The sequence below is a fragment of the Clostridium sp. CM037 genome, assembly GCF_055081095.1.
Genome location: NZ_CM143650.1, coordinates 57672 through 115342 on the forward strand (window position 1 = coordinate 57672; position 57671 = coordinate 115342).

Sequence of the window (57671 nt, forward strand, 5' to 3'; positions counted from 1 at the left end):
CTGTCTCACGACGTTCTGAACCCAGCTCGCGTGCCGCTTTAATGGGCGAACAGCCCAACCCTTGGGACCTACTTCAGCCCCAGGATGCGACGAGCCGACATCGAGGTGCCAAACCTCCCCGTCGATGTGGACTCTTGGGGGAGATCAGCCTGTTATCCCCGAGGTAGCTTTTATCCGTTGAGCGATGGCCCTCCCACGAGGTACCACCGGATCACTAAGCCCGACTTTCGTCCCTGCTCCACTTGTAAGTGTCGCAGTCAGGCTCCCTTCTGCCTTTGCACTCTTCGCGCGATTTCCAACCGCGCTGAGGGAACCTTTGGGCGCCTCCGTTACTTTTTTGGAGGCGACCGCCCCAGTCAAACTGCCCACCTAACAATGTCCTGTGACCAGATTCATGGCCTCCAGTTAGAACCTCAGTACTGTCAGGGTGGTATCCCAAGGATGACTCCACACAGGCTGACGCCCATGTTTCTCAGTCTCCCACCTATCCTGTACAGACAATACCGAAATTCAATGCTAAGCTACAGTAAAGCTCTACGGGGTCTTTCCGTCCAATCGCGGGTAGCAAGCATCTTCACTTGCACTACAATTTCGCCGGATGTGTTGTTGAGACAGTGCCCAAATCATTACGCCATTCGTGCGGGTCGGAACTTACCCGACAAGGAATTTCGCTACCTTAGGACCGTTATAGTTACGGCCGCCGTTTACTGGGGCTTAAGTTCATACCTTCGCTTGCGCTAAGTAATCCCCTTAACCTTCCAGCACCGGGCAGGCGTCAGCCCCTATACATCAGCTTTCGCTTTAGCAGAGACCTGTGTTTTTGCTAAACAGTTGCTTGGGCCTATTCTCTGCGACCTACTTACGTAGGCACCCCTTCTCCCGAAGTTACGGGGTCAATTTGCCGAGTTCCTTAACAACAATTCTTCCGATGGTCTTAGGATTCTCTCCTCACCTACCTGTGTCGGTTTGCGGTACGGGCACCAATATCCTCGATAGAGACTTTTCTTGGCAGCGTGGAATCAGATACTTCGGGAATAAATTCCCTTCCCCATCACATCTCAGCGTTAAGAGCAAACGGATTTGCCTGCTTGCTCCGCCTAAATGCTTAGACACACATCCAATAGTGTGCACATCTTATCCTCCTGCGTCATCCCATTTCTAATAACGTCCATTGGTGGTATCGGAATATCAACCGATTGTCCATCACCTACGCCTTTCGGCCTCGGCTTAGGTCCCGACTAACCCTGAGAGGACGAGCCTTCCTCAGGAAACCTTAGGTTTTCGACCGTTAAGATTCTCACTTAACTCTCGCTACTCATGCCAACATTCTCACTTCTGTACCGTCCACCACTCCTTACGGTATGACTTCAGCCAGTACAGAAAGCTCCTCTACCGCGTACACAATTGTGTACACCCATAGCTTCGGTGGTAAGTTTTAGCCCCGGACATCTTCGGCGCAGGATCTCTTGACTAGTGAGCTATTACGCACTCTTTAAATGAGTGGCTGCTTCTGAGCCAACATCCTAGTTGTCTTAGAAATCCCACATCCTTTTCCACTTAACTTACACTTTGGGACCTTAGCTGATGGTCTGGGCTGTTTCCCTTTTGACTACGGATCTTATCATTCGCAGTCTGACTGCCGAAATAAAAGTATATGGCATTCGGAGTTTGATAGGGTTCAGTAACTGTTGTCAGCCCCTAGCCCATTCAGTGCTCTACCTCCATTACTCAATTAATCGACGCTAGCCCTAAAGCTATTTCGAGGAGAACCAGCTATCTCCGAGTTCGATTGGAATTTCTCCGCTATCCACAGCTCATCCCATGGTTTTTCAACACCAACGTGGTTCGGACCTCCACGGAATTTTACTTCCGCTTCATCCTGGCCATGGATAGGTCACCCGGTTTCGGGTCTACGACATGCAACTATGCGCCCTATTCAGACTTGGTTTCCCTTCGGCTCCGTACCTTAAGTACTTAACCTTGCTACATATCGTAACTCGTTGGCTCGTTCTACAAAAAGCACGCCGTCACACATATAAAGTGCTTCGACCGGTTGTAGGCACACGGTTTCAGGTTCTATTTCACTCCCCTTCCGGGGTTCTTTTCACCTTTCCCTCACGGTACTTCTTCACTATCGGTCACTAGGTAGTATTTAGCCTTGGGAGGTGGTCCTCCCAGCTTCCCACAAGGTTTCACGTGTCTCGTGGTACTCTGGATTAGATCTGACTGTTTTTCCTTTTCATTTACAGGCCTATTACCTTCTGCGGAGCAGCTTTCCAGCTATCTTCAATTAAGGAATTGCAGTATTTATGATCTATCCTCAACCCCCAGATCAAAGACCTGGGTTTGGGCTCTTTCCCTTTCGCTCGCCGCTACTTAGGAAATCGATGTTTCTTTCTCTTCCTCCGGGTACTTAGATGTTTCAGTTCCCCGGGTCTACCTCTGCATACCTATTTATTCAGTATGCAGTACATAGTTGTTACTATGTGGGTTCCCCCATTCGGAAATCTTTGGATCACAGGCTATTTGCGCCTACCCAAAGCTTATCGCAGCTTAACGCGTCCTTCTTCGGCTCCTAGTGCCAAGGCATTCGCCATGCGCCCTTTGTAGCTTGACCTTGATTCTGTCTATTTACATAGACGATTATATTAATTTTGCGAAATTGTATTAAATCAATTTATAAACTACTTGCGTAGTTTTAATTTTTTTAAAACAACTTTTTTCACTGTGCAATTTTCAAAGAACATTTTAAGAAAAACTATTCATTATTTAACTCCTAAGAGTTAGATAAAATTAGTCTCTCAAAATTAAACAGAGAACTAGGTACGATTAATTACAATAGATATTTTTGAAGAACAAATAAATATTCTTCTATTGCATCGACCGAAGTCAATACATCTACTCCCTAGAAAGGAGGTGATCCAGCCGCAGGTTCTCCTACGGCTACCTTGTTACGACTTCACCCCAATCATCAATCCCACCTTCGGCCGCTGGCTCCTTACGGTTACCTCACGGACTTCGGGTGTTACCAACTCTCATGGTGTGACGGGCGGTGTGTACAAGGCCCGGGAACGTATTCACCGCGACATGCTGATTCGCGATTACTAGCAACTCCGGCTTCATGTAGGCGAGTTGCAGCCTACAATCCGAACTGGGATGAGTTTTTGAGTTTGGCTCCACCTTGCGGTCTTGCATCTCTTTGTACTCACCATTGTAGCACGTGTGTAGCCCTAGACATAAGGGGCATGATGATTTGACGTCATCCCCACCTTCCTCCCGGTTAACCCGGGCAGTCTCACTAGAGTGCTCAACTTAATGGTAGCAACTAATGATAAGGGTTGCGCTCGTTGCGGGACTTAACCCAACATCTCACGACACGAGCTGACGACAACCATGCACCACCTGTCACCCTGTCCCGAAGGACTTCGCCCATCTCTGGGTTATGCAGGGGATGTCAAGTCTAGGTAAGGTTCTTCGCGTTGCTTCGAATTAAACCACATGCTCCGCTGCTTGTGCGGGCCCCCGTCAATTCCTTTGAGTTTTAATCTTGCGATCGTACTCCCCAGGCGGAATACTTAATGTGTTAACGGCGGCACCGAGGTTCGACCCCCGACACCTAGTATTCATCGTTTACGGCGTGGACTACCAGGGTATCTAATCCTGTTTGCTCCCCACGCTTTCATGCCTCAGCGTCAGTTACAGTCCAGTAAGTCGCCTTCGCCACTGGTGTTCTTCCTAATCTCTACGCATTTCACCGCTACACTAGGAATTCCACTTACCTCTCCTGCACTCTAGACACCCAGTTTCAAATGCAGCACCCAAGTTAAGCTCGGGTATTTCACATCTGACTTAAATGTCCGCCTACGCATCCTTTACGCCCAGTAAATCCGGACAACGCTTGCCACCTACGTATTACCGCGGCTGCTGGCACGTAGTTAGCCGTGGCTTCCTCCTCTGGTACCGTCATTATCGTCCCAGAAGACAGAACTTTACAACCCGAAGGCCTTCATCATTCACGCGGCGTTGCTGCGTCAGGGTTTCCCCCATTGCGCAATATTCCCCACTGCTGCCTCCCGTAGGAGTCTGGACCGTGTCTCAGTTCCAATGTGGCCGATCACCCTCTCAGGTCGGCTACGCATCGTCGCCTTGGTGAGCCGTTACCTCACCAACTAGCTAATGCGCCGCGGGTCCATCTCAAAGTGGAATTTTCCGAAGAAAAATCCTTTGATGTTTCGATCATGCGACCAAAACATATTATGCGGTATTAATCTCCCTTTCGGGAGGCTATTCCCCTCTTTGAGGCAGGTTACCCACGTGTTACTCACCCGTCCGCCGCTAATCCACCCCGAAGGGTTTCATCGCTCGACTTGCATGTGTTAGGCACGCCGCCAGCGTTCGTCCTGAGCCAGGATCAAACTCTCAATTTAAAAGTTTACACTTTTTTAGTTGAAATGATTAATCTGCGACAACTGTTAAGTTGTTACGCAAGCTCATTACATACTTTTAGCCTTACGACTAAATTTTACTTTATACTAAAGTAATTAACTGGTTTAACGAAATATTATTTCGCTATCTTTACCTATTTCTCTGTTTAATTTTCAAAGACCAATTTGTTTCGTCATTATGTGACGACTTCTACTATTGTACTAGGTATTTCTTGTTTTGTCAACATTTTTTTATTATTATAAAAATGTGTTTTTAAAGTAATATTCAAATGTTAACTTATCAATTTTCACCTTAATAGTTACTCACTCATAGCGACAAGGAATATCTTATCATAGAATATTCTCTATAAAATTAAGTTTAAAGCAATTAAAATAAAACATGTTTCGCATTCTTGGATTTTTAAACTTTTTCTCTATATATCTTATATTGATACACCAGGATAGTTATTTTAATAATACTTACTAGTATTTAATAAGTGCCTATCTCATACAATAATTTCAACAATTATCACATATATTAAATGTTCTCCTTAACGAGCTACAAATATACCATTATAAAATCTTTTATTTATAAAAGATTAAATTATCTCCTGCGTATCTACACTATTATAAAATTAACCCTACCCTAATTTTATAATTTATTAACAAATAACAAATAGAGTAATATCCCTTATAAGAGATTTTACTCTATTTGTTATTTGTTATTTATATAAACCACCATTACTACGGTAACATCACATTAACATTCTAAAAATTATTAAAAATATTACTCCCGGTACTCCTAAAACTCCTGCAATTAGTGACGTTACAGCATTTATCGGAATTGTTATCCCTACATACTTGCCTAGAAAATTAGCAAGCAGCAATAGTAAGACACCAAAAACACAATTCAATATTAATTTAACCAGTATTTTTAGTGGCCAAGAAAAGAGCTTGACTACAATTAACATCCCCACTATACCAATTAAAAAATATAATGCTATATCCATATCTCAATCCCCCTATGTAAATCTTTAATTTACCTTTTTTTATTATGTTTTTAACTTACTTTAAATTTTTTTATCTATTGATGCTAGCACCAATCTCCTCGATCATGTAGCTAGCATCAATAGTTACACCTTTTCTTCTAGCTTCTAATAAAAAATATATGTATCTAGCTTTAGATTGATCTTCTCTATAAATTGCATAGTCTACAAGTCTGGGGTCATCTGCCACTTGAAAGTATTTTTTTGCAGTTTCCCACTCAAGTTTGGCTTCTTCTAACTGGATAATAATATCCTTTTGTTCCTGTGTATATTTTAAAGTTGAAAATAATATTTCAATTATTTTTTTTCTATTCATAATAAAAACCTCCCATTTTATATCTTCTCTAAATTCTTGACATAAAACAGGAGTAATATTCTATATTTCTTTTCTTCCTTCTAAAGCTTTAGAAAGGGTTACTTCATCTATATATTCTAAATCTCCACCAACGGGGATACCATGTGCAATCCTTGTGACTTTTGCGCCTAAAGGTTTTAATATTTTAGATATATACATAGCTGTAGCTTCCCCTTCTATGTTGGGATTCGTTGCAACTATTACTTCGCTAACTTCTCCATTAATCCTTCTTATCAGTTCTCTTAATTTTATATCTTCAGGGCCTCTTCCTGACATAGGCGATATTGTCCCATGAAGAACATGATAAACCCCATTAAATTCCCTTACTTTTTCCATAGTCATAATATCTTTTGGATCTTCAACTACACATATGGTGCTCTTATCCCTATTAGGGTTAGAACAAATTGCGCAAGGGTTTGTATCTGTAAAACTTCCGCATATAGAACAGTATTTTACGGTCCCTCTAGCTTCTACCAGTGCATGAGCAAACTCCTCTACTTCTTCCTTTGGAAGATTTAGAACAAATAAAGCCAGCCTCTGAGCTGTTTTTCGCCCTATACCAGGCAGTTTGGCAAATTCTTCTATAAGTTTTTCTATTGCTACTGGATATAAATCCAATCTAGTCACCTCATAACAATGTAGTTTTTAAGCTACTGTTTATTAGAACATTCCTGGCATGTTCATTCCACCTGTTAATTTACCCATTTCATTACTTGATTCATCTTCTGCTTTCTTTAGAGCTTCATTACAAGCACTCATAATTAAATCTTCTAGCATTTCAATATCATCTGGATCTACTACTTCTGGTTTTATCTTCACTTCAACAAGTTGTCTCTTTCCGTTAGCTATTGCGGTTACCGCTCCACCACCAACAGATGATTCAAATTTCTTGTCTCCTAAGTCTTTTTGCATATCTTCCATTTGTTTTTGAAATTTTTGAGCTTGCTTCATTAAACTATTCATATTTCCACCCATACCTGGAAATCCACCTTTTGCCATAATAGTTACCTCCTATATATTAGTTATTCTAGTTAATATTATAATATTTATCTCCTCTAGATTTGCAACTACTAAAATTTAATTTAAAAGTTTATAATCTAAAATGAAACATATTGCTAATCCATTATAACTTTCTATATTATTATATACTAATACCTATAATAATTTCCATTAAATAAATAAATATTTTTTATTAATAATATGCATTTATTCTAGTATCCTAGACTTTATTCATCTAGTACTTCCACAAGATCTTCTCCAAATGTTTCTTTTAGTATATCCTCAGGTGATCTAGCCTGTATTTCATCAGATTCTATAGTATATTTTATTTTTACCGGTTCTTTTAGTGATTCAGAAAATATTTCTTCTATTATATTTCTATTATCCTCTTTCTCTAATCTAATTTTATTAAAGGCATATTGCTTTTCGTAACCTAGTTCTATTACACCTCCATCGCATGACACAATTTCTCCTGTCATTAAAGACGCATATATAACCATATGTCTTCGTGCTTTGAACATATCTAAAATATCCTTAAAAGATTTTTTTACAATGTCCACGGTTAAATTAGAGTTAGCATTATGCTTTTGTACTGGTCTTATTTCTGTTTTTTTATTTGTTTTACCTTTTAAGGGACTACTCTTTTCGGAAACTCTAGGAGTTACACTTTCACATGCTACAGTTATCTTCCCTTGTTTAATTATTTCCTCTAATTTGTTTATTCTAGATAATAGTACTTCTTTTGATGTGTCATACTCTATTTTGCACATTTTAATAACTGCAAGTTCTAAATAAATTCTATTTTGCTTACTCCATTTAGCTTGTTCCTGCGCATCTTGAAGTATCTTTATATTTCTCATAATCTCTTCTACTCTAATTTTAGCTGCTTGCTTCTTTAAAATATATATATTTTCACTGGACATATCTAAAATATCCTCTACATTTTCACTTACTTTAGCCATCAAAAGATTTCTCATATGAGTGGTCATATCTTTTATAAATACATATATATCCTTACCACTAATAACTATTTCATTTATGACCTTTATTGCCACTTCAATATTCCTATCTATTACACTTTCCGAAAGTTTTATAAGACTCTCAGACGTTACAAGTCCTAACATATCTATAACATTATCATATTCTACCCTGCCGTCATTCATTGATATGGCTTGGTCTAGAACGCTTAGGGCGTCTCTCATTGCTCCATCAGAAATTCTTGATATTAATTTTAAACTATTATCGTCGACAAAAACGCCTTGCTGCTCAACAATTTTTCGAAGTCTTTCAAATATATCCGCACTCTTTATTCTTTTAAAGTCAAATCTCTGGCATCTTGATAGTATTGTTATTGGTAATTTTTGAGGATCAGTTGTGGCTAATATAAATATTATGTGGCTCGGCGGTTCCTCTAGTGTTTTTAAGAATGCATTAACTGCCCCTATGGATAACATATGAACCTCATCTATAATATAAACTTTATACCTAGCTTCCTGTGGTGGATACTGAACATCTTCAATTATATCACGAATATTATCTACTCCATTATGTGATGCTGCGTCTAGCTCAGTAACATCTATCGCTGTTCCTGCATTTATCTTCTTACACATTTCACATTCATTGCAAGGCTCTCCATGATCCGAATTTAAGCAATTAACCGCTTTCGCCAGTATCTTAGCTGTTGAAGTTTTTCCCGTTCCTCTTGTGCCACATAAAAGATATGCGTGAGCTATTCGCTCGCTATTTATTTGATTTTTTAAAGTTATAGTCACATGCTCCTGACCTACTACATCTTGAAAAGTTTTTGGTCTCCATTCTCTATATAAAGCTTTATACGCCACAAATTTCACCTCTTTTAAGTATGGTGTGCACTCTCGGAAACTCTTAAGGTACTGCTAACTCTTGATTCATTTTGCTCAAAAATCAACTTCACCTCAAAAATTCGTGGTGCCTCATATTGTACGAATAACCTAGAAAATTTAAGCTATTCGTATTACTTTTAATCTTTTTTACTTAAACATTGTGAAATAAGACTTGACAGCTAGTAAAAATTCGCAAAATTAAATATGTATATTTTTTTACATTATTTCATTTGCGAGGAGTGTTTTTATGTTAACTGTTAAGGTTTCTCATTCTCAATATCAATATTTTCTTGAAACATTTTTAGAAAAATTCTATATTCAAACCAATCAACAAATCACTTTGTTTGAGCGTAGTTCACAAATAACTAAAATCTGGTCTACCGACCTAACCGGAATTGTCCCTCTAATAGAAAGTACTTACTCTAAATCTAATCAAGGGGCTCCGCCCAAAGATGCGGTAGCATTACTCAGGTCACTTATTATCATGGCTTATTGTAAAGAAACTAGTATATCATCTTGGGTAAAAACATTACGTTCAGACCCTTTCTATTCAATTTTATCTGGCTTTATACCCGCTTGCTATTCAGACTCTAAAGCCGAAGGCATACATGTTGACCGAATTCCTGGTGTAGGTACTTTTTATGATTTTATGGATAGGCTGATTCATAAGGATAAGATCCTTAATAAATCCAAACTGCGTAAAATTAAACGTAAACCACGTAAAAAACAAAAGAAAAACCAAAAGATGAATAACTCCAAGTCTGGTGTAGTTGACCGTTTAGTTAAAAGAATCTTAAAATATGATAATTCAAAGCTCCTTGACAGAAGCGAATCCAAAATGAACAACATACTTAAAGAATTATTTGTTATTCCTTCTTTATCAATGGGTATTTTGGGCGATCCTTCTAAACTAAATATTGCTGGCGACGGAACCTGTATGCCAACACAGGCTTCGCCTTACGGTAAAAAAGTTTGTGATTGCAAACTTAAACCAGGAGAACATTGTGACTGTTATCGAAAGTTTACCGACCCCAGTGCTAGCTGGGGTTGGGATAGCTTTAATGAACATTATTACTATGGTCATACCTATCACGGATTTACTGCCTGTGATAGCTTTTACAGCCTACCTATCCATATTAAATTTGTTAGCGCGGCACGCCATGATGCTGTTACTGGCGTTTATGCACTTAAAGAACTTGTGGATTTATATCCTGAAATTAAATTTCATTCTGTAGCCTTAGATTCTGCTTATGATGCTAATGCTTTTTATCTTTTATGCATGCATTATGGAATAAATCCTATTATTGATTTAAATTCACGTTCTTCAAAACCTTCATCAAATAGTGAATTTGTTAAACTTGATAAGAATGCTATTCCACACGGAACTGTTTGTGGACATCAGCTTCGTAATTGGGGAATTATTAGTAAACAATATAGACATAAATGGTTATTCCCAGTTCAATGTGAAAACTGTGAAAAATGTCCTATGAAAAGCAATAAATCTTATTACACTAAAACATTAGACAACCCAAGGTATTTCACTCCAATATTAAGAGGTTCAAAACAATGGAAATCTCTTTATAAAAGACGTTCAACTACTGAAAGATGTTGGGATAGAATAAATAACAATTTTCATGCTGAAGATGCAATTATTTATTCTGTTGGGTGTAGAATAACAAGGGTATTTCTTGGTGCATTTTGCTGTTTCATAGATGCTTGGGCATCAGAAAGATTAATAGCCCTTGCCGATATTTTCCCAACTCTTAAAAATATAGCTGCGTAATTTAAAATAAATTTCAATTCAATAACCAGCCTACGGCTTTTTTAAAATAGTGTATAAAAAAGTCTTTTTGTCATGTCCGTAATTAATTCAAATATAACTTTTCATTCAAATAAGCACTTTTAATACTTAAATATGGAAATTGTTAATTATTGTTTTCCGACTATACTAGTATGGTATTTGTTTTTATCGCAAATCCTTATCGATTTGTAAACTTAACTATTAAAATCCCGTATTCTCTTATTTAAATAATTATATCATTTAAATCAAAATATTAGTTTATATTTATATAAAAAATAAAATCATATTCCACATGACTAATTTATATTTAACAATTAATTTAAATTTTATTTATAATTCTCAAACAAATAAAAAAGATGCTTTTATAAACTGTTACCTATGTCAAGGACACTCTAAAAAAAAGGTGCTATCAAGCTAAGAGATGGTTCCTGTATTGTACAGGAGCCATCTTTTTCAAGTCCCACTGGTATCTATAATTATTATAATATGTGATATACCTATCTATCATTTTCTTAACATTTTCAAGAGTAGTACAGGACTTTAAATCTATCTCATCTTTCATATGTCCAAAAATGATTCCTGAGGGGCATTGTCCCAACAGTTACCTCTACGCGACATTGACTGCGATAATTTGTGCTTTTTTAGTAGCTTTTGAAATGTTGGACTTGTATAATCGACTAAAGAAAAGGGATTGCTCCCTTCCCCTCGTCTAAGAACCGTACGTGAGAGTTTCCCGCTCATACGGCTCAAGCATTTCTTCACCTTTTCAGGCGGCATTCAGTGATTGTAGTTTCATTCTTCTTTTAACAAAATATTCCTTATGTAAAAAAGGATTTTGAGAGATTTTCAAATTTGGGTGTCGGACTATTTTGATTCGCCTTAAATTAATAAGAGAATAGTCTTCTGTCATAAAAACCCATATTTTGTATCCCTTCTGATGCCAATACTTATTAATTCGCCACCGTTTATTTTTATTTGGGTGTCGATGCTTTGCCCAATAATGTAATAAGTAATAAAGTGTGTTGTTAATGTAAGAAAAAACTTGACTGGCTACCGTGTGTTTATGATAGTTAGTCCAACCTCTTATTACAGAATTGAGTCTACGAATTATATCCGATTGAGTGCATGCTTTCCCTTCTTTAAGAATAATAGTGGAACATTTCCTTATCAAGCTTTTTATTGAACCTTTTGAAGGTTTAACAATAAGTTTTTCTTTGAATTTCCGAAATGTCCAACCTAGAAAGTCAAAACCTTCATTTATATGGGTAATTCTAGTCTTTTCTTCAGATAACACTAGTCCTCGAGTTTCAAGAAACTGACTAACAACTTCTTTAAGTTCTATTGCAACTTCTTTAGTATTTGCAGTTATTATAAAGTCATCAGCATATCGTACTAGATTTACTTTGGTTTTTGCACGATAGTGATTTTCGATATTCCCTTTTGTGTTACGATGGTATTTATCTTGAATCACCTTTTCAAGACCATCAAGTGCCATGTTTGCATAAAGACTTGATATGGCACCTCCTTGCGGAGAACATGTGTCCGTCGGAAATAACTTACCCTCGTATATAAACCCTGATTTCAGAAACTGTTTCATGATTCTTTTATCCATTGGAATGTTTTCTTGTAACCAACTATGGTTGATGTTATCAAAGCATCCCTTTATGTCTCCTTCTAATATCCATGTAGGAGAGCATTTTCTTGCTAGTACATTAAATATTTGTTCACATGCATCTTTGGCACTTCTTCCCTGACGAAACCCAAACGAGATGTTATCACCTTTGGTTTCAGCAATCGGTTCGAGTGCTAATGCATATAAAGTCTGCATTGCTCTATCATACATTGTCGGGATTCCTAAAGGTCGCTTCTTATTCTTGCCTTTTTTTGCAATATAAACTCTTTTGAGTGGTTTTGATTTGTAATGTTTACCATTAAGTTTAAGTACCGCTTTCATTTTTGAGGCAGAAGTGGACCATAGTTTTTTATCAACACCTGATGTCTTCTTTCCTTTGTTGGTGGTTACCTTTTTCACTGCATAGGCTTTTGCCGAAAAAGAATGTGTCAGTAAATATTGTAGCTGTTTTGCTTTGTTTTTATCACCTTTCACTGTTGCCTTAGCGATACGGGACTGTAGCCTATTAACATCATTTTGTACTTGTATCCAATCAATGGAATCCCATTTGTCTGCAAGTGTTTTAGTGTCTTTTAGCCTCTCGGTTTTATCCGTCGTTGAGTTATTAAAATTCATAAGTTTACCGTCCTTTCCTGACAAGAAATACCATAGGACAAGTCAGCACCCTTTCAGGTTAGAGCAAAGTTTGAACTCTTATCTGTTTTTATTACAAAAACGGCTTTCGCTTTTTATCCTTTTCTTCTGCCCTCTATATCATTTCTTCACCTTGCGGGTAGATACCTTATGTTTAAGGAATATATAGGGTTTACCAAGTTCCACGTAATATATAATTATGAATGCCTTAAGAGCCACCTTTAAACCGGGAGTGCTTCATCCAATCGCATTGGTTTAACAGTTGGCCTTTGCTTGACTCCGTACCTTTTGGTCAAAGCGTTTCAGCCTATTTCGCTTTCTCCAGCGTAACGATTCCTACAGTGATTCACTTTACGTTCTCCATAGCATTCTTACCCTAGCAGTTGTTCCAGATTAGGCTTCTCGAACTTCCACATCGTCTCATGAGCTTTCTAACCCAGACGTTACCATCCACGCTAGTCATGATAGGGTTACCCCGAATGGATAGGGTAGTCTTTCGACAATATATTACGCGACTTCTTGTCGCACATGACTACCTTGATCTGAATGAATAAAGGCATCTTTTGTTAACGTTACTCGTCTGTTTTTAACTAGCTTCTTTATTGTATCTAAGGCTATATCAAGTGTTATTCTATTTGAAGTTTGATACGCTAATATTTCATTTGTTGAGGAGTCCTTAATTGTGGATAAGTAAGCCATTTTACTATTACCGTATGGTAAATATGTTATATCAGTAAGAAGAACCTTTCCTGGCGTAGTCTGCTTGAATTCACGATTCAAAATATTTTTTACTACGCTATGCTCTTTCGTTGCTTTAGCAATTCTTCTATATGGATTTACCTTTCTGTGAGGACATATTATTTCATATTTGTTCATAATCCTACGGATACGTTTTATACTATATATAATATTAAATTCATTTTTCAAAGTCATTTTAATAGATCTAGAGCCTTTCTTGTAACCCCTTCGATTAAACGCCTTCAATATTAAGTCCCTATCCTCTAAATCACGCTGCTCGCGTTCAATCTGTATATCCTTTGAAGCAATATAATTGTAGTACCCAGATCTAGACACTCCTGATAATTCGCATAAGTATCTGGTTACATTTTTAAAGCTATATTTTTCAATAACTTCTTTTATAGTTTTAAAAACATCGCTTGATTTGATTTTGTTATTTTTTTGTACCACCTGCCTTTCTTTCGCGTCTAATTTTTTTAACAATTCTACCTGTGCCTCAAGCAGTTTTATTTTAGCATCTTGCCTCTCTATTATTTCTTCTTTTGTAATCTCGGTAGAGCGTAGTCTACCACTTGACCCTTTCCTTGTGTCTTCTAACCCAATTATTCCGTCTTTTTTGTAAGCTGCACTCCACCTATATGCTGATTGTTCGATTCTGCCTAATCCAATTACATTTATATCAAACCCATTTTCGGCAAAAATCTGTCTTGGTAGTTTTCCAGCTATATATTAATCTATAAATAATATTTTAAATTCATAATTATATGTGATCGCATATTCACTAACTTTTTTAACATTTTTATTATTTTCAAGGGTTATAATATCTTTTGGGGTAAATAAAATCTTACTCATTTGCAACCATCCTATCTATATATAAATTATACGAAAAAAATACCTATAATCCAAACACTTTTTTTTCAAGTGTCCTTCCTATAGGTACCATTATATTATAGGCATCTTATATTTTTTATGTAAACCGTACACCTCGCTTCGATATATAAACTATGCGCGTTACCTATACAGTTAGCTCAAACCAGGTTGCTCCACGGCACATGGAAGGTTTCACTTACCGCTGCTTCCTTCCGGATCTCACGGGGTTCATGAATTTCCATTGCGTGGGACCAAGTTCTCAACACCACTTATATAGGGCAGACCACACATTTTATAACCTATGCGAGGAATTCACCCCTGCTGTAGCGGATTGCAGGTTACAGGGCACCGCTAACTCCCCGGCTAGTACGGAAATATAAACTGGTGGAAAAAGAGGGATTCGAACCCTCGGTAGAGTCGCCCCTACACACGCTTTCCAGGCATGCTCCTTAAGCCACTCGGACATCTCTCCATAAATCGTTTTAATCTTTGTATACACATAAGTAGTGCAACATAAATAATTATACTATTAATAAATAGTAATTTCAATAGTTAATTGCTAAAATTTTTTTGAAATTTTTCCTAATCATTAATATTGTATTACCTTATATTTCTCTAATCTACTTATATATATACATATTTAAATAATTATTTCTATAATTTATAATAATTATTATAAATTAGTGGCATGAATCCCTTCGCTTCCAGTTTATAGCAAGGAATATAACCCATAAAGCAATTCCTGCTAAGCTTATTAGCTGTGCCACCCTTAAATCTCCAAACATTAAACTATCAGTTCTTAATCCTTCTATAAAGAATCGTGCTAAGGAATATAATCCTATATAGCTAAAAAACACCGTTCCTCTCTTACGTGTTTTTGTTAATAAATAAATCAGCAATAAACATACCATAACATTCCATATTGATTCATAAAGAAAAGTTGGGTGATAATAAACTCCTTCTATTAACATTCCATTTTGTATAAAATCCGGGAACTTGCTTATAAATCCTTGAGTAACCGGCCCACCATGGGCTTCCCTATTAAAGAAATTTCCCCATCTGCCTATAGCCTGAGCAATAATTATAGAAGGTGCTGCTACATCCGCAAATTCTAAGAGACTCTCTTTTTTATACCTCGTATATATTAACGCTGCTATCATCCCAAATATAATTCCACCATGAATAGCAAGCCCACCTTGACGTGTATTGAACACTTCTATTAAATTATCTTTATATTGATTAAATTCAAAAATCACATAATAAGCTCTAGCTCCAATAATCGCTATCGGAAAAGATATTAGTACAATATTTAAAAATTCATCATAATCAAGCTTTTTCAGCTTACAAGTTGAATTTGCCAATACAATTCCGACCATCATTCCTATCGAAATAAGAATACCGTACCATCTAATTGTGAGTCCAAATATATTAAAAGCTATTGGGTCCATAAGTAACTCTCCTTTTATATTAATATTTCGTCATTTTTTCATAAGACCACTAATACAGATAATAAAAAATCAAGTTTTAAATTGAACTTGACTCTCTATATAAGTCTTATAACAATTGTGTATGACTATGATAAAAAAGTAAAGATAAATATTTAAAATATAAATAAATAGAGAACTCTATATTATAGAGTTCTCAGGTTGTTTACAAACCCAGTATAATTTTTTTATTATACTGGGCTTTTTACATGCAATTATGCGATAGCATTTTGAGTTATGGATAAATTTAAAATAACAACTATGTTCTTAGTTAGAAAATCAAAAAACCTTAAAGATAGCAGGCTAGCTATCTTTTTCATATTCTGCACTGCTGCTGTAAGCAGACACTGCTCTTGCACATTTTCTAATCCACGCATATGGCAATAGCGAAGCCCATGCAGTTGTTTTGAATCTGCGAAGCTTCGCTCTATAGTTTCTTTTCTTCTTCTATATATATTTCTGCCTTTATCTGTTCTGGTGAACTTTACAACATCTTCTTTATACGTTTCCCAAACATGTCTTCTAATAGTTTTAAACTTGCTTTTTGCAGAAAAGCATTGAGCTCTGTTTGGACATATGTCGCAATATTTTGCATTACCAACATATTCTTTATATCCTTCTCTTGTTGTTGTTTTATAATGTAAAGCCCTTAAGTCAGGGCATACGTAAATGTCCTGCTCTTTAACATATTGGAATTTATTTTTTGTGTACATTCCTTTTGTATGTGGAGACCTACGGTATCCCATTACAGATTTTAATTCCCTCTCATATAGTTTTTTACATATAAGATTTGTAGCATAACCAGCATCTGCACCAACATATTTTGTATTAAAATTAAACTTTTTTATTTGCACATCTAATCTATCGATATAAGGATCAACATCATTTATGTTTCCAGGAGTAACATACACATCAGTAATTATATTATGTCTGCTATCGACAGTTCTGTGATCTAAATATGAGAAGCCTTCCGGCTTGCCATCTCTCATCATATATCCACTGTCGGGGTCGGTTGTGCTAACTTTAGTTTCTTTTATTTTGGTAACAGGTTCTTTTTCTTTTAAAGGTTTTTTACCATGGTTTATTCTATCTTCTTCCACTGCTTTATTAAGTTCAGCTACATATTCTTTCGGCGTTTTTTCAACTTCAATTTTCACAAGCTTTCGCTTATTAGCATTTGCTTTTAGGTGTGTAGAATCTGTGTAAAGTATTTTACCGGTTACCATCTTAAGATTTATAGCCTTAAATACTACTTCGTCAAATATTTTTTGAAACACATCTGTTCCTTTAAATCGTCTACGTCTATTTTGGCTAATTGTTGAATGATCTGGAATAGTATCAGTAAGACTTAGCCCTAGGAACCATCTATAAGCCACATTTACTTCAATTTCCTTTACAAGTTGTCGTTCAGATTTTATTCCAAATAAGTACCCAATAAACAGCATTTTAAAAAGTAGAATGGGATCTACGCCAGGTCTTCCATTATCTAAGCAGTAATATTTTTTAGTCAGTTCTCTTATAAAAGAGAAATCCATGTATTTATCTATATTTCTCAAAATATGGTCTTTAGGAACTAAATCTTCTAAATACACCATTTCTAGTTTTTGTTGTGTGAAGTTTTTTTCATTAATCATAATAATGCCCTCCGAATTATAAAGTTTGTATACTATATATATTCGACATTGATGTCCTAAAATCCTTTTTGAATATGAAAAAAACACTCCAATTTTAAATTAGAGTGTTTTACATTTTATGTTTGTCAACGGTCTGAGAACTCTATATTATAGAGTTCTCTATTTATTTTAAAAACATCCTAGTAAATTAGAATAAATAACGAATCATTATACTAATCCATTTTTTTATATTCCGTATTTACTATTTTATGTTTATGCTTTTTTCTATAAATTCTTCAACTTCTTCAGCTGTTGGTAAATTAACAACTTGCTCCGCTAAACTTCTCATTTCGCCTTGAGATATATTTCTAATAATTCCTCTTGCTCTTAAAATAGATATAGGACTCATGCTAAATTTATCTAATCCCATTCCAATTAGAATAGGTACTAATTTAGGATTCCCTGCTACTTCGCCACACATACCAACCCATTTATTTTCTTTATGAGCATTATCTATAACCATTTTTACGAGCCTTAGTAGAGCTGGATGAAATGGAGTATATAAATGTGATATTTTTTCATTCATTCTATCTACCGCAGTTGTATATTGAATAAGATCATTAGTTCCTATACTAAAAAAGTCTACCTCTTTGGCTAATAAATCAGAGATAATCGCTGCTGCAGGTATCTCCATCATAATTCCCACTTCTAAATTACCATTAATTTTTATATTTTCCTTTTTTAAATCATTTTTTACTCCTTGCAAAATACCCTTTGCTGTTCTTAATTCTTCAATACTAGAAATCATAGGAAACATTATTTTAATATTTCCAAAGGTACTAGCTCTTAATATAGCTCTTAATTGCGTTTTAAATATATCTACCTTATCTAAGCAAACTCTTATAGCTCTATATCCTAAGAACGGATTCATTTCCTTCGGTAACTTCAAATACTCTAATTCCTTATCTCCACCAACATCTAAAGTTCTAATAACCACAGGTTTATTTTGCATTTTTTCTGCAACTTCTTTGTATACTGCATATTGTTCTTCTTCAGTAGGTGCTGAATCCCTATCCATATATAAAAACTCAGATCTAAATAAGCCTACCCCTTCACAATCATTATTGATAACACTTTCTAAATCTTTTGGAGTTCCTATATTAGCAGCTAATTCTACTCTTACTCCATCTGTAGTTATGCTTTTTTTCCCTATTAGTAGGTTTAACTCTTCTTTATTTTTATTATATTCAGCTTTTTTCTCTTTATAAATATTAACTATTTTTTCTTCTGGATTAACATATATCAATCCCTCTTCGCCATCAAAAACAATTAAATCTCCATTTTTTACTTTCTTAGTTATATCTTTTACCGCTACTATAGCTGGTATTTCTAAAGTCTTAGCCATTATAGCAGAATGTGAAGTTCCTCCACCAATTTCCGTTATAAACCCTAAAACCTTGTTTTTATCTATCTGTGATGTATCTGAAGGAGTTAAATCGTGAGCTACAATTATAACCTCATTAGCTAATTCTTCAAAATTAACCTCTTCAATGTTCATCAATTTTTTCATAAGTCTACTTGTTACATCCTTGATGTCTGCTGCTCTTTCTTTCATATATGCATTATCCATATTTTCAAACATAGAAATGAACATTTCTGAAACCTCTTTTAGTGCCCACTCAGCATTAACTTTATCATCTTCAATTTTTTTCTCAATCTGGTCAAGCATTTCTGGATCTTCTAATATCATTAAATGAGCTTCAAATATGTTAGCTTCCTTTTCACCTAACTTTTTCAATACGTTATTATATATATTCTGAATTTCACTCTTACTATTTTCCATAGCAGTCTTAAATCTTTTAATTTCTTCTTCATAACTCGAAATCTCTTTCTTCTCTATAATCATTTTCTTTTCTTCTTTTAATATTACTTTTCCTATTACTATTCCAGGCGAAACTCCAATGCCTTTCATTAAATAACCTCCTAATAAGTTAAATTCACTCCTTATAGCAATCTTAAATACTTTACTACCTTAGGAGTGAATTTCACTTTATATATGATTTTTTTAAAGGTTTATAATTTCTTTTTCAATTACTATTCTTAATTCCTCTACAGCCTTAACTTCATCGTCTCCATTAGCAACAATTTTGAGTTTATCGCCTTTTGTAGCTGCCATGCTTAATATATTTATTATACTTTTTGCATTATACTTTTCTTCATCCTTAATTAAAGTTATATGTGAAGTAAACTTTGATGCTTTTTTAGCAACAATGCTTGCTGGTCTAGCATGCAACCCTTGCTCGTTCATCAACACAATTTCAACTTCGTACATAAAAACATCCCCTTTTTAATTTTTATTTTACTTATTTTTATAATTTACACGCTACTCTATATCCCATATAAATACAATGATTTAATCCATTAATACTTTGAATTATTTAACAGCATCCTTCTTTAATAAAAGAATCATAAGAGATGTTACCATTGTACCAACTACTATGGATACTATATATCCACCTAGATTAGAAACTGCATTAGGAATAAATAATACGAATATTCCACCATGAGGAACTGCTAACCCTGCTTTAAATAGCATAGATAGTAATCCAGTAGTTGCTGAACCCACCATTAATGACGGTATCATTTTAAATGGGTCTGCTGCAGCAAATGGTATCGCACCCTCTGTTATAAACGCAGCCCCTAGTGCCCAAGCAGCTTTCCCCGCTTCTCTTTCTTGTAATGTGAATTTTCTTTTTGCTATAACTGTTGCAAGCGCTATTCCTAGCGGAGGAGTCATCCCTGACGCCATTACTACTGCCATTACCATAGAAGTTTGGCCCGCAACTATAGTTCCCGCTCCAAAAGCATAAGCAGCCTTATTAATTGGTCCACCCATATCAATAGCCATCATTAAGCCAATAATAATTCCGAGTAAAGCTGAGTTTGCTCCACTTAAATTACTTAACCAACTGGCCATTCCGGTATTTATTATACCTACAGGTTTTCCTATAACATATATCATTACAAGTCCTACTACTAATGAAGATAAAACCGGTAATACTAAAACCGGCATTAAGCCCGCTAATGATTTTGGTAGTTTTATTGTTTTCTTTAAGAAAACAATAGTATAACCCGCTAGGAAACCTGCTATAATTCCCCCTAAAAAGCCTGCACCTGAAGATAGTGCAATCATACCGCCAACCATACCTGGTACAAGACCTGGTCTATCCGCTATTGAGAACGCTATAAACCCTGCCAATATTGGAATCATAAGCGCCATGGCTGAATCTCCACCAATTTGCATTAAAGCTGCTGCTATACTACCTTCTTCTTTAAAAGCTAGTATTCCAAAAGCAAATGAAATTGCAATTAGAATTCCCCCCGCTACTACGAAAGGAATCATATAAGAAACCCCTGTCATAAGATGCTTATAAGGACCTTTTTTCTCAGTAGTTTTTTCTTCTTTAATATCACTGACTTTTTCTGAAACTTTTTTATTTTCTACTTTTATATCTATCGCTCTTTGTATAAGCCCCTTTGGGTCTTTAATTGCATCTTTTACCCCAACTTCAATTATAGTTTTTCCTGAAAAACGTTCCTTTGAAACGTTAGTATCTGCTGCAATTATTACTACTCTAGCTTCCTTTATATCTGACTGCGTCAACTGGTCTTCTGCACCTACCGAGCCTTGAGTTTCCACCTTAATCTCTACACCCATTTCCTCTCCTGCCATTTTTAGAGCTTCAGCCGCCATATAGGTGTGCGCTATTCCCGTTGGACACGAAGTTATAGCTACATATTTCATGAACTCTCCTCCTTTTAAATTGTCGGCTAATGGTTATTTTTCTAGTAAAGTAATTATTTCTTCAGGGCTACTAGCGTTCATCAAACTATCTCTTAATTCTTTATGCATCAATTTTCTAGAAATTTGGCTTAATATCTTTAAATGCTCATTACTTGATTCTTCTGGTACAGCTATTAAAAAGAATACATGAGCTAGCTCATCATCCATAGACTTATAGTCAATGCCGCCTGTGCTTCGTCCAAATACCAATGCTGGCTCTTTAACTCCACTACTTTTACCATGGGGAATTGCTATTCCCATACCTATACCTGTTGAAAATTCTTTTTCTCTATCTATTACAGCTTGTAGATATTTATCTTTATCTAGTAACTTACCATTTTCATCTAAAATTTTTACCATCTCATTTATTACAGCCTCTTTTGTTTTACTAGTAAGCTCAAGTTTAATTAGATTAACACTTAATAATTCAGTTATATTCATTAATAATCATCCTTTCTATAGGTAATTTATAGTTACTTGCTTTTTTAGTTTCTCTATGTCAGCAAATCTTCCTGTTTGTGTTCCCTCAGTCATTACATTAGCTGTGCTTGTTGCACATGCTAACTTTATAGTTTCTTCAAAGCTATAATTATTCTCAATTGCTACAGCCATTGCTGCGACCATAGAATCTCCAGCCCCTACTGTACTTTTAACTTCTACCTTTATACCATTTACTTTTGCAACTTTATCACGACTTATGAATATAGATCCTTCTGATCCTTTCGAGATCACTACATATTTTACTCCATACTCTAATATTTTTTTAGCAGTTTCAATAATTTCATCTTCGCTATTAATGCTGACACCAAAAGCTTTTTCAAGTTCGTCAATATTTGGCTTTACTATATATGGACCAGCTTTAATTCCCTGCATTAACACATCGCCATCTGCGTCCAATATAACCTTGCCACCCTCGCTTTTTATATCTTTAATTATTTCACCGTATATATCACCGCGCATTCCACTTGGAACGCTACCTGAAAGAACTACTAGAAAATTTCCCTGGCAATATCCCATGATTTTCTGTTTTACATTAGTAATATCTTCTTCCACTAAACTAGGACCGCTTTCGTTTATATCTGTATGTGTATTATTAATCTTATCAAAAATCTTTAAATTAGTCCTAGTTTCACCTTTAACAGATAAAAATTCATTATTAATATTTAAATCATCTAAATAATCTTTTATTTGATTTCCACTGTTTCCACCTAAAAAACCTAAAGCTAAACTTTTATGCTGTAATTCTTTAATAACTTTAGATACATTGATACCTTTACCTCCAGCATCAATTCTTGTAGACACAATTCTATTAACACTACCAATTTTAAATTCATCTATTTCAATGGTTTTGTCTATTGCTGGGTTTAGCGTTACTGTTATTATCATTTTTTCACCGCCATTTATTTTGCTGTCATAATTTGTACACCTTTTTCTTCAAACTTTTCTAATAATTCATTATCTAATTGATTATCCGTTATTATTATATCAACCCTATCTAAATCAACGATTTTGGCAAAATAAATTGTACCAAATTTAGTATGGTCACATAATAATATAGTTTGCTTTGCAATTTTTATCATTTCTCGTTTTGTGCTCGCTTCAATAATATTGGGAGTAGTTAGCCCATTAATAATGCATACACCATTAGACCCCATAAATGCTTTATCTACTCTGAAATTTTTAAGTGTATTATCTGCTACTGGTCCTACCATAGCTCTCGTTTCCCATCGCAATGTACCTCCAGTAACAATCACCTCTACATCCTGTTTTTTAGAAAGTTCATAGGCTACATCTACAGAATTTGTTAAAACCGTTATATCTTTAGCTGTTATATACTTAGCAATACTAAGAGTAGTCGTCCCTGCATCTATTGCTATAGTATCTCCATCTACTATCATTGATGCAGCAATCTTTCCAACAGATTCTTTTTCATCATAAAACTTATCTACTTTTTCTGAAAAAGTTGGTTCAAATTTAGTATTGCGGTTTAGTATAGCCCCCCCATGTACTCTTTTTATAAGTTCATCTTCTTCCAATTCTTGAAGATCACGTCTAATTGTAACTTCTGATACTTCATATAGCTGCGACAAATCGCATACTTTTACTTTTCCATACTTATTTAAACTATCTAATATTTTTGATTTTCTTTCTTCAGCAAACATAATTTCAATCTTCCTTTTATCATATTTGGGATAACAATGTACGTTTGTATTCGTATTTGTTTCATTTGCTTTCGCTTGTGTTCATTTTAATATATTATGATAACGTTGTCAAGCTATATAAACTATTTTAAATTTTATAATTCTAGACATATGAATAAAAATATCCTTCAAAAACAAAAACGAAACCCTTTGGCTTCGCTTTCATTATATCGAGCTATATAGTTTTTCGCCTATTATGCGTTATTTTGTTCTTTCTCTAATTCTTGTTTTAGTATTTCCTCAATTTTAGGAGTACATCTATTACCATTGCATCCGCCTGTTCCCGCCCCTGTAGCTTTTTGAACTTCCTCTACAGTTCTTGCACCATTTTGTATAGCTTTTTTTATTGTAGACCTCGGTATTGCCTTACATAAACATGTTTTTGTAATTTTATCCATTATTTCATTGTTTATATTCTGTTCCATGATGTTTTCCTCCTTTTACACTATCTTTTATCTTTAAAAAAATCAGTCAATAAATTACCACATTCCTCCGTGTATAACCAATTTATTTCTGTCCAGTGATTTAAATCATCATTTTGAAGAACATTTATAACTGACCCACAAGCCCCTACGCTAGGATCAAAGATGCCTATATATAATTTACTTATCCTAGACTGTAATATAGCACCTGCACACATAGGACAGGGTTCTAACGTTACGTACATGTCACATCCAGTTAATCTCCAACTTCCTATTACTTCACAGGCTTTTTTTATAGCTAAAACTTCTGCATGGGCCGTAGCATCTTGAAGCGTTTCTCTGAGGTTGTGCGCCCTAGCAATTATTACATTGTCTTTAACTATAATTGCACCTACAGGTACTTCCCCTAGTAATAGTGATCTTTTAGCTTCTTTTAATGATTCATTAATAAAATGTTTTTTCATTTAAACCCCTTTGTTATATAAATAATTACTTTTAATAATTTTTATTTCCCGGTAATCGAGTAGGAGCTAAATAATTAGTTTATTTAGCGACCTCTCACACCACCGTGCATACCGTTCGGTACACGGCGGTTCAATAAGAATTAATGTTTTAATAAATATGTCTCAGATATAGAAACTAATCCTATATTTTTAAGGTATTTATTGGTCAATGTTTTGTTTAATATAGGGCTATTGGATGTTCTCCAATAGCTCTTCCTTGTGTTTGTATATTGCCAGGCTTTATTCTTGTTCAAGCCTAATTTAACAAGGTTTTTATATTTGGTTTTAATCTTTTTCCATTGTTTCCAAAAACACATTCTAATCCTTCGCCTTAACCATTCATCAAGTGTTTTGAGAATGCTTTTAATATCTGCGATAGCAAAATAATTTACCCATCCAACTATCACTTGCTTAAGTTTCATAAATCTATATTCCATGCTCATCGCATTACTTCTTGAAGTTAATTCCTTTAGCTTTGCTTTGAATTTACTTATAGGTTTTTGAGGAACTCTCATTCTGTATTCACCTTTTGCTCGGTAAAACGAAAATCCTAAAAATTTAAGTTTCCAAGATCTATCTACTGTACTCTTTTCTTTATTCACTTTAAGCTTTAATTTTTCCTCAATAAATCTTGTAATACTCTTCATTACTCTATTTGCTGATTTCTCACTTTTAACATATATATTAGCATCATCAGCATACCTACAAAAGTTTAGTCCTCGCTTTGTTAGTTCTACATCAAGTTCATGTAACATTACGTTACTCAATAATGGGGACAAGGGTCCACCTTGAGGTGCTCCTTCTTCAGTATTCATAAATACCCCATTTATCATCACTCCACTTTGTAGATACTTTCGTATCAGAGAGATTACTCTACTATCTTTAATATCTTCCGATAGTATCCTTATTAATTTATCGTGATTTATCGTATCAAAGTATTTAGAAAGGTCTATATTTACTGTCCATGTATGTCCAGCATTAATATATCCCCTACATTTTTCAACAGCTTGCTTTGCACTTCTTAAAGGTCTAAAACCATAGCTATTATCTGAAAATTTGTTTTCATATATTGGTATTAGAACTTGTGAGATTGCTTGTTGAACAACTCTATCTACTACAGTAGGTATTCCAAGTAGTCTTATTCCCCCATCAGGTTTGGGTATTTCCACCCTTCTTACTGCTTGAGGTCTATATCTGTTTTCCAGTAATGATTGCCTTAATTCTTGTCCATGCTCTTTTAGGTGTTGTAGAAGTTCATCTACCGTCAACCCATCAATACCATGACTTCCTTTATTTGCTTTTACTCTTTTATATGCTTTATTCATATTATCTCTCGACGATACTTGTTCGAGTAAATCATTACCGTATCTATTCACATCGTTTCTTCCTTCTTCTGACATAGGAGAAATACTATGCACTTCTACGTTACCTTTAAGTTCCACTTTATTCTCTCGTAGAGAGCCTTCTTTATGAAGTTGTCTGCTTTCATCATATTTCTTCGTATCTTTCAAAATTTCAAAACCTCCTATTGTTCAGTCCTTCCCACGCTAACGCGTTTAGCATGGTACTATGACGTCTGCTGACTTCTGATAGTTCAGCCATACATCACTGTATAGTTTGTTATTTCTAAATTCATATCCACAACTTACCTATCAGATCTCCCCGGGTAAGAACGCAATCTTTCACTCCATCTATCTGCTACATTTACATCGCCTGTTTCGAATAGTTTTGGGCTTCATTTTGTATTGCAAACTTACCCACAAGCATATGCCTTATATGTAGTTTCTGTTCGTCAGACCAGAGTTTCGCCGCCGACTTCCTTCAGATTCCACCTCGCGGTGGACACCCTTGTCTTAAGCTATGCACTTGGCACTATTAACCCGTGCTAGGGACTTTCACCCATTAGATTGCGCCCATGCCGGGCGCACAATAAAAAAACTAGTAAAGTATTACTTTACTAGTTTTTGGTGCACACGAGAGGAGTCGAACCTCCGACCTTCCCCTTAGGAGGGGGACGCTCTATCCAGCTGAGCTACGGGTGCATATTTTATTTCTACCTAACCATAATATTACACTTTTATAAGTATGTCAACCTATAGATAAATTAAAACACAAATTTTATATTAATTATTAAAAATCTTATAGTGTTTATTTATTATTAGAATTTTAATACAGTTAATAGTATATACTGTATACTATATACTATTAACTGGAGGTGTTCTAATTGAATAATGATATAAAAATTTTTTTCCTCGCTGGACTAGGATCTGCAGCATATACTTATGAAAAAGCTACGAATCTAATAGATGATTTTGTACAAAAGGGTAAATTAACCTTAGAAGAGGGTAAGAATTTATCTGAAGAACTAAAAAGAACTGTAAAAGGAAAAAAAGAAGAATCTAAAGTTTTTACAAAAGAAGAAAAGCCTTTGACAAAAGAAGATATGTTATTACTTCTTTCAGAAATGAGCTTTGCAACTAAAGAAGATATTGAAACTTTGAATAAAAGATTATCAAATTTAGAAACCCTTCAGCCATAAATTCACAAATGAAAGTCAAATGAAAGTCCTGCTATTATTTCAGGAATTCTATTTTCAAGTGACATCTCAGATGGAAACTTAACTGCTTTTATAAGTAGGTTTCCATACTATAATAAAGCTAAAATTTCAGCGGGTGTATAAATCCCCTTCTGGAATCATTAATATTTCATCACCGCAGGTGATGAACAACTGCGAAGTTGGTGATTTAAGTGAGGTATAAAATGCGACGTAATTCTGTTAATCGATTTAGAACAATTATCAAAGTTCTTGGCTCTTATGGCTTTGGATATATTATAGACTCTAAATTTAACAAACAAAATAAACTCCCTGAAAATTTAAGGAAAGCCTTTGAAGAGCTTGGCCCTACTTTTATAAAGATTGGCCAAATATTGAGTACTAGACCAGATTTATTACCCTCAGCTTATATAGTAGAACTATCAAAGCTCCAAGATAGCGTACTTCCAGAAAACATTGAAACCATAAAAAAAGTATTCTTTGATCAATTTGGAAAATCAACAACTGAGTGTTTTCAAAAGTTTTACGAAGAACCTTTAGCCTCTGCATCTATATCTCAAGTGCATAAGGCTACCTTAAAGGATGGTAGGGATGTAGTAGTTAAAATACAAAGACCAGATATTGCAAAAAAGATGAAATTAGATATTTCTATACTCGTTCGTATAATAAAATTCACAAAAACAAAATTCTCTGATTCACCAATTGACCCTGAAGAAGCCTTACATGAAATACTTTTAGCAACTGAACTTGAGCTTGATTTTAACAATGAAGTTAAAAATATAAATAACTTTAAAAATCTCAACAAAGATGTTGCATTTTTATATGTACCTTACGTGGTTCAAGATTTATCTAGTACTAGGGTTTTAACCATGGAAAGAATTTATGGCTTTAAAGTAGATGATATGAAAAAGCTCCTAACTTTTCATTATGATCTTGATGATTTAGGTAAGAAATTAGCTTTATCTTACTTAAAACAAGTTCTACAAGATGGCTTTTTTCACGGAGATCCACACCCCGGAAATATATTTATATGCGAAGGTAAAATTTGTTTTATTGACTTTGGAATTATGGGGAGTCTCTCAAATTCATTGAAATCAACACTAAATGATATGATATCAGCTGTTGTTCTTAATGACATAAATAAAATGATTTCATCTCTTTTATCTATAGGAATAAAAAAGGGCTATGTAGATAGAAATAAACTATATGAAGACTTAGATTATCTAATTGTAAATTATCTTTCAGTTTCTTTAAACAACATTCAGATTTCCGTTATGCTCTCTGAAATCTTTAATATAGCTAAACAAAACAATATTCGTCTGCCTCGTGATTTTACACTTCTAATAAGAGCTCTTGTAATTTTAGAAGGTGTAATAGCAAGTATCGCTCCTGATATAAAAATAATAGATATAGCTATCCCTTATGTAAAGGATAATAATAAATTTTCTTTATTAAAAAATCTAGATTCTAATACTTTACTTATTTATACATATTCATTTATAAAAGATTCATTTAAACTTCCATCAAAAATTATAGAATTATCTGAAAGTCTAATAACGGGAAGAGCTAAACTTCAATTAGAACATAAAAATTTAAACGCTCCTATAAATGAATTAAATAAAGGTATAAACCGATTAGTTTTTGGCCTTATTATTTCTTCAATGATTATAGGATCTTGTACAATTTTAAATTCTAATATAGGGCCTAAAATATATAATATATCACTTATTGGTATAACTGGTTTTTTGGCTGCGGCATTTATGGGCTTTTGGTTATTAATCTCTATAATAAAATCCGGCAAATTATAATATAAACTATAAAAACGAGGTATTTTTATGATTAAGTATTACAATAGAAAACAAAATAAATATGAAATTGAAAAGGTCGCTGGTGAAAAGTATTTAAATTGGTCTTATTCCTCTCCTTCTGGAAAAGGACTAGTTGAGTTATTACTTAAGAAAAAGCTATTTTCAAAATTATATGGTTATTACTGCGACACAAAAATAAGTTCTAGAAAAATCAAAGATTTTATTAAAGATTTTGATATTGATATGTCTTTATACACTAAGACTTATAATGAGTATTCGTCTTTTAATGATTTTTTTATAAGACCTTTAAATACAAGTGCCCGAATAATTGATAAAAATAATAATGCTTTAATCTCGCCTTGTGACGGCAAAATTTTGGCTTACAATAATATTAACTTGAATGATTTAGTCCAAGTAAAAGGCTTTACTTATTCCCTTAAAGAACTACTCCAAGATAATGAAGTATACAATTTGTACGATGGAGGTACCTGCTTAATCTTTAGATTATGCCCAACTGATTATCATCGCTTTCATTTTATTGATGATGGGGTCTGTGGCGATACAACTAAAATCAAAGGTCATTATTATTCTGTAAACCCCATAGCCTTAAAAAATGTAAAAAAATTGTTTTGTCAAAATAAAAGAGAATGGAGTATTTTTCACTCAGATAACTTTGGTGATGTTATTTGTATGGAGGTTGGTGCTACTTGCGTAGGTTCAATTCTTCAAAGTTATAGTACAAATTCCAAAATTACAAAAGGAGAGGAAAAAGGATACTTCAAATTCGGTGGTTCCACTGTAATCCTATTTTTAAAAAAAGATGCTGTAAAAATTAATAAGGATTTACTAAACCAAACACAATTAGGTTTTGAAACTTCTGTATTAATGGGAGAAAAAATAGGACTGAAATAACTTTTCAGCCCTATTTTTTATTATATATTAAATATCGCATGTTATTATGTGTAATCTTAATAGTTTCATACTCATTAAAATCCAAGAATCCATCTAACTTTTCAATCCAATCTTTCATTTTCATTGACATCTGTTATTGGCAAGTACTTTTGGAGAGATTTCGGCAAACAATTTTACTGAATTATTTCCAGTTAATTCTAAAATATAGATTTTCTATGTTCAAGTCTATAGCTCTTCCCAATCATGTTAAACAGTTCACATCTATAAGAAATTCTATCCAATACAGCTGTTGTTAAAGCCGGGTCTCCTAAGAGTTCTACCCATTCCTCAAATCCTTTATTAAAAGTTATAATTAGTGAAGCCTGTTCACGAAGTGATGATATTAATTGAAAAAACAGATTGGCTTCATCTCTAGTTATTGGAAGATACCCGACCTCATCGATTATAACGAGTCTTGAAGAAAGAATTCTATTGAGTTTACCTTTGCTTTTTCTTGATATTTGTTGAGTTTTTAAAATATGCATGAGATTATCCATAGTTACAAAACTTACCTTGTAACCTGCCTCAACAGCTTTGTAACCTAATGCTATAGCCGTGTGCGACTTCCCATTATGGAAAGCCTTGCATATGCCATTGAAACTAAATCACGTCTTCCTCTTAGAGAATTTTACCTTCAACACCAGATAACTTGCAGCAACAGCTACAAGTTTTTTTTCTTATATCTATAATATTATTAGGATTATCAATTTTTAAAAGGGTATTTCCAATATGGCCAGCCTGCCCTCCTGAGGACCTACCGGTCTTTGTTCGACTATTTGAAGACTTTTTATTATTATTTGTTGACGGTGGCTTGCTGCTATTATTGCTATTTTTATTATACATGGTTTCTAATTCAATATTCCTTGCAAGAAGCATTGTATTATCGTGCCTAAGTGAGTTTATTAAATGATTTAAGTTAATCACTTCAACATTGAGATTACTATTTTTGTTTACTAACTAGCTATTCATTTCTTTCAGTAAAGTAATAATTTCAGTTATACCATTATTATAATTATTAACTGTTGTACCATCCATCTAATATTCACCACCAATCAAATCGTATTATTAATCTCTCTGGTAGCATATTCGACATAGGATACCCAAAATCCTTTTTGACAATATAAGGATTTTATTGATTTGCAATGGCTGAGTAGTAACCAAAAAAGAATGAACTAGATTTTTTTACACAAATCCAGCTTCATTCCCATTATTCCTTAATAATCGCGTATATACTTGATGTAAAACCCACTAAAACAATTACGAGTCCTAATAAATTTAATGCAAATGCCTCATTTCCGCCCCCACCAATTCCAATGACTGCCACTCCAACAATAGTAACTTCTATACCTATTAATATTAGCTGGATTGAAGTCTTGTTTTTTGTATATTTATCTAAAATGACTATAGTTAAAAGTATTGGAATAAGCAAAATAACAATAAAAATTAAAGCTGCCATAAAAATATCCTCCTCTTCGAATAAAAAACATAATACTATACAACTGAGCAATACCAATTGCAATAACAAATTGAACTAATTTCTATTTATGACCTAAATCGTTGAATTTACTTAGACTTCATAGATTAGATCTAATTGTGCTTCAAATAGATCTTCAGGAGCTTTGTACTGGAGTATCCGCCTAGGAAGCGTATTCATCCATTCCTCTATGAATGAAATATCAGCAGCACTATAATCTTACATACGTTTCCCTTTAGGAATGAAGCGGCGAATTAATCCATTGTGACGTTTGTTAGTTCCTTTTTCAAAAGAAGAATATGGATGGGTGAAATATACCTTTGTATCACTGCCAATCTCAAGTGTGGATAAATCAGCAAATTCAGAACCATTACCCCCAGTTATTGTCTTGAATACTTGGCTAAACTGCTCACCATATAAGTTGCTGATGTTTGTAAGTTCATCCATAACTGCACTAGTTTCATCGTTAGATTGCATATATCGAGTAATTTTGTTTAAAACACTCTTATAGCACGCTAATGTTGATTGACTATAATTATGAGATTGTAACTGCATGAGCAATTTACTTATTAACTCTGATAGATTGGCTTCTGAATTTTGATTTTTCATTATAGTTCCTTTCGTAAAATAAGATTGATCCCTCATAAAAGCATCATCCTTATATAGTTTCACCTGGGATAATAGTATTATACGATAGAATTATTATAGAAAGATTATCCGAGCAGTTTTTTTAAATGCGTTTGATTAGATCACACTTTGAGTTTTATTAGGATAATCGTTTAACTCGGATAATTCAGATTCCACCTCCCGGTGGACACCCTTGTCTTAAGCTATGCGCTTGGCACTATTAACCCGTGCTAGGGACTTTCACCCATTAGATTGCGCCCATGCCGGGCGCACAATAAAAGCCTTACAAACTTAGTGTTTGTAAGGCTTGAGTGGTGCGTCGGACAGGAGTCGAACCTGCGACCAACTGGTTCGTAGCCAGCTACTCTATCCAACTGAGCTACCAACGCATATATATCATTACTATATTACCATATTATATGTTAATAGTAAAGGTTTATTTACAAACTTTTATCTACAAAATCTTCTCTAAGAATTCCCATAATAATTACATCCCTGTAATTTCCATAGGAAAAGCAAGTCTTTCTCTTCTTTCCTTCTTCTATAAAACCACATTTTTTATAACATTGAATTGCTCTTAAATTAAAATCTAGTACTTCGAGCTCCACTCTATGCGCAGCAATATCCATGAATAAATATTTTAACAAAACTTTTATAGAATCTTGCCCATATCCTCTATTCCAAAAGTTTTGACCTACGGTTATACCTAATACATATACATTCTTACTTTCACTAATTTCTCTAAACGTTATATATCCTACAACTACGCCTTTTTCATTTATAATGCTAAGATATTTCTTATCAAGATTAATAAATTTATTAAAATTATTTAATATATCCTCTTTAGATGGAGGCAATCTAAAATTACCATCAAGTCTTCTAACCTCTTCATCAGCCCAAATATCATAAAATATATTCAAATCTCTTCTCTCTACACATCTCAATAATATTTTATTACCTTTTAACATTTTTTAGCCTTCTTTATTATTTTAATACTATAATTATACCTTTTATTTATCTTAAATTCAATAAATAAATAACTTATTTTGTAATTTAAAAATCTAGTTATTTATATAATAAATCGAGTAGGAGCTAAATAATTAGTTTATTTAGCGACCTCTCACACCACCGTGCATACCGTTCGGTACACGGCGGTTCAATAAGAATTAATGTTTTAATAAATATGTCTCAGATATAGAAACTAATCCTATATTTTTAAGGTATTTATTGGTCAATGTTTTGTTTAATATAGGGCTATTGGATGTTCTCCAATAGCTCTTCCTTGTGTTTGTATATTGCCAGGCTTTATTCTTGTTCAAGCCTAATTTAACAAGGTTTTTATATTTGGTTTTAATCTTTTTCCATTGTTTCCAAAAACACATTCTAATCCTTCGCCTTAACCATTCATCAAGTGTTTTGAGAATGCTTTTAATATCTGCGATAGCAAAATAATTTACCCATCCAACTATCACTTGCTTAAGTTTCATAAATCTATATTCCATGCTCATCGCATTACTTCTTGAAGTTAATTCCTTTAGCTTTGCTTTGAATTTACTTATAGGTTTTTGAGGAACTCTCATTCTGTATTCACCTTTTGCTCGGTAAAACGAAAATCCTAAAAATTTAAGTTTCCAAGATCTATCTACTGTACTCTTTTCTTTATTCACTTTAAGCTTTAATTTTTCCTCAATAAATCTTGTAATACTCTTCATTACTCTATTTGCTGATTTCTCACTTTTAACATATATATTAGCATCATCAGCATACCTACAAAAGTTTAGTCCTCGCTTTGTTAGTTCTACATCAAGTTCATGTAACATTACGTTACTCAATAATGGGGACAAGGGTCCACCTTGAGGTGCTCCTTCTTCAGTATTCATAAATACCCCATTTATCATCACTCCACTTTGTAGATACTTTCGTATCAGAGAGATTACTCTACTATCTTTAATATCTTCCGATAGTATCCTTATTAATTTATCGTGATTTATCGTATCAAAGTATTTAGAAAGGTCTATATTTACTGTCCATGTATGTCCAGCATTAATATATCCCCTACATTTTTCAACAGCTTGCTTTGCACTTCTTAAAGGTCTAAAACCATAGCTATTATCTGAAAATTTGTTTTCATATATTGGTATTAGAACTTGTGAGATTGCTTGTTGAACAACTCTATCTACTACAGTAGGTATTCCAAGTAGTCTTATTCCCCCATCAGGTTTGGGTATTTCCACCCTTCTTACTGCTTGAGGTCTATATCTGTTTTCCAGTAATGATTGCCTTAATTCTTGTCCATGCTCTTTTAGGTGTTGTAGAAGTTCATCTACCGTCAACCCATCAATACCATGACTTCCTTTATTTGCTTTTACTCTTTTATATGCTTTATTCATATTATCTCTCGACGATACTTGTTCGAGTAAATCATTACCGTATCTATTCACATCGTTTCTTCCTTCTTCTGACATAGGAGAAATACTATGCACTTCTACGTTACCTTTAAGTTCCACTTTATTCTCTCGTAGAGAGCCTTCTTTATGAAGTTGTCTGCTTTCATCATATTTCTTCGTATCTTTCAAAATTTCAAAACCTCCTATTGTTCAGTCCTTCCCACGCTAACGCGTTTAGCATGGTACTATGACGTCTGCTGACTTCTGATAGTTCAGCCATACATCACTGTATAGTTTGTTATTTCTAAATTCATATCCACAACTTACCTATCAGATCTCCCCGGGTAAGAACGCAATCTTTCACTCCATCTATCTGCTACATTTACATCGCCTGTTTCGAATAGTTTTGGGCTTCATTTTGTATTGCAAACTTACCCACAAGCATATGCCTTATATGTAGTTTCTGTTCGTCAGACCAGAGTTTCGCCGCCGACTTCCTTCAGATTCCACCTCGCGGTGGACACCCTTGTCTTAAGCTATGCACTTGGCACTATTAACCCGTGCTAGGGACTTTCACCCATTAGATTGCGCCCATGCCGGGCGCAATCTAAAAAAACATCTAACAATAGTTAGATGTTTTTGGTGGAGAAGGAGGGATTTGAACCCTCGCACCAGTTTCCCAGTCTATACCCTTAGCAGGGGCACCTCTTTAGCCACTTGAGTACTTCTCCATGGCTTAATTATTATGTCGTTAAAAAATGGTGGAGGAAGTGGGATTCGAACCCACGGTACGCTTTCACGTACGTCGGTTTTCAAGACCGGTGCCTTAAACCAACTCGACCATCCCTCCATATCTTAACGACAAGGTTTATTATATCAGCATGTTGATATAGTGTCAATATTATTTTGAAAACATTTATCAAAATAATATATTATGTGAAAATAAAAAACATCTAACAAATGTTAGATGTTGCTGGTGGAGAAAGAGGGATTTGAACCCTCGCACCAGTTTCCCAGTCTATACCCTTAGCAGGGGCACCTCTTTAGCCACTTGAGTATTTCTCCATAGCTTAATTTTATGTCGTTAAAAAATGGTGGAGGAAGTGGGATTCGAACCCACGGTACGCTTTCACGTACGTCGGTTTTCAAGACCGGTGCCTTAAACCAACTCGACCATCCCTCCATATCTTAACGACAAGATTTATTATATCAGCATAAACATCACCTGTCAACACATTTATATTTCATGTCATAAACTTTATGATTGATTTATGATAATGTCTTACTATACCGCATTTGATTATGTCCCAAATATGAAAACATTGTATAATAAACCTCATGACTAGAAATGAGGTGCCGATAATGAGAAAGGTGAATTTAACTATGGAAGAAATAGATAAGTACTCTACTATAAAAAAATTAGTAGAAACAGATGGAAATAAAAAGCGAGCAGCTATAGCTCTCAATTGTTCAGTTAGGCATATTAACAGAATGGTTAAGGGATATAAAGAAAGTGGAAAGGAATTCTTTATTCATGGTAATCGAGGGCGGAAGCCCTCACATGCCCTCACTGTTAATACAAAGCAGTTAATCCTGGATTTATACCGTACCAAATACTCTGAAGCCAATTTTACTCACTTTTCTGAATTACTAAAAAAACATCACAATATAACGGTTTCTACTAGCACTATTCACTCTATCCTTATACAGGATTTCATCCTGTCCCCTAAGGCGAAGCGTGCTACAAGAAAAAGGATCAAGGCAGAATTAAAAGAACTACAAAAAACAACTAATTCTATTAAAGAAATTGCTGAAATTCAAAGTTCCATAATTGCTGCCGAGGATGCACATCCTAGACGTCCAAGATGTGCTTATACAGGTGAAATGCTTCAAATGGATGCTTCGGTACATCTTTGGTTCGGTAATGAAAAAAGTCAGTTGCATATCGCTGTAGATGATGCCACTGGCGCTATTATGGGGGCTTATTTCGATCCACAGGAAACTTTAAACGGATACTATCATGTACTACACCAAGTGCTTACTGACTATGGTATTCCCTACATGTTATTCACTGATAGACGTACTGTATTTGAATATAAACAAAAAAAATCCCCTTCAGTTGAAGAGGACACATTTACACAGTTTAGCTATGCGTGTAAACAATTGGGTATAGAAATTAGAACCAGTAGTGTTGCACAAGCCAAGGGACGCGTAGAAAGAATGTTTCAGACGTTACAATCACGCCTCCCCTTGGAAATGCGACTAGCTGGTATAAACACAATTGAGCAAGCAAACGAATTCTTAAACTCCTACATAAAAGAATTCAATGCTCAGTTTGCATTACCTGTTGATGATATCAAATCTGTCTTTGAAATGCAACCAGATAATGAAAAAATCAACTTAACTCTTGCCGTATTGACTAGTAGGAAGGTAGATAACGGAAGCTGTATCAAATTTAAAAAGAATTACTATTTACCTATAGATTCCAATGGTCATCCTGTACATTATCGCAAAGGAACATCTGGAATGGTAATTCAGGCATTTAGTGACGAGATTTTCTTGTGTGTAGATGAAAAGGTTTATGCGCTAGATTTATTACCAGGGCATAAACTTTCCTCTAAGAACTTTGATTTAGTTGTTCCAAATGACCAACCTAGAAAACGCTACATACCACCAATGAGTCATCCTTGGAAACAAGATTCTTTTGAGCGGTATCTAAATAAACAGGCTCACCGCAGCGATAATGTAGCATAGGAACACTAAAAATCTGTTCATTTTAGATCTTTGAAAAAGACAATCTTCTAAGGTTTATTAAGTGAACCCAAAACATATCTCAATAATAGATTAAGAAACTGGCCAATGGAAGCAAAAGCTAATAAAATCAAATTGACAAAAATAACTGGATTCCCATTCACTAGCTACGCTAATATAAATGGAAGGATTCTTGCATACCCTCAAAAACAATTTTTCAGTTTTAATGACATTTCAGAAGGAGATGCTTTAATGCATCAAAAATTATAAGCCTACGGCTAAAAGATATTTAGGAAAGATTTTAGGAGAAATTTCAAAGTAACTAAATAATCTTATATCCAGTTTGCACAACATGCATTAGGTAATCAAAATCAATGTAAAAGCACCAGAAAAACTGGTGCTAATGTTTTAAATATTTTGGGACATTTTCAAAAATGCTTGACACACATTTATATTTCATGTCATAAACTTCAATTTCATATACTATAATAAATAAACAACTTAATATTAACTCATCTCCTGGGTCGCTGAAATATTAACGACTTCAGAAGGAGATTTATACTCCCACTTATAGAATGGCGAGACTTTCCTTCTGAAATGTCGTTAAATACTTAAGTTGCTCATTTATTATTATGATATAAATTAATAATTTAAATACTTATTTTGAAATTAACGTTTTTTCTCCCATATACTTCACTAAAACATTTGGAATAGTTACTGATCCGTCTTCATTCTGGTAGTTTTCAAGTACTGCAGCTAATGCTCTTCCAATAGCTACCCCTGATCCATTTAGTGTATGAATATAATTAGCTTTATCCTTTTTATCATCTTTATACTTAATGTTGGCACGCCTTGCTTGGAAATCCTCGAAATTACTACAGCTTGATATTTCAACATACTTGTTGTAGCTTGGCATCCAAACCTCAATATCATATTTAAATGATGCTGTAAATCCTAAATCGCCTTTACATATCTTAACTATTCTATAAGGTAATTCAAGTCCTTGTAATACTGACTCTGCATCCATAAGTAACTTTTCAAGCTCTGCATATGAATCCTCAGGCTTTGTGAATTTAAGAAGTTCTACTTTATTAAATTGATGTTGCCTTATAAGTCCTCTACTATCCCTTCCTGCTGAACCTGCTTCTTGTCTAAAACAAGCACTATACGCAACATGCTTTATAGGAAGATCTTGACCACTTAATATTTCATCTCTATAAATATTTGTAACAGGTACCTCTGCTGTCGGTATTAAGAAATAGTCTGTATTAGCTACTTTAAAAGCATCTTCTTCAAACTTAGGTAATTGACCCGTACCGATCATACTTTGTCTATTAACCATATATGGAGGCAGTATTTCTGTATACCCATTGTTATCCACATGAAGATCTAAAAAATAACTTATTAGTGCTCTTTCAAGCCTTGCTCCGAGGCCTTTATACACTGTAAATCTTGAACCCGTAATCTTTGCGCCTCTTTCAAAATCTAAAATATCATTGTCTGTTCCCAAATCCCAATGCGCTTTAGCTGCATAGCTGAAATGTTTAGGCTCTCCCCATTTTTTTACTTCAACATTATCTTCCTCGGTATCCCCTTCTGGCACATTTACACTCGGTATGTTTGGAATACTTAACATAATATTTTTAATTTTTTCATTTACTTCATATAGTTCAATATCAAAATTTTTAATTTCATCTGAAAGTTTTTTCATTTGGGACATAATTTCTTCTACATTTTCTCCATTTTTCTTAAGCTTTGGTATAAGCGCAGATTGAGTGTTTCTATTATTTTTTAATTCTTCAACCTCAACTAATATATCCCTTCTTGTTTTATCAAGAGATACCACTTCATCAATTACTGATAAATCAAAATTTTCCCCTCTATTTTTCATTAATTTTTTTATTTCTTCTGGATTATTTCTTATTCTTTTCAAATCTAACATGACTATTCCTCCTTAAATATTATTAATTATTTATTCTTCTAAAATTTTAATTAAGTATTTCTTTCAATATTTTTTGTGCAAATAATATCAACTCCGGTATTAAGTACGTTTTTACATACTATATCCCCTATTTTTATAGGAGGACCTACATGTATTCTGCTTAATGCTTTTGAGCATTCGATCCATAACCTCTTACTAATAGGTTTACTACTTTTTACTGGAACTACATTTCGTAATTTAGATCCTTTTATTCTAACTAAAGTTGTTAATATTGCTTTAGTTTCATTAAATTTGCAATCAGTTTCTTCGCTCAAATAAAATCATCTCCTACATACTATCAAATTCTTTTATTCTATATAACACAATATTAGAATTTTTTGAGTCCTTAACTATCTCTGTCATTTTCTTATTGGTTTCTCTTGCTAAAATAGAAACAATCTTGTTTAAACAATGTGATCCTTGGCAATTTCCAAATGCAGCACCGGTTCTTCTTTTAACTCCTTCTACCGTCCGTGCACCTAAAGGTCTCCTTATAGCATCCACTATTTCACCTTCAGTTACTTTTTCACATCCGCATATTATATTACCATATTTTTTATCTATCTTAATAATACTTTTTCTTTCCTCGTCACACAATTCTCTAAACTTATAGTACTCTCGCCTTTTATCATTGAAATCTTTTTTGAGCTTGCATTCCATCTTGCTCACTACACTCTCACATACAATGCTTGCTATAGCAGGTGTCATAGTAACTTGACCATAGTGCTTTCCTTTGATCTGGATAAGTCCATCATCTATACCGCTATCATCAATTATCATAGGCTCTTCGAAAAAGGGCCATTCTAAAAACATTTTAACATCCATATCGTCTAGACCATTTGTTATCTTGGATACCCTATTTACTATTTCATCATAACTAACATTCTTTTTTGTATCAAAAGCAGCTACAGTATCTCCCTCCATAGTTGGAATTGTATACATACTTTCCCCTTTAACATTAATCATAAATAAGGCATGCGAAAATCTTGCTTTTTTATCATTGTCTAAAAGTATATACTTTGATATTCCTTCATTGTTATTTACATGAAGTTTTTTTTCATTTGCTATACTGTAATTTTCTGAAGGTGTTGTATTTATTACCATTTTGCAAGTGAATTTATTTTTATTAGTAACAACTCTAAATCCTTTTGATATTTCTTGAATATCTATTACTTCTTCTTCTAATTTAAATTTTACACCATTATCAAATGCCACTTCGCCATAAGATAATGCTAAATCAAACGGACAAATTACACCCGTATTTTTAGAATATAATGCTTTTTTAACATCTATATTTAAGTTTTGTTCCATTTCATATATGTATTCTGGGTCTAAAATAAATACGTCCTTCGTGCCTCGCTCTATTGCTCTATTATATATTTTTTTGATTATTTCAACGTCTTCATCAGTTTGAGCAATTATTAAGGAACCGCACCTTTTAAATGGAACATTAAATTTGGCACTTATAGTATCCATCATTTTATTACCCATACGTTCAAGCTTTGCAGTTAAAACATCTTCACTTTCAATACCATTATATATCATAGCAGTGTTTATTAATGCTACATCATCAGCTATATCATAGTCTTTTTCAATAACAGCTATATTAAGATTATATTTTGAGATCTCATAAGCAACTGCACATCCAATTATTCCTCCACCCAAAATAAGTACATCATAGTCCATCGTAGCCCTCCAGCATAAAACAAAACTGTTTTAATTTACATTATTATTATATCCTTTTTTTAAACATGTGACTCAATATGTTAAATTTTTTTCTAATTTCACTAAAAAAGAAGAACAGTCATCCATTCTTCTTTTCGCCCGTATTTTAGACGTAATTGTCATTTGATGGATATTTAATCTCTTATACTATAACAAGAAAGCATTTTTTTTAAACTTTCTTTATTTATAGGTTTATTTAAAATGAAATCAACATTATTCATATCTTGACCTTCAAAAGGTCCCACCCACCCTGTCATTAAGCAAAAATATGTCTGATTGTTTATTTTTTTAACTTTTTCAGCAACTTGAAATCCATTAATACTCGGCATGGTAAAATCACATACAATTATATCATATTTTCTCCTTTGTAACTCTGAGTCTAAATTTTCACACCCACAAGCCTTTGTTTTACATTTAACAATTGATTTTATCATACTAGCAACAACATTTCTTATTTGCTCCTGATCATCGATAACAAGGATGTTGCCTTCAAAATCAATTACATCCCTTAATCCTACGTTATCACTTTTAGTTATTTTTTCACATAGGGGTAATTTAATAATAAAAGAAGTTCCTACATTTTGTTTGCTTTCAATTTCCATGCTCCCTTTATGTGAAAGTATTATATTATAAGAGATACTTAATCCAAGCCCTGAACCATCATTACCTTTTGTTGTAAAAAACGGTTCAAATATTCTTTTTTGAATCTCTTTTTTCATTCCCATTCCACTATCTCTTATTTCTATAATAGCCATATTAGCTTTATTTTTAGTAATGAATTCTATTTTACCACCTTTTGGCATAGCATCTATAGCATTTACTATTATATTTATAAATACCTCTCTTATTTCTGTTATATTTCCTTGCATCTCCTCATTAGATTTTAATGATTTAATTACGCTTATTTTTATTCCTTTAAAACTACTTCCTGTTAGCCATTTACTTTTAGTTAAATCTATTGCATCTGAAATTACATTATCTACACTAAAGATTTCAAAATCATTATCTTTTCCATTACATTTTTGGGTTAATTTTTTAACCTTATTAGTAATATTGATTCCATCATACGCACATATTTCTATAATGCTAAGCAACTTCAAGTTTTCTTTTTCCTTAGTTGTATCCTTTAAAAGTTGAACAGAGCCTACAATTGGTGTAAGTATATTATTTATATCATGAGTTATTCCCGCAGCCATTTCTCCCATAGCCCTTAGTTTTTCGTTTTGTATTAGTCTATTTCGCATATCAGAAAATCTTTTTTGATCCTGTATTAAATAAAATGCAGTTTTACATATTGATTTTAAATGTTCTATGTTATTTTTAGATAGCTCTCTATTATTTTTATATCTTCCTATACTTATTACACCCTTAGAACTATCATAATATTCTACATTAATAGCCATATAGCTTACTATGCCTAATAACTTGAATTTTTCTACTAATTCTGAATCCTCTATTTCACTTGAATTTAATAATGAATTTCCATTACTATTTAATACCATTTCATTGAAGTTATTAATATAATGGATTGTTTTTATATCCTTAATCAAATAGTATTTATGTTTTTTAGTTATCCCATAATAATTACCCATTTCTATCGTATTTTCTTGCTCTTTAACTGAACTATGTAAAATACAAAAATCTACATCACATACATCCTTAATTTTATTCATTACGATTTCTCTGAATTCATTTTCATCTGTATTTTGGGGTATATCTGAAAAAATATCATTAAATAAAACTAAATTTTTATTCTGATATTTTAGTTGTGAATTAGACTGAAGCATCCAAATTGCTTTTTCTATTTCATTCTTATTTTTAAATTCCATTTCTTTATTTCTATCTATAATAATTAATGTTTGAAATAAATTGCTAAATCTATGTAGTTCATTGAAGTTATATACATTATTATTAATGTATACCATATTAGAAATATTATCTTTTGAACATTCTATTATTTTTTGAACATATTTAATTAAAACATCTACTTTTCCAACCCTTCTAATTACATTTTTAAAATCCCATATTATTCTCAATTTTTGTCTAACAACAAAAATAATATCTAAAAACTCTTTATAGTCATAATCAAAAGTATCAATATTATACGTTTTTATTTTAAAGATACCTGTATTTATATTATACCTTATGAAATCTTCATCACCATCAAAGTTTTTTTCAATATTTTTATAGAATATATCATCTGTAAAAAATATAATTTTTTCTCCGTTTATAAGAGCATCCGAAATATTTTTTATTATTACTTTAGGTAAATTATTAATATTTAAAGCATCTGTACCTATACACAATGAATTTTTACCAGCCTTATACAAATTATTATTTGTATATTTCATAACATAACCCCCATACCCCTTATACTCTTATATATATAAACTTATTCGACATTTTATTTCAAATTCCTTTGTTTTATACAATATTTATCTCACTCTATATATTTTTACATAACGCAAAACAAATTATACTATAAAAGTAAGGACATATAACAATATATGTCCTAAGATTACATTTCATGATAATACAATGTAACATAATCCTATTTAAAACTAAGGCGTTTTTAATATGTCTTGATTATGTTAACTATATTATAATATATTTTACTCACTTATTTTATTCAATGTATCACCTAATTGTTTTATAAATATCCCATATTCAGCCCACTTACCATTTTTTTGAGCTTCCAACGCCTTGTTATAAATTTCTTTAGCAATTTTTATATTTTCCAATGATTTTTCATCTAAATTTAATTTTTCTTTAGTTTGGGATATATTATTTTTGTCTGTATAATCAAATATTTGTTCAAGCGCTAACTCTATATTATCAGCTAAAACTATTTTATCACCATAAGACACTATAACCTTTTTCATCTCTGGTATGCTTTTCTCGCCTTTAGCTCTCAAATACATAGGCTCTACATAAATCAAAGAATTTTTAATTGGTATAATTAATGTTTCTCCAAATTGGACTTGTGAACCTTGTGTATTCCAAAGTGATAATTCTTTTGATATTATAGTGTCCTGATTCATCTTTTGTTTAAATAGTACAGGGCTATATACTGTTTGCTTCGGTGGGAATTTATATAAAACCATTTTCCCATAATTGTCCCCATCCATCCTTGCTGCCAATAACGATACCATGTTATCTCGCCCTTTAGTGTTGAAGTATTCAAGTAAGATCATTTCTTCTGTGCTTTCATTTGGTAGTTTCATTATTACATAAGAAGCTTTGTTTTTTTCATTTTTACCCTCAACCTTCTCTTTGTTAGTTGCTATAGACCACACATCATCTCCGTTATAAAATACTCCAGGATCAGTTATGTGGTATTTACCAAGTACATTACATTGTAAATTAAATAAGACTTCTGGATATCTAAAATGTTCTTTTATACCACTAGGAACTGTCTCTGAATCCTTAAATAGTTTTGTAAATATCTTTGAATAATTATTTGCTATAGGATCCTTTTTATCAACTATATAAAATTCAGGTATTCCATCTACTGCGTCAATGGCAACTTTAATTGAATTCCTCATATAATTCACACCATTTTGTGGCTGTGAAAACGGATATCTATTGGAGGTTGTATATGCATCTATAATCCAGTATAATCTTCCTTCGTTAATTATAATGTATGGATCACTATCATATGTTAAAAATGGAGCAATTTTTTTTACTCTTTGAACTATATTCCTATCAATTAATATTTTACTATTAGAAGTTATATCGTTGGATAATAAAAACTGAGTACTTTTTTTATTTATTGCAAATAAAATTCTATTTGCGACGCTCATCTTCATTCCAGCTTTTCCATCATAGTTATTAGTTTGGTTTTCTCCACCCTTAGGATAATCTAACTCTCCAATTTTTGTATTGACTATACTATAATCATTGGTACTTTCACCAAAATATATTCTAGGATTATCTGTTTTTATACTTGTTTTATTTTCTAAAGGTATATTATTAATCACAAAATCCGGCTGACCTTCACTTGTTACAGAGTTTACCTTACTCATAGCCACGCCGTATCCATGAGTATAAACTAGATGTCTATTTTGCCAAGTATTTGAATTGTCTTTTAATGACTCTAACTCAATTTCTCTTGGTGCAATAAATACTTGATTGTATTTCCCATTTATATTATATCTATCAATATCTAAATCATTAAATCCATAATAAAACCTCATATATTGAAATTGATTATAAAATTCTAATGCTGGTTTAAAAGAGTTTATTTTTATATTATCAATAGTATCTTTATTAAAATTAATATCCTCTTTCGTTAAATCATTTTTTATTTCAAATGGAACTTCTCCTATGGTATGTAAATTAAAAGCTTTTCTCGTATTGTCTATATTATATTGAATATATGGTTTTTCTAAAGTTTTTTCATTCGATTGAACTTGAAACTTTTGAACTAGATTTGCTGTTATATGTTCCCCAAAAATTAATGCAACAACCACAATAACAGATATAATCACAGGCTTTGCTTTATATTTTAGTATACTTATAAATGTAATTATGGCTGCAATTAAAGATACCACCGCTATTGTTTGGTAAAACCTTAAGGTTACATGTATATCTGTATATCCTGCTCCAAATACTATTCCTCTTGGCGAGTATACTAGATTCCAAGCTTTTACTAAGTATCCAAGAGATACTAGCATCAATATTAGTGAAGACACTATGGAAAGCTGCCTTCCTGCAAATTTAGTTATTCCTCTCTTAAAGTTTTTAAGTTTAGAAAATATATTTCCTTTATTGGAATGTAATATATGATCCTTTGCAGTTAATGTGATGTATATTACTATAGTAATAATTACTAATACTACTAGCAAAGTTATGAACATTCGATATAGTGATTCAATTAATGGAAGTTTGAATATAAAAAATGAAATATCTTTTTTAAATAATGGGTCTACAGTATTAAAACTTGTAGCATTCGCGAACTGCAGTATTGTATACCAATAGTTAGAAGCAAAGGTAATCGAAACTATAAAAGAGATTATAATATTTATAAATATAATAATTTTGCGTTTTAATCTTTCTTTATTTTTATTCACTTCAACAACCTTTTTCCATCTTAGAATACTACTTTTAAATGTTTTATAATACATCCATATTGCAATATAACTCACCATAAACACTGGTATCATTAACTTTAAAATTGATGTTAATTTAGTAAAATATACTGATAAATATCCTACTTCCTTAAACCACTGTATGTTTATAGCAAAATTAATTATGTTACCTAAGAAAGCTAAAATTATTACTATTATTGCTATAATGATAGCTATGGTCTTTTTTCTTTTCGTAAAAAATCACCTCTTATCTAATTTTAGTAATTTAGCTAACTTTGAATATTTTGTTTCAATTGCACCAACTGGGCATAATTCCTGACAGCAAAAACATCTAATACATTCATGCATATTCCATTTAGGATTTAATATGTCTCCTTTTAGTACCATCTCAATCGCCGCGGGCTTCTCTGGACATACCTCAGCACACCTTCCACAACCTATGCATTTTTCTTTGATTAGGGTTGGGTTTGGTGCTATCATTTCTCTTAGAAAATTAGTTACCCCTGGGTTTATAAAATAAAAGTTACCTCCCTTCCTACATAGTTTAAAATCTTTTGCTTTCATAGATTCTAAGTCTTCACCAAGTATGTTTATATCCTTTGAAAGTACTACTCCCCATTTGCTATCATATGCTTCTTTTAAAACAGGTGTATCCAAAGGATCATCGTAACCTATAAGTCTAACGGCAGTGGAATCCACAGCTGTTAAGCTCTGTCCCATAATTAAAGTATTCATTTTATATGGCTGTCCACTTTTAGGTCCATTACCTTCCATAGCAATTATACCGTCTAAAATAGCAAAATTAGTCCCAACGGCCGTATTTAAATCCAAAAGCATCTTGCAAAAATTATTAGCATCAGGCATTCTTGTATGCCAAGTTGCTTTTTGCGTTCCTGGTATACAACCAAATTGATTTTTTACAGCTCCTGTATAATAGGCCATAGCATGTGTTTTAAGTTTTGGCAGTGATATAACAACGTCTGCCTCATAAGCAGCTTTAGATATATTCCAAGATTTACATAAAATAGAATTATCTAATTTAATATGTACTGACTCTTTAAAATCCTCAAAAGTAACTCCGTATTTATCAGCAACCTCCATAAGACCAGATTTTTCTGCTGCTTTTCTTGAATCTCCGAAGCCGGGCGAATCACCAAAGCTAATGTAACTAGAATATTCCCTAATAACTCTAATTACTGCTTCAAAAACAGCATAATGAGTTACTACTGGCGATCCTTTACTCTCAACACTTAACATATTAGGCTTTAAAAGTACTTTACTGTTTTTTGGTATTAATTGTTTCAAAAATTGATGTCCACCCAATAATTCAAATCCCTCTCGCAACTTTTTTTCTACTAAATCAACATCATATTCCGTACATTTTAAAAGTGCAACATTTTCCATAATACTTTCTCCTTTAATAATTAAATTACTCACAAATTAAGTAATTCTTATTTTTTAATTCTTTTATAATACACTCTATAATCTCTTCATTATCCGCTTTTATAGTATGTAAGTGTATTCCTTTAGTTAACGAGGATAATGGCTTGGCACTAAATTCTTTAAACTTTCTTGTGAATTTCTCAATATCCATAATTGTCTTTATCATGAGCATTGCTCTTATTTCACCGTATAAAGAGTGTTCTACTGTTACATCCTCTACTATACCACCAAATTTTACAATGCATTCAAGCTCATTATATATATCGTCTCTTGTGTGTGAAACTGCAATTACCCGCCTTACATAATTACTTTCTTCTTTGGGTATTAAATAACCTTCTGAAGTCGCAATTATATTTACACCTTCTGCTCTTATAATTGCAATATCTTTTACTATAACTTGTCTTGTAACCCCTAGTTTCTCTGCTAAAAAGTTACCTTTACATGTAGTATTGTCTTTAAATAATTTGTTTTTAATATATCCTCTTCTTTCCTTTGAATCCATTTTCCCCTCCCAATATTTGTATTTAATTATATTCTATCACTCTTTATGTATTATTAGAAACACTTTATAACATATAAATGCTTTTAAATTAAAAGCATCCTTTTTTATAACTATATTTACCTAATATATACTTTTACTGTGATAAATCAAAAAAAAGAAACTATATATTAGTTTCTTAATTTCTATCATCACATTCTTTTAATAAATCTAATTCTATATCTCCTGTTATATTATTATTATGATGATTTTTCACTAAAAATAAAATTCTATCGTTGTAACCATACTTTCTTAATAAACTATATCCTATATCTCCATGATTATAATAAATATTAACATTTTTATTTTTTTTATACGATCTAATTTTTCCATTTGTTACCATATGAATTATAACCATTATAGCTTTATCTATTGGATTCATACTATTATATATTTTACCTATATCATGAAGCAATGCAACCTTTATCAAATCATTTGATTTTAACTTTCTTTGATTACAAGTTAATTTTACATCCCTAGCTACATTTATACAGTGTTTTTGCTCATAAGTAGGTAATTGGTTTAATAATTGTAATTCATAAGTTTCTAAATACATCTTAAGAAACTCTAAATCTTCATCATTAACCTTCGAAACCATTGACCTGTAAAACTGCTTTACTCTATATAGTGACATCGTAAAGTTCCTTTCATATTTCATATTATCGCTTTTATATTGTAATACATTTTACCTAATAAATCTATAAAATCTATAATTAAATCATTTCCTTCTGAAATGTCGTTAAGGACTAATTTTTAACGAAATAAAAAACAGCCCATATTTGGACTGTTTTTTGGTGGAGATAAAGGGAATCGAACCCTTGACCCCCTGCGTGCAAGGCAGGTGCTCTCCCAGCTGAGCTATATCCCCACATATGGTGGACCTTCAGGGACTCGAACCCCGGACCGACCGGTTATGAGCCGGTAGCTCTAACCAGCTGAGCTAAAGATCCATGTATTGACCTGGCGACAACCTACTCTTCCACAAGGTCACCCCTGCAGTACCATCGGCGCATTGAAGCTTAACCTTCGTGTTCGGTATGGGAACGGGTGTTACCTTCATGCCATAATCACCAGATTTATAAAGTATTAACCTTATAATTAAAGTATACCAAGCTATTGTTAACTTGTCAATATACTTTATGAGATATTCTCTCAAAATTGCACAGTGAATTAATCTTCTTCCTTTGTCAGAATCTTAGTTTCTTTCCTACGAAAGAAACAGCTTCTGCGAAAGAAATATATCGCGTTACTTTAATTATATATTTAGGTCAAGCCCTCGACTTATTAGTATTAGTCAGCTGAACATGTTACCATGCTTACACCTCTAACCTATCAACCTGGTGGTCTTCCAGGAGTCTTACTAACATCGCACTTACGTGCGAGTTATGGGAAATCTCATCTCAGGGTGGGCTTCACGCTTAGATGCTTTCAGCGTTTATCCCTTCCAAACATAGCTACCCAGCGATGCCACTGGCGTGACAACTGGTGCACCAGAGGTTTGTCCATCCCGGTCCTCTCGTACTAAGGACAGCTCCCTTCAAATTTCCTACGCCCGCGACGGATAGGGACCGAACTGTCTCACGACGTTCTGAACCCAGCTCGCGTGCCGCTTTAATGGGCGAACAGCCCAACCCTTGGGACCTACTTCAGCCCCAGGATGCGACGAGCCGACATCGAGGTGCCAAACCTCCCCGTCGATGTGGACTCTTGGGGGAGATCAGCCTGTTATCCCCGAGGTAGCTTTTATCCGTTGAGCGATGGCCCTCCCACGAGGTACCACCGGATCACTAAGCCCGACTTTCGTCCCTGCTCCACTTGTAAGTGTCGCAGTCAGGCTCCCTTCTGCCTTTGCACTCTTCGCGCGATTTCCAACCGCGCTGAGGGAACCTTTGGGCGCCTCCGTTACTTTTTTGGAGGCGACCGCCCCAGTCAAACTGCCCACCTAACAATGTCCTGTGACCAGATTCATGGCCTCCAGTTAGAACCTCAGTACTGTCAGGGTGGTATCCCAAGGATGACTCCACACAGGCTGACGCCCATGTTTCTCAGTCTCCCACCTATCCTGTACAGACAATACCGAAATTCAATGCTAAGCTACAGTAAAGCTCTACGGGGTCTTTCCGTCCAATCGCGGGTAGCAAGCATCTTCACTTGCACTACAATTTCGCCGGATGTGTTGTTGAGACAGTGCCCAAATCATTACGCCATTCGTGCGGGTCGGAACTTACCCGACAAGGAATTTCGCTACCTTAGGACCGTTATAGTTACGGCCGCCGTTTACTGGGGCTTAAGTTCATACCTTCGCTTGCGCTAAGTAATCCCCTTAACCTTCCAGCACCGGGCAGGCGTCAGCCCCTATACATCAGCTTTCGCTTTAGCAGAGACCTGTGTTTTTGCTAAACAGTTGCTTGGGCCTATTCTCTGCGACCTACTTACGTAGGCACCCCTTCTCCCGAAGTTACGGGGTCAATTTGCCGAGTTCCTTAACAACAATTCTTCCGATGGTCTTAGGATTCTCTCCTCACCTACCTGTGTCGGTTTGCGGTACGGGCACCAATATCCTCGATAGAGACTTTTCTTGGCAGCGTGGAATCAGATACTTCAGGAATAAATTCCCTTCCCCATCACATCTCAGCGTTAAGAGCAAACGGATTTGCCTGCTTGCTCCGCCTAAATGCTTAGACACACATCCAATAGTGTGCACATCTTATCCTCCTGCGTCATCCCATTTCTAATAACGTCCATTGGTGGTATCGGAATATCAACCGATTGTCCATCACCTACGCCTTTCGGCCTCGGCTTAGGTCCCGACTAACCCTGAGAGGACGAGCCTTCCTCAGGAAACCTTAGGTTTTCGACCGTTAAGATTCTCACTTAACTCTCGCTACTCATGCCAACATTCTCACTTCTGTACCGTCCACCACTCCTTACGGTATGACTTCAGCCAGTACAGAAAGCTCCTCTACCGCGTACACAATTGTGTACACCCATAGCTTCGGTGGTAAGTTTTAGCCCCGGACATCTTCGGCGCAGGATCTCTTGACTAGTGAGCTATTACGCACTCTTTAAATGAGTGGCTGCTTCTGAGCCAACATCCTAGTTGTCTTAGAAATCCCACATCCTTTTCCACTTAACTTACACTTTGGGACCTTAGCTGATGGTCTGGGCTGTTTCCCTTTTGACTACGGATCTTATCATTCGCAGTCTGACTGCCGAAATAAAAGTATATGGCATTCGGAGTTTGATAGGGTTCAGTAACTGTTGTCAGCCCCTAGCCCATTCAGTGCTCTACCTCCATTACTCAATTAATCGACGCTAGCCCTAAAGCTATTTCGAGGAGAACCAGCTATCTCCGAGTTCGATTGGAATTTCTCCGCTATCCACAGCTCATCCCATGGTTTTTCAACACCAACGTGGTTCGGACCTCCACGGAATTTTACTTCCGCTTCATCCTGGCCATGGATAGGTCACCCGGTTTCGGGTCTACGACATGCAACTTCGTGAACTTGCGTTCACAACGCCCTATTCAGACTTGGTTTCCCTTCGGCTCCGTACCTTAAGTACTTAACCTTGCTACATATCGTAACTCGTTGGCTCGTTCTACAAAAAGCACGCCGTCACACATATAAAGTGCTTCGACCGGTTGTAGGCACACGGTTTCAGGTTCTATTTCACTCCCCTTCCGGGGTTCTTTTCACCTTTCCCTCACGGTACTTCTTCACTATCGGTCACTAGGTAGTATTTAGCCTTGGGAGGTGGTCCTCCCAGCTTCCCACAAGGTTTCACGTGTCTCGTGGTACTCTGGATTAGATCTGACTGTTTTTCCTTTTCATTTACAGGCCTATTACCTTCTGCGGAGCAGCTTTCCAGCTATCTTCAATTAAGGAATTGCAGTATTTATGATCTATCCTCAACCCCCAGATCAAAGACCTGGGTTTGGGCTCTTTCCCTTTCGCTCGCCGCTACTTAGGAAATCGATGTTTCTTTCTCTTCCTCCGGGTACTTAGATGTTTCAGTTCCCCGGGTCTACCTCTGCATACCTATTTATTCAGTATGCAGTACATAGTTGTTACTATGTGGGTTCCCCCATTCGGAAATCTTTGGATCACAGGCTATTTGCGCCTACCCAAAGCTTATCGCAGCTTAACGCGTCCTTCTTCGGCTCCTAGTGCCAAGGCATTCGCCATGCGCCCTTTGTAGCTTGACCTTGATTCTGTCTATTTACATAGACGGTTATATTAATTTTGCGAAATTGTATTAAATTAATTTATAAACTACTTGCGTAGTTTTAATTTTTTTAAAACAACTTTTTTCACTGTGCAATTTTCAAAGAACATTTTAAGAAAAACTATTCATTATCTAACTCCTAAGAGTTAGATAAAATTAGTCTCTCAAAATTAAACAGAGAACTAGGTACGATTAATTACAATAGATATTTTTGAAGAACAAATTAATATTCTTCTATTGCATCGACCGAAGTCAATACATCTACTCCCTAGAAAGGAGGTGATCCAGCCGCAGGTTCTCCTACGGCTACCTTGTTACGACTTCACCCCAATCATCAATCCCACCTTCGGCCGCTGGCTCCTTACGGTTACCTCACGGACTTCGGGTGTTACCAACTCTCATGGTGTGACGGGCGGTGTGTACAAGGCCCGGGAACGTATTCACCGCGACATGCTGATTCGCGATTACTAGCAACTCCGGCTTCATGTAGGCGAGTTGCAGCCTACAATCCGAACTGGGATGAGTTTTTGAGTTTGGCTCCACCTTGCGGTCTTGCATCTCTTTGTACTCACCATTGTAGCACGTGTGTAGCCCTAGACATAAGGGGCATGATGATTTGACGTCATCCCCACCTTCCTCCCGGTTAACCCGGGCAGTCTCACTAGAGTGCTCAACTTAATGGTAGCAACTAATGATAAGGGTTGCGCTCGTTGCGGGACTTAACCCAACATCTCACGACACGAGCTGACGACAACCATGCACCACCTGTCACCCTGTCCCGAAGGACTTCGCCCATCTCTGGGTTATGCAGGGGATGTCAAGTCTAGGTAAGGTTCTTCGCGTTGCTTCGAATTAAACCACATGCTCCGCTGCTTGTGCGGGCCCCCGTCAATTCCTTTGAGTTTTAATCTTGCGATCGTACTCCCCAGGCGGAATACTTAATGTGTTAACGGCGGCACCGAGGTTCGACCCCCGACACCTAGTATTCATCGTTTACGGCGTGGACTACCAGGGTATCTAATCCTGTTTGCTCCCCACGCTTTCATGCCTCAGCGTCAGTTACAGTCCAGTAAGTCGCCTTCGCCACTGGTGTTCTTCCTAATCTCTACGCATTTCACCGCTACACTAGGAATTCCACTTACCTCTCCTGCACTCTAGACACCCAGTTTCAAATGCAGCACCCAAGTTAAGCTCGGGTATTTCACATCTGACTTAAATGTCCGCCTACGCATCCTTTACGCCCAGTAAATCCGGACAACGCTTGCCACCTACGTATTACCGCGGCTGCTGGCACGTAGTTAGCCGTGGCTTCCTCCTCTGGTACCGTCATTATCGTCCCAGAAGACAGAACTTTACAACCCGAAGGCCTTCATCATTCACGCGGCGTTGCTGCGTCAGGGTTTCCCCCATTGCGCAATATTCCCCACTGCTGCCTCCCGTAGGAGTCTGGACCGTGTCTCAGTTCCAATGTGGCCGATCACCCTCTCAGGTCGGCTACGCATCGTCGCCTTGGTGAGCCGTTACCTCACCAACTAGCTAATGCGCCGCGGGTCCATCTCAAAGTGGAATTTTCCGAAGAAAAATCCTTTGATGTTTCGATCATGCGACCAAAACATATTATGCGGTATTAATCTCCCTTTCGGGAGGCTATTCCCCTCTTTGAGGCAGGTTACCCACGTGTTACTCACCCGTCCGCCGCTAATCCACCCCGAAGGGTTTCATCGCTCGACTTGCATGTGTTAGGCACGCCGCCAGCGTTCGTCCTGAGCCAGGATCAAACTCTCAATTTAAAAGTTTACACTTTTTTAGTTGAAATGATTAATCTGCGACAACTGTTAAGTTGTTACGCAAGCTCATTACATACTTTTAGTCTTACGACTAAATTTTACTTTATACTAAAGTAATTAACTGGTTTAACGAAATATTATTTCGCTATCTTTACCTATTTCTCTGTTTAATTTTCAAAGACCAATTTATTTTGTCATCATGTGACGACTCCTACTATTTTACTATTTAACTTTAAAATTGTCAATATATTTTTCTATTTTTAAAATATTATTTTAAGTTTAGAAAATTATTTGATCTTTAAAATTAAACTGCTATTGTTACTAATTCGTAACGACAAGGAATATTGTATCAAATCTATTTATTACTGTATTTACAATAGTCCTATTCCTACATAGATTATACTAATCTTTATATATATATCTTTGTTTTTCTCTGATTTACTGCTTGAGATACACTAGGTTAGTTATAATGTATATATACCTATAAATATTAAAATACTTATTTGAAGTAATTCCAAATAAGTATTTTAATATTTTAATCTTCTATTTTATCATTTACTTCACTAGTTGTTTCTAAGTCATGTTCCTCATTATCAGAAGTTTCTTTAATGTTCTCTTGAACAGAGTCAGCTTTTTCTTGCACAGAATTTGTTTCTTCTTGCAAAGGATTCTCATCTGTATTAATTTCATCACTACAATTTATTTTAGCTATAGCAACTATATTATCTCCTTCTCCATTCCTCATTAAAGTAACTCCCATGGTATTCCTACTTGTAGTTGATATTCCATCTACATTTAATCTTATAACAACACCATTACTGTTTATAAGTATCATTTCGTCTCCGTCTTTTACTATTCTAGCACCTACAAGTTTTCCTGTTTTATCTGATACCTTATAAGTTATTACTCCCTTACCACCTCTACGTTGGAGTGAGTATTCTGAAACCAAGGTTCTCTTTCCAAATCCATTTTCACTTATAACTAAAAGTTCTTCTACAGGCTTAACAATATTCATAGACACTACAATGTCGCCTTGTCTTAAAGTTAAAGACTTAACTCCAGTTGCAGTTCTTCCCATACCTCTTACATCTTTTTCACTAAATCTTATAGAATAACCATTTCTTGTAACAAACAGCATTTCGCTATCTCCAGTAGTTATTGCAGCTCCAATTAGTTCATCATCTTCTCTTAAATTTATTGCATTTAAACCATTCTTTCTTATAGCAGCATATTTATCAAGTGATGTTTTCTTAATTAAGCCATGTTTTGTTCCCATTACAAGATAATTATCCTCAGGGAATTCTTTAAGACATATAACTGCTTGAATCTTTTCATCGCTAGCTAAAGGTATAATATTTATCAAGTTTGTTCCCTTAGCTGTTCTTCCACCTTCTGGAATCTCATATGCTTTTAATTTAAATGATTTTCCTTTGTTTGTGAAGAATAAAATATTATTATGAGTGGTAGTTGTAAAAATATGTTCCACAAAATCATCTTCTTTTGTAGTAACACCTTGTATCCCTCTACCCCCTCTTTTTTGAGCACTATAAGTATCAGCTGGAAGCCTCTTTATATATCCTGCATGAGTTAGAGTTATTACAATATCTTGCTCTTGAATCAAATCTTCCTCATCTAAGCTATATGGATTTTTTTCTATTGATGATCTTCTAGTATCACCATATTTATTTCTAACTTCTATTAACTCATCCTTAATTATGTTTAATAATACTAATTCATCTTCTAAAATTCCTTTTAAATAATTAACTGTTTTCATTAATTCATTGTACTCATCTTCAATCTTACCTCTTTCAAGACCTGTAAGTCTTCCAAGTCTCATCTCAACAATAGCGGTAGATTGTTTTTCAGATAAATTAAATGCATTTATTAAACTTTCTTTAGCTTCACTAATTGTCTTTGACGCTCTTATTAAACGAATTACTTCATCAATATGGTCTAGCGCAATCTTAAGCCCTTCTAAAATATGAGCTCTTGCTAGTGCTTTATCAAGATCAAATTGAGTTCTTCTTCTTGTTACATCTTTCTGATGTTCTAAATAATAAGTTAGAACTTGTTTTAAATTTAAAGTTTGAGGTTCGTTATTTACAAGAGCTATCATTATAACTCCAAAAGTATCTTGCATCCTAGTATGTTTAAATAACCTATTTAATACTATATTAGGGTTTGCATCTCTTTTTAGTTCTATAACAACCCTCATACCTTCTCTATCTGATTCATCTCTTAAATCTGATATTCCATCTATTTTCTTATCTTTTACTAAATCTGCAATACCTTCTATAAGTTTTGCTTTATTAACTTGATAAGGTAATTCCGTTACTATTATTGTATTTCTACCTTTATTCTCTTCAATGTCTGTTTTAGCCCTTACAAGTATTCTTCCTCTTCCTGTTTCATAAGCACTTTTTATTCCCGCTCTTCCTAAAATAATTCCACCTGTAGGAAAATCTGGGCCTTTTATTTTTGTCATTAAATCACTTATAGTGACCTCTGGGTCTTCAATAACCATGAGCACTCCGTCTATAACTTCTATCAAATTATGTGGAGGTATATTGGTTGCCATGCCTACTGCAATTCCTGTCGATCCATTAACTAAAAGATTAGGGAATCTTGAAGGCAGCACTGATGGTTCTTTTTCTTCTCCATCAAAGTTAGGAATGAAATCTACTGTATCTTTATTAATATCTCGAAGCATCTGAGTTGTAATTTTGCTCATTTTAGCTTCTGTATATCTCATTGCAGCTGCCCCGTCACCATCTACAGAACCAAAATTTCCATGACCATCGACCAAAATACATCTTTGTGAAAAGTCTTGAGCCATTCTAACGAGCGCTCCATATACTGCAGTATCACCATGTGGATGATACTTACCTAAAACATCTCCTACAATTCTTGCGCACTTTCTATATCCCTTCTCTGGTGTTAACCCTAGTTCATGCATAGAGAATAATATCCTTCTATGAACAGGTTTAAGTCCATCGCGTACATCTGGAAGAGCACGGCTTACAATAACACTCATAGCGTAATCTATATAAGACTTTTTCATTTCGTATCTTATATCAATAGGTAAAATTTTTCCCTGATTATTAATCATGTTACACCTCTTTAAACAAAATATTTTAATGTATAACTATATATCTAAGTTGAGCACACCTTTAGCATTTTCTTGTATAAACTCCCTACGAGGTTCTACTTTATCGCCCATAAGAATAGTGAATATTTCATCTGCCGCCATTGCATCCTCTACATGGACCTGAAGCAGAGTTCTCTCCTCAGGGTTCATTGTTGTATCCCAAAGCTGGTTTGGATTCATTTCCCCAAGACCTTTGTATCTTTGTATATCGGTGTTACTATCTTTTCCACCCAATTCCAAAAGTGTCTCTTCAAGTTCTTTTTCGGTATATACATAATGCTCTTTTTTGCCTTTAGAAACCTTGAATAGTGGAGGTTGAGCTACATATACGTGTCCTTCTTCTACTAATTCTTTCATGTATCTATAGAAGAATGTTAGTAATAAAGTTCTAATATGTGCTCCATCTACGTCCGCATCTGTCATAATAATAATACGATCGTACCTTATTTTTTTTACATCAAAATCCTTTCCTATACCAGCACCAAAAGCAGTTATCATAGCCCTAATTTCTAGAGATGCGAGCATTTTATCAATTCTTTGCTTTTCAACATTCATTATTTTTCCTTTAAGAGGAAGTATAGCTTGGAATCTTCTATCTCTACCCTGTTTCGCTGAACCACCCGCTGAATCACCTTCCACCAGATATATTTCGCATTCCATAGGATCTTTTGAAGCACAATCTGATAATTTACCTGGAAGTGTAGTGCTTTCTAATACAGACTTTCGTCTTGTAAATTCTCTTGCTTTTTTTG

Annotated in this window: 38 protein-coding genes, 9 tRNA genes, 5 rRNA genes, 1 other RNA gene and 4 pseudogenes (2 of these 57 cut by a window edge); 6 read left to right on the plus strand and 51 right to left on the minus strand. The window is 34.4% G+C overall.

Annotated elements, in window-relative coordinates; genetic code table 11:
* The 7 genes from ACWJKP_RS00310 to dnaX form a co-directional block, all read right to left on the minus strand.
* Window positions 1–2617, minus strand: a 23S ribosomal RNA gene (locus tag ACWJKP_RS00310); it reaches 309 nt to the left of the window's first position.
* 292 nt (window positions 2618–2909) lie between these two features.
* Window positions 2910–4427 (minus strand): 16S ribosomal RNA (locus ACWJKP_RS00315).
* Together the 16S and 23S rRNA genes form the textbook arrangement of a ribosomal RNA operon.
* Before the next feature lie 752 nt (window positions 4428–5179).
* A complete protein-coding gene (locus tag ACWJKP_RS00320) occupies window positions 5180–5434 on the minus strand; it encodes a pro-sigmaK processing inhibitor BofA family protein (protein WP_462961370.1) in 255 nt (84 codons plus the stop codon).
* 70 nt (window positions 5435–5504) lie between these two features.
* Entirely contained in the window at window positions 5505–5786 is a 282-nt protein-coding gene (locus ACWJKP_RS00325; RefSeq protein ID WP_165414976.1) for a DUF2508 family protein, read from the minus strand.
* Between the two features lie 60 nt (window positions 5787–5846).
* Window positions 5847–6443: a recombination mediator RecR gene (gene recR, locus ACWJKP_RS00330; RefSeq protein WP_165414975.1), complete on the minus strand. Its 597-nt coding sequence runs from the start codon at window positions 6441–6443 to the stop codon at window positions 5847–5849.
* A 42-nt stretch (window positions 6444–6485) separates the two neighbouring features.
* Window positions 6486–6824: a YbaB/EbfC family nucleoid-associated protein gene (locus ACWJKP_RS00335; RefSeq protein ID WP_165414974.1), complete on the minus strand. Its 339-nt coding sequence runs from the start codon at window positions 6822–6824 to the stop codon at window positions 6486–6488.
* A 227-nt stretch (window positions 6825–7051) separates the two neighbouring features.
* Window positions 7052–8665: a DNA polymerase III subunit gamma/tau gene (gene dnaX / locus ACWJKP_RS00340; protein WP_165414973.1), complete on the minus strand. Its 1614-nt coding sequence runs from the start codon at window positions 8663–8665 to the stop codon at window positions 7052–7054.
* 268 nt (window positions 8666–8933) lie between these two features.
* Here dnaX and ACWJKP_RS00345 point away from each other — a divergent pair, with 268 nt between their 5' ends.
* Window positions 8934–10469, plus strand: coding sequence for a transposase (locus ACWJKP_RS00345; protein ID WP_224578784.1), 1536 nt, complete (start codon window positions 8934–8936; stop codon window positions 10467–10469).
* 427 nt (window positions 10470–10896) lie between these two features.
* Here the strand turns inward: ACWJKP_RS00345 and ACWJKP_RS00350 are convergent.
* The 18 genes and pseudogenes from ACWJKP_RS00350 to ACWJKP_RS00435 form a co-directional block, all read right to left on the minus strand.
* A pseudogene (locus tag ACWJKP_RS00350) lies at window positions 10897–11165 on the minus strand (IS3 family transposase); the annotation flags it as partial.
* 88 nt (window positions 11166–11253) lie between these two features.
* A complete protein-coding gene (ltrA, locus tag ACWJKP_RS00355; protein WP_462961171.1) occupies window positions 11254–12735 on the minus strand; it encodes a group II intron reverse transcriptase/maturase in 1482 nt (493 codons plus the stop codon).
* A gap of 525 nt (window positions 12736–13260) precedes the next feature.
* Window positions 13261–14217, minus strand: coding sequence for an IS3 family transposase (locus ACWJKP_RS00360; protein WP_462961668.1), 957 nt, complete (start codon window positions 14215–14217; stop codon window positions 13261–13263).
* Window positions 14218–14220: 3 nt separating this feature from the next.
* Entirely contained in the window at window positions 14221–14343 is a 123-nt protein-coding gene (locus ACWJKP_RS00365; RefSeq protein WP_263492429.1) for a hypothetical protein, read from the minus strand.
* A gap of 124 nt (window positions 14344–14467) precedes the next feature.
* Window positions 14468–14733, minus strand: an RNA gene (gene ffs, locus ACWJKP_RS00370) — signal recognition particle sRNA large type.
* 10 nt (window positions 14734–14743) lie between these two features.
* Window positions 14744–14833: transfer RNA gene (locus ACWJKP_RS00375), tRNA-Ser, on the minus strand.
* Window positions 14834–15041: 208 nt separating this feature from the next.
* On the minus strand, window positions 15042–15809 hold the full coding sequence (lgt, locus tag ACWJKP_RS00380) for a prolipoprotein diacylglyceryl transferase (RefSeq protein ID WP_165415019.1): 768 nt from the start codon (window positions 15807–15809) through the stop codon (window positions 15042–15044).
* A 251-nt stretch (window positions 15810–16060) separates the two neighbouring features.
* The gene (locus ACWJKP_RS00385; RefSeq protein ID WP_224578694.1) at window positions 16061–17479 is read right to left on the minus strand and encodes an IS1182 family transposase; all 1419 of its coding nucleotides are present in this window, start codon (window positions 17477–17479) and stop codon (window positions 16061–16063) included.
* Window positions 17480–17720: 241 nt separating this feature from the next.
* Window positions 17721–19430: a phosphoenolpyruvate--protein phosphotransferase gene (ptsP, locus tag ACWJKP_RS00390; protein WP_165414900.1), complete on the minus strand. Its 1710-nt coding sequence runs from the start codon at window positions 19428–19430 to the stop codon at window positions 17721–17723.
* 93 nt (window positions 19431–19523) lie between these two features.
* Window positions 19524–19790 carry an HPr family phosphocarrier protein gene (locus ACWJKP_RS00395; RefSeq protein ID WP_165414899.1) on the minus strand — a complete coding sequence of 89 codons (267 nt, stop codon included), beginning with the start codon at window positions 19788–19790 and terminating at the stop codon, window positions 19524–19526.
* A gap of 102 nt (window positions 19791–19892) precedes the next feature.
* Window positions 19893–21263 (minus strand): PTS fructose transporter subunit IIC, encoded by a 1371-nt coding sequence (locus ACWJKP_RS00400; protein ID WP_165414898.1) that lies wholly within the window; start codon window positions 21261–21263, stop codon window positions 19893–19895.
* A 33-nt stretch (window positions 21264–21296) separates the two neighbouring features.
* Window positions 21297–21743 (minus strand): PTS sugar transporter subunit IIA, encoded by a 447-nt coding sequence (locus ACWJKP_RS00405; protein WP_165414897.1) that lies wholly within the window; start codon window positions 21741–21743, stop codon window positions 21297–21299.
* A 15-nt stretch (window positions 21744–21758) separates the two neighbouring features.
* Window positions 21759–22688 carry a 1-phosphofructokinase gene (gene pfkB, locus ACWJKP_RS00410; protein WP_165414896.1) on the minus strand — a complete coding sequence of 310 codons (930 nt, stop codon included), beginning with the start codon at window positions 22686–22688 and terminating at the stop codon, window positions 21759–21761.
* Window positions 22689–22702: 14 nt separating this feature from the next.
* A complete protein-coding gene (locus tag ACWJKP_RS00415) occupies window positions 22703–23464 on the minus strand; it encodes a DeoR/GlpR family DNA-binding transcription regulator (RefSeq protein WP_165414895.1) in 762 nt (253 codons plus the stop codon).
* Window positions 23465–23697: 233 nt separating this feature from the next.
* On the minus strand, window positions 23698–23928 hold the full coding sequence (locus tag ACWJKP_RS00420) for a (2Fe-2S)-binding protein (protein ID WP_165414894.1): 231 nt from the start codon (window positions 23926–23928) through the stop codon (window positions 23698–23700).
* A 20-nt stretch (window positions 23929–23948) separates the two neighbouring features.
* The gene (locus ACWJKP_RS00425) at window positions 23949–24389 is read right to left on the minus strand and encodes a nucleoside deaminase (protein WP_165414893.1); all 441 of its coding nucleotides are present in this window, start codon (window positions 24387–24389) and stop codon (window positions 23949–23951) included.
* A 140-nt stretch (window positions 24390–24529) separates the two neighbouring features.
* On the minus strand, window positions 24530–25939 hold the full coding sequence (gene ltrA, locus ACWJKP_RS00430; protein WP_224578726.1) for a group II intron reverse transcriptase/maturase: 1410 nt from the start codon (window positions 25937–25939) through the stop codon (window positions 24530–24532).
* 454 nt (window positions 25940–26393) lie between these two features.
* Window positions 26394–26470, minus strand: a tRNA-Arg gene (locus ACWJKP_RS00435).
* Window positions 26471–26652: 182 nt separating this feature from the next.
* Between ACWJKP_RS00435 and ACWJKP_RS00440 the strand changes: the two genes are divergently transcribed.
* The 3 genes from ACWJKP_RS00440 to ACWJKP_RS00450 all read left to right on the plus strand — a co-directional run bounded on the left by ACWJKP_RS00440 (window position 26653) and on the right by ACWJKP_RS00450 (window position 29702).
* Window positions 26653–26967, plus strand: coding sequence for a phasin family protein (locus tag ACWJKP_RS00440; RefSeq protein ID WP_165414906.1), 315 nt, complete (start codon window positions 26653–26655; stop codon window positions 26965–26967).
* Window positions 26968–27188: 221 nt separating this feature from the next.
* Complete coding sequence (locus ACWJKP_RS00445; RefSeq protein WP_165414905.1) at window positions 27189–28790, plus strand: ABC1 kinase family protein; 1602 nt, start codon at window positions 27189–27191, stop codon at window positions 28788–28790.
* A 27-nt stretch (window positions 28791–28817) separates the two neighbouring features.
* Window positions 28818–29702, plus strand: coding sequence for a phosphatidylserine decarboxylase (locus tag ACWJKP_RS00450; protein ID WP_165414904.1), 885 nt, complete (start codon window positions 28818–28820; stop codon window positions 29700–29702).
* A gap of 197 nt (window positions 29703–29899) precedes the next feature.
* Here ACWJKP_RS00450 and ACWJKP_RS00455 read toward each other — a convergent pair whose 3' ends face one another.
* The 11 genes and pseudogenes from ACWJKP_RS00455 to ACWJKP_RS00505 form a co-directional block, all read right to left on the minus strand.
* Window positions 29900–30331 carry an ATP-binding protein gene (locus tag ACWJKP_RS00455; protein WP_224579235.1) on the minus strand — a complete coding sequence of 144 codons (432 nt, stop codon included), beginning with the start codon at window positions 30329–30331 and terminating at the stop codon, window positions 29900–29902.
* Window positions 30332–30359: 28 nt separating this feature from the next.
* Window positions 30360–30665, minus strand: a complete 306-nt coding sequence (locus ACWJKP_RS00460) for a DUF6444 domain-containing protein (protein WP_224579113.1) — start codon at window positions 30663–30665, stop codon at window positions 30360–30362.
* Between the two features lie 283 nt (window positions 30666–30948).
* The gene (locus tag ACWJKP_RS00465) at window positions 30949–31197 is read right to left on the minus strand and encodes a hypothetical protein (RefSeq protein ID WP_165414902.1); all 249 of its coding nucleotides are present in this window, start codon (window positions 31195–31197) and stop codon (window positions 30949–30951) included.
* A 111-nt stretch (window positions 31198–31308) separates the two neighbouring features.
* Window positions 31309–31671: pseudogene (locus ACWJKP_RS00470) on the minus strand (IS30 family transposase); the annotation flags it as partial.
* 483 nt (window positions 31672–32154) lie between these two features.
* Window positions 32155–32231 (minus strand) — tRNA-Arg (locus tag ACWJKP_RS00475).
* Window positions 32232–32282: 51 nt separating this feature from the next.
* The gene (locus ACWJKP_RS00480) at window positions 32283–32810 is read right to left on the minus strand and encodes a GNAT family N-acetyltransferase (RefSeq protein WP_165414901.1); all 528 of its coding nucleotides are present in this window, start codon (window positions 32808–32810) and stop codon (window positions 32283–32285) included.
* Between the two features lie 198 nt (window positions 32811–33008).
* Complete coding sequence (gene ltrA, locus ACWJKP_RS00485) at window positions 33009–34418, minus strand: group II intron reverse transcriptase/maturase (protein ID WP_224578726.1); 1410 nt, start codon at window positions 34416–34418, stop codon at window positions 33009–33011.
* A 451-nt stretch (window positions 34419–34869) separates the two neighbouring features.
* Window positions 34870–34960: transfer RNA gene (locus tag ACWJKP_RS00490), tRNA-Ser, on the minus strand.
* A gap of 28 nt (window positions 34961–34988) precedes the next feature.
* A tRNA-Ser gene (locus ACWJKP_RS00495) sits at window positions 34989–35079 on the minus strand.
* A gap of 124 nt (window positions 35080–35203) precedes the next feature.
* Window positions 35204–35294 (minus strand) — tRNA-Ser (locus ACWJKP_RS00500).
* Window positions 35295–35321: 27 nt separating this feature from the next.
* Window positions 35322–35412 (minus strand) — tRNA-Ser (locus ACWJKP_RS00505).
* Between the two features lie 200 nt (window positions 35413–35612).
* Between ACWJKP_RS00505 and ACWJKP_RS00510 the strand changes: the two genes are divergently transcribed.
* Together ACWJKP_RS00510 and ACWJKP_RS00515 are read left to right on the plus strand one after the other, a co-directional pair.
* Window positions 35613–36983 (plus strand): ISNCY family transposase, encoded by a 1371-nt coding sequence (locus ACWJKP_RS00510; RefSeq protein WP_462961669.1) that lies wholly within the window; start codon window positions 35613–35615, stop codon window positions 36981–36983.
* A 105-nt stretch (window positions 36984–37088) separates the two neighbouring features.
* Complete coding sequence (locus tag ACWJKP_RS00515; RefSeq protein ID WP_165415094.1) at window positions 37089–37250, plus strand: hypothetical protein; 162 nt, start codon at window positions 37089–37091, stop codon at window positions 37248–37250.
* 388 nt (window positions 37251–37638) lie between these two features.
* On the opposite strand, the gene serS is transcribed toward ACWJKP_RS00515, so the two are convergent.
* The 15 genes and pseudogenes from serS to gyrB all read right to left on the minus strand — a co-directional run.
* Window positions 37639–38922 carry a serine--tRNA ligase gene (serS, locus tag ACWJKP_RS00520; RefSeq protein ID WP_165414683.1) on the minus strand — a complete coding sequence of 428 codons (1284 nt, stop codon included), beginning with the start codon at window positions 38920–38922 and terminating at the stop codon, window positions 37639–37641.
* Between the two features lie 50 nt (window positions 38923–38972).
* Window positions 38973–39209, minus strand: a pseudogene (locus tag ACWJKP_RS00525) (DUF1667 domain-containing protein); the annotation flags it as partial.
* Window positions 39210–39249: 40 nt separating this feature from the next.
* A complete protein-coding gene (locus ACWJKP_RS00530; protein WP_165414681.1) occupies window positions 39250–40647 on the minus strand; it encodes an NAD(P)/FAD-dependent oxidoreductase in 1398 nt (465 codons plus the stop codon).
* Between the two features lie 173 nt (window positions 40648–40820).
* Window positions 40821–43037, minus strand: coding sequence for a hybrid sensor histidine kinase/response regulator (locus ACWJKP_RS00535; protein ID WP_165414680.1), 2217 nt, complete (start codon window positions 43035–43037; stop codon window positions 40821–40823).
* 261 nt (window positions 43038–43298) lie between these two features.
* Window positions 43299–46007 (minus strand): annotated as a pseudogene (locus tag ACWJKP_RS00540) (UPF0182 family protein); the annotation flags it as partial.
* Between the two features lie 9 nt (window positions 46008–46016).
* The gene (locus ACWJKP_RS00545) at window positions 46017–47180 is read right to left on the minus strand and encodes a DUF362 domain-containing protein (protein ID WP_165414679.1); all 1164 of its coding nucleotides are present in this window, start codon (window positions 47178–47180) and stop codon (window positions 46017–46019) included.
* 25 nt (window positions 47181–47205) lie between these two features.
* Window positions 47206–47721, minus strand: coding sequence for a transcription repressor NadR (locus ACWJKP_RS00550; RefSeq protein ID WP_165414678.1), 516 nt, complete (start codon window positions 47719–47721; stop codon window positions 47206–47208).
* A gap of 175 nt (window positions 47722–47896) precedes the next feature.
* Window positions 47897–48391: an HDIG domain-containing metalloprotein gene (locus tag ACWJKP_RS00555; RefSeq protein ID WP_165414677.1), complete on the minus strand. Its 495-nt coding sequence runs from the start codon at window positions 48389–48391 to the stop codon at window positions 47897–47899.
* A 158-nt stretch (window positions 48392–48549) separates the two neighbouring features.
* Window positions 48550–48625 (minus strand) — tRNA-Ala (locus tag ACWJKP_RS00560).
* 5 nt (window positions 48626–48630) lie between these two features.
* Window positions 48631–48707: transfer RNA gene (locus ACWJKP_RS00565), tRNA-Ile, on the minus strand.
* A gap of 8 nt (window positions 48708–48715) precedes the next feature.
* Window positions 48716–48832: ribosomal RNA gene (gene rrf / locus ACWJKP_RS00570) — 5S ribosomal RNA — on the minus strand.
* Between the two features lie 189 nt (window positions 48833–49021).
* Window positions 49022–51964: ribosomal RNA gene (locus tag ACWJKP_RS00575) — 23S ribosomal RNA — on the minus strand.
* 292 nt (window positions 51965–52256) lie between these two features.
* Window positions 52257–53774 (minus strand): 16S ribosomal RNA (locus ACWJKP_RS00580).
* Window positions 53775–54306: 532 nt separating this feature from the next.
* Window positions 54307–56877: a DNA gyrase subunit A gene (gene gyrA, locus ACWJKP_RS00585; RefSeq protein WP_462961670.1), complete on the minus strand. Its 2571-nt coding sequence runs from the start codon at window positions 56875–56877 to the stop codon at window positions 54307–54309.
* 39 nt (window positions 56878–56916) lie between these two features.
* A protein-coding gene (gene gyrB / locus ACWJKP_RS00590; RefSeq protein WP_165411856.1) for a DNA topoisomerase (ATP-hydrolyzing) subunit B crosses the window boundary here: on the minus strand, window positions 56917–57671 show its 3' end. 1150 nt of this gene lie beyond the right edge of the window; the window shows 755 of its 1905 coding nt (coding positions 1151–1905); its start codon lies beyond the right edge, outside the window; the stop codon is at window positions 56917–56919.

What these genes read in the sequence shown, in the direction of transcription:
- serS (WP_165414683.1), bottom strand. Translation starts at nt 38,922, where the DNA reads ATGTTAGATTTGAAAAGAATAAGAAATAATCCAGAAGAAATAAAAAAA.
- ACWJKP_RS00545 (WP_165414679.1), bottom strand. Translation starts at nt 47,180, where the DNA reads ATGGAAAATGTTGCACTTTTAAAATGTACGGAATATGATGTTGATTTA.
- ACWJKP_RS00325 (WP_165414976.1), bottom strand. Translation starts at nt 5,786, where the DNA reads ATGAATAGAAAAAAAATAATTGAAATATTATTTTCAACTTTAAAATAT.
- ACWJKP_RS00400 (WP_165414898.1), bottom strand. Translation starts at nt 21,263, where the DNA reads ATGAAATATGTAGCTATAACTTCGTGTCCAACGGGAATAGCGCACACC.
- ACWJKP_RS00335 (WP_165414974.1), bottom strand. Translation starts at nt 6,824, where the DNA reads ATGGCAAAAGGTGGATTTCCAGGTATGGGTGGAAATATGAATAGTTTA.
- ACWJKP_RS00395 (WP_165414899.1), bottom strand. Translation starts at nt 19,790, where the DNA reads ATGTACGAAGTTGAAATTGTGTTGATGAACGAGCAAGGGTTGCATGCT.
- ptsP (WP_165414900.1), bottom strand. Translation starts at nt 19,430, where the DNA reads ATGAAAGGCATTGGAGTTTCGCCTGGAATAGTAATAGGAAAAGTAATA.
- ACWJKP_RS00420 (WP_165414894.1), bottom strand. Translation starts at nt 23,928, where the DNA reads ATGGAACAGAATATAAACAATGAAATAATGGATAAAATTACAAAAACA.
- ACWJKP_RS00415 (WP_165414895.1), bottom strand. Translation starts at nt 23,464, where the DNA reads ATGTTTGCTGAAGAAAGAAAATCAAAAATATTAGATAGTTTAAATAAG.
- ACWJKP_RS00405 (WP_165414897.1), bottom strand. Translation starts at nt 21,743, where the DNA reads ATGAATATAACTGAATTATTAAGTGTTAATCTAATTAAACTTGAGCTT.
- lgt (WP_165415019.1), bottom strand. Translation starts at nt 15,809, where the DNA reads ATGGACCCAATAGCTTTTAATATATTTGGACTCACAATTAGATGGTAC.
- ACWJKP_RS00465 (WP_165414902.1), bottom strand. Translation starts at nt 31,197, where the DNA reads ATGGCAGCTTTAATTTTTATTGTTATTTTGCTTATTCCAATACTTTTA.
- ACWJKP_RS00550 (WP_165414678.1), bottom strand. Translation starts at nt 47,721, where the DNA reads ATGGATTCAAAGGAAAGAAGAGGATATATTAAAAACAAATTATTTAAA.
- ACWJKP_RS00535 (WP_165414680.1), bottom strand. Translation starts at nt 43,037, where the DNA reads ATGAAATATACAAATAATAATTTGTATAAGGCTGGTAAAAATTCATTG.
- ltrA (WP_462961171.1), bottom strand. Translation starts at nt 12,735, where the DNA reads ATGAATTTTAATAACTCAACGACGGATAAAACCGAGAGGCTAAAAGAC.
- ACWJKP_RS00450 (WP_165414904.1), top strand. Translation starts at nt 28,818, where the DNA reads ATGATTAAGTATTACAATAGAAAACAAAATAAATATGAAATTGAAAAG.
- ACWJKP_RS00515 (WP_165415094.1), top strand. Translation starts at nt 37,089, where the DNA reads ATGGAAGCAAAAGCTAATAAAATCAAATTGACAAAAATAACTGGATTC.
- ACWJKP_RS00365 (WP_263492429.1), bottom strand. Translation starts at nt 14,343, where the DNA reads ATGAGTAAGATTTTATTTACCCCAAAAGATATTATAACCCTTGAAAAT.
- ACWJKP_RS00345 (WP_224578784.1), top strand. Translation starts at nt 8,934, where the DNA reads ATGTTAACTGTTAAGGTTTCTCATTCTCAATATCAATATTTTCTTGAA.
- ACWJKP_RS00510 (WP_462961669.1), top strand. Translation starts at nt 35,613, where the DNA reads ATGGAAGAAATAGATAAGTACTCTACTATAAAAAAATTAGTAGAAACA.
- pfkB (WP_165414896.1), bottom strand. Translation starts at nt 22,688, where the DNA reads ATGATAATAACAGTAACGCTAAACCCAGCAATAGACAAAACCATTGAA.
- ACWJKP_RS00445 (WP_165414905.1), top strand. Translation starts at nt 27,189, where the DNA reads ATGCGACGTAATTCTGTTAATCGATTTAGAACAATTATCAAAGTTCTT.
- ACWJKP_RS00320 (WP_462961370.1), bottom strand. Translation starts at nt 5,434, where the DNA reads ATGGATATAGCATTATATTTTTTAATTGGTATAGTGGGGATGTTAATT.
- ACWJKP_RS00425 (WP_165414893.1), bottom strand. Translation starts at nt 24,389, where the DNA reads ATGAAAAAACATTTTATTAATGAATCATTAAAAGAAGCTAAAAGATCA.
- ACWJKP_RS00530 (WP_165414681.1), bottom strand. Translation starts at nt 40,647, where the DNA reads ATGGACTATGATGTACTTATTTTGGGTGGAGGAATAATTGGATGTGCA.
- ACWJKP_RS00480 (WP_165414901.1), bottom strand. Translation starts at nt 32,810, where the DNA reads ATGTTAAAAGGTAATAAAATATTATTGAGATGTGTAGAGAGAAGAGAT.
- ACWJKP_RS00555 (WP_165414677.1), bottom strand. Translation starts at nt 48,391, where the DNA reads ATGTCACTATATAGAGTAAAGCAGTTTTACAGGTCAATGGTTTCGAAG.
- ACWJKP_RS00385 (WP_224578694.1), bottom strand. Translation starts at nt 17,479, where the DNA reads ATGATTAATGAAAAAAACTTCACACAACAAAAACTAGAAATGGTGTAT.